Origin of the sequence: Acinetobacter sp. DSM 11652, from assembly GCF_900109815.1 — a bacterium.
GTDB lineage: Bacteria > Pseudomonadota > Gammaproteobacteria > Pseudomonadales > Moraxellaceae > Acinetobacter.
The window spans coordinates 1-57,671 of sequence record NZ_FOBK01000010.1 but is presented as its reverse complement, the minus strand read 5'-3'; the positions used below and the strand labels follow the sequence as shown (position 1 = coordinate 57,671).

General features: G+C 37.8%; 54 protein-coding genes and 1 tRNA gene (1 of these 55 running past the window's edge). 14 read left to right on the top strand and 41 right to left on the bottom strand.

Features of this window, described 5'->3' with window-relative positions; all coding sequences use genetic code 11:
* Positions 1-767, top strand: the 3' portion of a protein-coding gene (locus BMW42_RS10630; protein WP_092767747.1) for an MFS transporter. It extends 577 nt beyond the left edge of the window; only the last 767 of its 1,344 coding nucleotides appear in the window; its start codon lies beyond the left edge, outside the window; it ends in the stop codon at positions 765-767.
* Between the two features lie 43 nt (positions 768-810).
* On the opposite strand, the gene BMW42_RS10625 is transcribed toward BMW42_RS10630, so the two are convergent.
* Positions 811-1,791: an AraC family transcriptional regulator gene (locus BMW42_RS10625; protein ID WP_092767745.1), complete on the bottom strand. Its 981-nt coding sequence runs from the start codon at positions 1,789-1,791 to the stop codon at positions 811-813.
* A gap of 459 nt (positions 1,792-2,250) precedes the next feature.
* Between BMW42_RS10625 and BMW42_RS10620 the strand changes: the two genes are divergently transcribed.
* Positions 2,251-3,288: an AraC family transcriptional regulator gene (locus BMW42_RS10620; protein ID WP_092767742.1), complete on the top strand. Its 1,038-nt coding sequence runs from the start codon at positions 2,251-2,253 to the stop codon at positions 3,286-3,288.
* A gap of 48 nt (positions 3,289-3,336) precedes the next feature.
* Here BMW42_RS10620 and BMW42_RS10615 read toward each other — a convergent pair whose 3' ends face one another.
* From BMW42_RS10615 to BMW42_RS10595, 5 genes are read right to left on the bottom strand one after another with little or no spacing between them, the layout of a single operon-like run.
* Positions 3,337-4,281, bottom strand: a complete 945-nt coding sequence (locus tag BMW42_RS10615; protein WP_092767740.1) for a SphA family protein — start codon at positions 4,279-4,281, stop codon at positions 3,337-3,339.
* Between the two features lie 53 nt (positions 4,282-4,334).
* On the bottom strand, positions 4,335-4,859 hold the full coding sequence (locus BMW42_RS10610) for a flavin reductase family protein (RefSeq protein ID WP_092767738.1): 525 nt from the start codon (positions 4,857-4,859) through the stop codon (positions 4,335-4,337).
* Between the two features lie 19 nt (positions 4,860-4,878).
* Positions 4,879-6,117: a styrene monooxygenase/indole monooxygenase family protein gene (locus tag BMW42_RS10605; protein WP_092767736.1), complete on the bottom strand. Its 1,239-nt coding sequence runs from the start codon at positions 6,115-6,117 to the stop codon at positions 4,879-4,881.
* A 21-nt stretch (positions 6,118-6,138) separates the two neighbouring features.
* Entirely contained in the window at positions 6,139-6,924 is a 786-nt protein-coding gene (locus tag BMW42_RS10600; RefSeq protein WP_092767734.1) for an SDR family oxidoreductase, read from the bottom strand.
* A gap of 21 nt (positions 6,925-6,945) precedes the next feature.
* Positions 6,946-8,196, bottom strand: coding sequence for a dienelactone hydrolase family protein (locus BMW42_RS10595; protein ID WP_092767732.1), 1,251 nt, complete (start codon positions 8,194-8,196; stop codon positions 6,946-6,948).
* Positions 8,197-8,494: 298 nt separating this feature from the next.
* On the opposite strand from BMW42_RS10595, the gene mutS reads away from it, so the two are divergent.
* From mutS to BMW42_RS10575, 4 genes are all read left to right on the top strand, one after another.
* Entirely contained in the window at positions 8,495-11,146 is a 2,652-nt protein-coding gene (mutS, locus tag BMW42_RS10590; protein ID WP_092767729.1) for a DNA mismatch repair protein MutS, read from the top strand.
* Between the two features lie 236 nt (positions 11,147-11,382).
* Entirely contained in the window at positions 11,383-11,706 is a 324-nt protein-coding gene (gene fdxA, locus BMW42_RS10585; protein ID WP_035266386.1) for a ferredoxin FdxA, read from the top strand.
* Between the two features lie 131 nt (positions 11,707-11,837).
* Positions 11,838-12,557, top strand: coding sequence for a D-Ala-D-Ala carboxypeptidase family metallohydrolase (locus tag BMW42_RS10580; RefSeq protein WP_035266384.1), 720 nt, complete (start codon positions 11,838-11,840; stop codon positions 12,555-12,557).
* A 135-nt stretch (positions 12,558-12,692) separates the two neighbouring features.
* Positions 12,693-13,358, top strand: coding sequence for an O-methyltransferase (locus BMW42_RS10575; protein WP_035266381.1), 666 nt, complete (start codon positions 12,693-12,695; stop codon positions 13,356-13,358).
* Between the two features lie 279 nt (positions 13,359-13,637).
* Here the strand turns inward: BMW42_RS10575 and BMW42_RS10570 are convergent, their stop codons facing one another.
* From BMW42_RS10570 to BMW42_RS10520, 11 genes are all read right to left on the bottom strand, one after another.
* Positions 13,638-14,480, bottom strand: a complete 843-nt coding sequence (locus BMW42_RS10570; protein ID WP_035266378.1) for a universal stress protein — start codon at positions 14,478-14,480, stop codon at positions 13,638-13,640.
* A 110-nt stretch (positions 14,481-14,590) separates the two neighbouring features.
* Positions 14,591-15,208: a DapH/DapD/GlmU-related protein gene (locus tag BMW42_RS10565; protein WP_092767727.1), complete on the bottom strand. Its 618-nt coding sequence runs from the start codon at positions 15,206-15,208 to the stop codon at positions 14,591-14,593.
* Positions 15,195-15,797 carry an IMPACT family protein gene (locus BMW42_RS10560; RefSeq protein ID WP_092767725.1) on the bottom strand — a complete coding sequence of 201 codons (603 nt, stop codon included), beginning with the start codon at positions 15,795-15,797 and terminating at the stop codon, positions 15,195-15,197. The genes BMW42_RS10565 and BMW42_RS10560 overlap by 14 nt, the downstream gene beginning before the upstream one ends.
* Positions 15,798-15,906: 109 nt before the next feature.
* A complete protein-coding gene (locus tag BMW42_RS10555) occupies positions 15,907-17,094 on the bottom strand; it encodes an HlyD family type I secretion periplasmic adaptor subunit (RefSeq protein WP_035266373.1) in 1,188 nt (395 codons plus the stop codon).
* Entirely contained in the window at positions 17,091-19,226 is a 2,136-nt protein-coding gene (locus BMW42_RS10550) for a type I secretion system permease/ATPase (RefSeq protein ID WP_092767723.1), read from the bottom strand. Before BMW42_RS10550 ends, BMW42_RS10555 begins: the two co-directional genes overlap by 4 nt.
* Positions 19,223-20,629 (bottom strand): TolC family protein, encoded by a 1,407-nt coding sequence (locus BMW42_RS14980; protein ID WP_092767844.1) that lies wholly within the window; start codon positions 20,627-20,629, stop codon positions 19,223-19,225. Before BMW42_RS14980 ends, BMW42_RS10550 begins: the two co-directional genes overlap by 4 nt.
* Positions 20,630-22,054: 1,425 nt before the next feature.
* A complete protein-coding gene (lptB, locus tag BMW42_RS10540; protein ID WP_092767721.1) occupies positions 22,055-22,801 on the bottom strand; it encodes an LPS export ABC transporter ATP-binding protein in 747 nt (248 codons plus the stop codon).
* A complete protein-coding gene (gene lptA, locus BMW42_RS10535; protein ID WP_416224326.1) occupies positions 22,801-23,331 on the bottom strand; it encodes a lipopolysaccharide transport periplasmic protein LptA in 531 nt (176 codons plus the stop codon). Before lptA ends, lptB begins: the two co-directional genes overlap by 1 nt.
* Positions 23,332-23,356: 25 nt before the next feature.
* Complete coding sequence (lptC, locus tag BMW42_RS10530) at positions 23,357-23,902, bottom strand: LPS export ABC transporter periplasmic protein LptC (RefSeq protein ID WP_092767717.1); 546 nt, start codon at positions 23,900-23,902, stop codon at positions 23,357-23,359.
* Positions 23,903-23,941: 39 nt separating this feature from the next.
* Entirely contained in the window at positions 23,942-24,481 is a 540-nt protein-coding gene (locus BMW42_RS10525) for a KdsC family phosphatase (protein ID WP_035266365.1), read from the bottom strand.
* Between the two features lie 3 nt (positions 24,482-24,484).
* The gene (locus BMW42_RS10520) at positions 24,485-25,477 is read right to left on the bottom strand and encodes a KpsF/GutQ family sugar-phosphate isomerase (RefSeq protein ID WP_092767715.1); all 993 of its coding nucleotides are present in this window, start codon (positions 25,475-25,477) and stop codon (positions 24,485-24,487) included.
* A gap of 195 nt (positions 25,478-25,672) precedes the next feature.
* Between BMW42_RS10520 and cysS the strand changes: the two genes are divergently transcribed.
* The 3 genes from cysS to BMW42_RS10505 all read left to right on the top strand — a co-directional run bounded on the left by cysS (position 25,673) and on the right by BMW42_RS10505 (position 28,121).
* The gene (cysS, locus tag BMW42_RS10515; protein WP_092767713.1) at positions 25,673-27,094 is read left to right on the top strand and encodes a cysteine--tRNA ligase; all 1,422 of its coding nucleotides are present in this window, start codon (positions 25,673-25,675) and stop codon (positions 27,092-27,094) included.
* Positions 27,095-27,158: 64 nt separating this feature from the next.
* Positions 27,159-27,234, top strand: a tRNA-Gly gene (locus tag BMW42_RS10510).
* Between the two features lie 227 nt (positions 27,235-27,461).
* Positions 27,462-28,121 (top strand): cupin domain-containing protein, encoded by a 660-nt coding sequence (locus BMW42_RS10505; protein WP_092767711.1) that lies wholly within the window; start codon positions 27,462-27,464, stop codon positions 28,119-28,121.
* A gap of 48 nt (positions 28,122-28,169) precedes the next feature.
* Here the strand turns inward: BMW42_RS10505 and BMW42_RS10500 are convergent, their stop codons facing one another.
* Positions 28,170-29,246, bottom strand: a complete 1,077-nt coding sequence (locus tag BMW42_RS10500; protein ID WP_092767709.1) for a nitrilase-related carbon-nitrogen hydrolase — start codon at positions 29,244-29,246, stop codon at positions 28,170-28,172.
* A 97-nt stretch (positions 29,247-29,343) separates the two neighbouring features.
* The gene (locus BMW42_RS10495) at positions 29,344-29,793 is read right to left on the bottom strand and encodes a MarR family winged helix-turn-helix transcriptional regulator (protein WP_092767707.1); all 450 of its coding nucleotides are present in this window, start codon (positions 29,791-29,793) and stop codon (positions 29,344-29,346) included.
* Between the two features lie 173 nt (positions 29,794-29,966).
* On the opposite strand from BMW42_RS10495, the gene BMW42_RS10490 reads away from it, so the two are divergent.
* On the top strand, positions 29,967-31,328 hold the full coding sequence (locus tag BMW42_RS10490; RefSeq protein WP_092767705.1) for a spinster family MFS transporter: 1,362 nt from the start codon (positions 29,967-29,969) through the stop codon (positions 31,326-31,328).
* A 604-nt stretch (positions 31,329-31,932) separates the two neighbouring features.
* Here BMW42_RS10490 and BMW42_RS10485 read toward each other — a convergent pair.
* From BMW42_RS10485 to BMW42_RS10405, 17 genes are all read right to left on the bottom strand, one after another.
* Positions 31,933-32,919, bottom strand: a complete 987-nt coding sequence (locus BMW42_RS10485) for a TauD/TfdA family dioxygenase (RefSeq protein ID WP_092767703.1) — start codon at positions 32,917-32,919, stop codon at positions 31,933-31,935.
* 17 nt (positions 32,920-32,936) lie between these two features.
* Positions 32,937-33,680 carry a class II aldolase/adducin family protein gene (locus tag BMW42_RS10480; RefSeq protein ID WP_228143120.1) on the bottom strand — a complete coding sequence of 248 codons (744 nt, stop codon included), beginning with the start codon at positions 33,678-33,680 and terminating at the stop codon, positions 32,937-32,939.
* A complete protein-coding gene (locus BMW42_RS10475) occupies positions 33,670-34,671 on the bottom strand; it encodes a ketopantoate reductase family protein (RefSeq protein ID WP_092767699.1) in 1,002 nt (333 codons plus the stop codon). Before BMW42_RS10475 ends, BMW42_RS10480 begins: the two co-directional genes overlap by 11 nt.
* Positions 34,672-34,709: 38 nt before the next feature.
* On the bottom strand, positions 34,710-35,483 hold the full coding sequence (locus tag BMW42_RS10470) for an ABC transporter ATP-binding protein (protein ID WP_035266352.1): 774 nt from the start codon (positions 35,481-35,483) through the stop codon (positions 34,710-34,712).
* Positions 35,480-37,282, bottom strand: a complete 1,803-nt coding sequence (locus BMW42_RS10465) for a branched-chain amino acid ABC transporter ATP-binding protein/permease (protein ID WP_092767697.1) — start codon at positions 37,280-37,282, stop codon at positions 35,480-35,482. The genes BMW42_RS10470 and BMW42_RS10465 overlap by 4 nt, the downstream gene beginning before the upstream one ends.
* The gene (locus tag BMW42_RS10460) at positions 37,279-38,316 is read right to left on the bottom strand and encodes a branched-chain amino acid ABC transporter permease (protein ID WP_092767695.1); all 1,038 of its coding nucleotides are present in this window, start codon (positions 38,314-38,316) and stop codon (positions 37,279-37,281) included. Before BMW42_RS10460 ends, BMW42_RS10465 begins: the two co-directional genes overlap by 4 nt.
* Before the next feature lie 85 nt (positions 38,317-38,401).
* Positions 38,402-39,544, bottom strand: a complete 1,143-nt coding sequence (locus BMW42_RS10455; protein ID WP_092767693.1) for an ABC transporter substrate-binding protein — start codon at positions 39,542-39,544, stop codon at positions 38,402-38,404.
* A 35-nt stretch (positions 39,545-39,579) separates the two neighbouring features.
* Positions 39,580-40,815 carry an OprD family outer membrane porin gene (locus tag BMW42_RS10450; RefSeq protein ID WP_035266345.1) on the bottom strand — a complete coding sequence of 412 codons (1,236 nt, stop codon included), beginning with the start codon at positions 40,813-40,815 and terminating at the stop codon, positions 39,580-39,582.
* A gap of 225 nt (positions 40,816-41,040) precedes the next feature.
* Positions 41,041-42,003: a p-hydroxyphenylacetate 3-hydroxylase reductase component gene (locus BMW42_RS10445; protein ID WP_092767842.1), complete on the bottom strand. Its 963-nt coding sequence runs from the start codon at positions 42,001-42,003 to the stop codon at positions 41,041-41,043.
* A gap of 49 nt (positions 42,004-42,052) precedes the next feature.
* Positions 42,053-43,006 (bottom strand): PDR/VanB family oxidoreductase, encoded by a 954-nt coding sequence (locus BMW42_RS10440; protein ID WP_092767691.1) that lies wholly within the window; start codon positions 43,004-43,006, stop codon positions 42,053-42,055.
* Between the two features lie 30 nt (positions 43,007-43,036).
* A complete protein-coding gene (locus BMW42_RS10435; protein ID WP_092767689.1) occupies positions 43,037-43,774 on the bottom strand; it encodes an SDR family NAD(P)-dependent oxidoreductase in 738 nt (245 codons plus the stop codon).
* A 9-nt stretch (positions 43,775-43,783) separates the two neighbouring features.
* Positions 43,784-44,269 carry an aromatic-ring-hydroxylating dioxygenase subunit beta gene (locus BMW42_RS10430; protein ID WP_092767687.1) on the bottom strand — a complete coding sequence of 162 codons (486 nt, stop codon included), beginning with the start codon at positions 44,267-44,269 and terminating at the stop codon, positions 43,784-43,786.
* Between the two features lie 10 nt (positions 44,270-44,279).
* Positions 44,280-45,557 carry an aromatic ring-hydroxylating oxygenase subunit alpha gene (locus tag BMW42_RS10425; RefSeq protein ID WP_035266339.1) on the bottom strand — a complete coding sequence of 426 codons (1,278 nt, stop codon included), beginning with the start codon at positions 45,555-45,557 and terminating at the stop codon, positions 44,280-44,282.
* A 39-nt stretch (positions 45,558-45,596) separates the two neighbouring features.
* Positions 45,597-46,124: a nuclear transport factor 2 family protein gene (locus BMW42_RS10420; RefSeq protein ID WP_092767685.1), complete on the bottom strand. Its 528-nt coding sequence runs from the start codon at positions 46,122-46,124 to the stop codon at positions 45,597-45,599.
* 10 nt (positions 46,125-46,134) lie between these two features.
* Positions 46,135-46,494, bottom strand: coding sequence for a hypothetical protein (locus BMW42_RS10415; RefSeq protein ID WP_035266405.1), 360 nt, complete (start codon positions 46,492-46,494; stop codon positions 46,135-46,137).
* A gap of 24 nt (positions 46,495-46,518) precedes the next feature.
* The gene (locus tag BMW42_RS10410; protein WP_092767682.1) at positions 46,519-47,676 is read right to left on the bottom strand and encodes an acyl-CoA dehydrogenase family protein; all 1,158 of its coding nucleotides are present in this window, start codon (positions 47,674-47,676) and stop codon (positions 46,519-46,521) included.
* The gene (locus BMW42_RS10405; protein ID WP_092767680.1) at positions 47,673-48,806 is read right to left on the bottom strand and encodes an amidase; all 1,134 of its coding nucleotides are present in this window, start codon (positions 48,804-48,806) and stop codon (positions 47,673-47,675) included. Before BMW42_RS10405 ends, BMW42_RS10410 begins: the two co-directional genes overlap by 4 nt.
* A gap of 138 nt (positions 48,807-48,944) precedes the next feature.
* On the opposite strand from BMW42_RS10405, the gene BMW42_RS10400 reads away from it, so the two are divergent.
* Complete coding sequence (locus BMW42_RS10400) at positions 48,945-49,412, top strand: MarR family winged helix-turn-helix transcriptional regulator (RefSeq protein ID WP_092767678.1); 468 nt, start codon at positions 48,945-48,947, stop codon at positions 49,410-49,412.
* A 30-nt stretch (positions 49,413-49,442) separates the two neighbouring features.
* Here BMW42_RS10400 and BMW42_RS10395 read toward each other — a convergent pair whose 3' ends face one another.
* From BMW42_RS10395 to BMW42_RS10375, 5 genes are all read right to left on the bottom strand, one after another.
* Positions 49,443-50,429: a 3-hydroxybutyryl-CoA dehydrogenase gene (locus tag BMW42_RS10395; RefSeq protein WP_171260716.1), complete on the bottom strand. Its 987-nt coding sequence runs from the start codon at positions 50,427-50,429 to the stop codon at positions 49,443-49,445.
* A complete protein-coding gene (locus BMW42_RS10390; RefSeq protein WP_092767674.1) occupies positions 50,420-51,535 on the bottom strand; it encodes an NAD/NADP-dependent octopine/nopaline dehydrogenase family protein in 1,116 nt (371 codons plus the stop codon). Before BMW42_RS10390 ends, BMW42_RS10395 begins: the two co-directional genes overlap by 10 nt.
* Before the next feature lie 88 nt (positions 51,536-51,623).
* Entirely contained in the window at positions 51,624-52,616 is a 993-nt protein-coding gene (locus BMW42_RS10385) for a helix-turn-helix transcriptional regulator (protein WP_092767672.1), read from the bottom strand.
* Between the two features lie 36 nt (positions 52,617-52,652).
* Entirely contained in the window at positions 52,653-53,999 is a 1,347-nt protein-coding gene (locus BMW42_RS10380; protein WP_092767670.1) for a spinster family MFS transporter, read from the bottom strand.
* 168 nt (positions 54,000-54,167) lie between these two features.
* Positions 54,168-55,058 carry a LysR family transcriptional regulator gene (locus tag BMW42_RS10375; RefSeq protein ID WP_035266330.1) on the bottom strand — a complete coding sequence of 297 codons (891 nt, stop codon included), beginning with the start codon at positions 55,056-55,058 and terminating at the stop codon, positions 54,168-54,170.
* 114 nt (positions 55,059-55,172) lie between these two features.
* On the opposite strand from BMW42_RS10375, the gene BMW42_RS10370 reads away from it, so the two are divergent.
* The 3 genes from BMW42_RS10370 (at position 55,173) to catA (ending at position 57,670) form a co-directional block, all read left to right on the top strand.
* Positions 55,173-56,282 carry a muconate/chloromuconate family cycloisomerase gene (locus BMW42_RS10370; RefSeq protein WP_092767668.1) on the top strand — a complete coding sequence of 370 codons (1,110 nt, stop codon included), beginning with the start codon at positions 55,173-55,175 and terminating at the stop codon, positions 56,280-56,282.
* A gap of 26 nt (positions 56,283-56,308) precedes the next feature.
* On the top strand, positions 56,309-56,599 hold the full coding sequence (gene catC, locus BMW42_RS10365) for a muconolactone Delta-isomerase (protein ID WP_092766278.1): 291 nt from the start codon (positions 56,309-56,311) through the stop codon (positions 56,597-56,599).
* A 150-nt stretch (positions 56,600-56,749) separates the two neighbouring features.
* On the top strand, positions 56,750-57,670 hold the full coding sequence (catA, locus tag BMW42_RS10360; RefSeq protein WP_035270493.1) for a catechol 1,2-dioxygenase: 921 nt from the start codon (positions 56,750-56,752) through the stop codon (positions 57,668-57,670).
* The last annotated feature ends 1 nt before the right edge of the window (position 57,671 follow it).

Below are 57,671 nucleotides of genomic sequence, written 5' to 3'. Positions count from 1 at the left end.
TTACCAAGTTACCTGAATCACCTCAATACCTCATCAAACAAAATCGTCAAGAAAAAGCAAAACCAATTCTTGAGAAGATTCACGGTCAAACATTTGATCAAAGTACTGTATTTGTTCTACCTGAAGCAGAAGTATTAGATCCTAAACAAAGCCCTGTTAAAATTTTATTTAGCAAATACTTTTGGGGTTCAGCAATGCTTTGGCTGTGTTGCTTTACCAGCCTAATGGTATTTTATCTGTTAACCAGCTGGATGCCGACTATTCTTAAAACCGCTGGATTCACAACAGAACAGTTTAGTTTAATTGCAGCGATTTTCCCATTCGGCGGTGTAATAGGTGCATGCTTTATGGGGTGGTATATGGATAAAGTTAATCCAAATACTGTGATTAAATATTCTTATCTCGCAGCATTTGTATTGTTCTTCGTTGCAGCATTCGTAAGCCAAAGTATTGTTTTACTCGGTATTGCAATTTTCTTAATTGGCGCATTATTAGTGGGTGCTCAATCATCACTACTTCCATTAACAGCACTGTTCTACCCTTCAGTGTGCCGCGGTGTAGGTGTTTCATGGATGCATGGTATTGGTCGTATCGGTGCGATCTTAGGTGCGTTCTACGGATCACTGATTTTTACTTTTGAATTATCTCTTGCAGGTATTTTCTATGTCCTAGCAATTCCGACATTTATTTCGTTTATTGCGCTCGCATTAAAAGGACTAAAACAACCTGAATCAGCCAATACTGCAACTGCAGAGGTAACGCAGTAATCTCAACTCAGTCATTAAAAAGCCCCAATCAAGGGGCTTTTTTTTAAACCATTATTTTAAGTGTTTCACTCGGGAGAACCCCATATTTGGCTTTGTATTCTTGAGAAAATCGTCCTAAATGTCTGAATCCCCAGTCATAAGCCAATCTCGAAATGGAAATATTTGCATTGTTCTGCAGCAAAGCATGATGAATCTGTTCAAGTCTATAGTTTTTTAAATAATCCATAGGACTCATATGCAGCGCTTGTTGAAACTCACGGTATAAAGTCGATTTTGAAGTTCCCGATATCATGACTAAATCTGATGCATCCAACTCTTGATCAGCAAAACGATGGATAAACTCTCTGACCAACATGACTGGCTTCGGAAGCTGATACTCTTGGAGCGATCTTAATTCATTGGAATAATTATTGTGCTGGGTTAAAAGCAAAGCCTTAATCAAAAAACTTTCATAATCTTGAGAAAGCAGATTTAAACCATCAAAACGAGAATAATCTTGCCTGAGCGATAAACATTGTTGAATATTATTCCACCACAATCTTAGGAAGTTATCTTCACTAAATGGCATATCTGGCTCAAAAATCACCCGCTCTTTAACAGGTTTAGAAAGCAAATTGGAAAGTACAGATTTGACACTTTCTTCAGGAATCACCACTTGAAATTTTTTACAATTACGGTGAATGATGAGTTCTTGCTGATCCTGACTAGAAACAATGATTCCATTATTACTGTGTGATAAATGAGTTTCTCCATTCATACGCAATGTTTGCTGTCCATGAATAGGCAAACTGATACTGTATGCACCTAGCTGCTGAATTTGAATAGACACATCTGTGCCATAACTGATACAGCCAATTGCCATTTTTTTACTCGGCAAGCGTATACCTGAATAATGAAAATCAAGCTGATCTTTACGAGCAGTTTCTAATTGATGTGAACCACAAATAAGGCTCATTAATCGTTGAGCAACGTTCAATTCACGCGATGCGTGACTAAGATCCTTATGTTGGCTGAGTGTGATCATCCTGTTCACCTAGCTATTTTGAATCATGATAAATACTATAAAACAATTTTAATAATAATGTCGAAATAAAGTCTCTTCGCTTCGACTAAATATTTAAATATATTTTTGAACACAGATTAGTAAATTAAAAAATACTAATTTGGTATCTTATATTACTTAATAGGTATTTTAATTTTTTATTATTTTTCATTAACTTATATTAAAATCACAATGATAAAAAATTTGGTTTTATTTGACATTCAGCGATTATAGAGATAGATTTTTAAATAACGTCCTAAGGATAGGGCTGATATAAATAAATGTAATTTTTTTCAATTACCACTATAGCTATTAAATTTTAAAATTATTATTTCTGGTCTGAATATTGCTTCATTTATTTATATCGTAAATCTCATTCCATGATATCAATTTAACACTACTGTCATGGTACGGACTACTAATGAGCCAAAAGGATTCACAATGAACCAGCTTCATTCCTCTCAGCTAACTGGGCAAAATTTTAGTAATGAATCAATTTTCAACAGTCAAAACTTGGTCTTCAATCAAGCAGATTTGAGCGAAACTTGTAAAAATGTAGGGCAAATTTTTAAGCCTCATGCTCTAAAAGTGTTAAAATCAGCTAAAAATTTTAGTGCAAGCATGCATCATGTTCAAACTGGGGCTCTTTCTATCAGCCGCTTGGAATATGGCGCAGATGTATTGATCGAACCAGATCAACTTGAAAAGTTTTATCTTATTCAGATTCCTACTCGAGGCTATGCTGAAATTGAATTTGGTCAAGATAAATTTATTTCATACTCAGAAGTAGCGTCAATTATCTCACCTGACCAATCACTCAGAATGCGCTGGCGTGCTCACTCCCCTCAACTCATTCTCAAAATTTCAAAAGATGATTTTGCACATCATTGTCAGCAACATATCGTGAAATCTGAACAAAAAAATGTAATTTTTAATCCTCGACTTGATTTTACCACTCAATCTGGTGGTTATTTTCTGCAACTTTTGAGAACCATGATGGATGCACTTAAATGTGAGCATCATCCTCTCCACCACCCACTTGCATTTAAGCAGTTTGAATCAAATCTATTTAATGCGCTTATTTATGGACAACCAAATAATGCTTTTTTTAAAGCAAATTCTCATCATGAGAAAAAATTAGCGCCCTACTTTATCAAACGTGCTGAAGCATACATTCACCACCACTTACATGAACCACTCAACATAGAAGTCTTGGCGGAACAATCAGGTGTAAGTGCACGAACACTCTTTGCAGGATTCAAAAACCATTTTGGCATTACCCCTATGGCATATTTACGTGAGCTTCGTTTTGAACAAGCTCATCTTGAACTGATGAATAATGAACATGCCACGGTCACTGATGTTGCATTTAAGTGGGGCTTTACTCATTTAGGTCGTTTTTCACAAGAGTACAAACGTCGTTATGGCGAGCTGCCATCATCAACGCGTAAGATTACACAAAATTCACTCTTCTCTTAATTTTATGTCTGTCAATAAAAAAGCCTGTGAAATCACAGGCTTTTTTGATTAGAAATGATGAATGTATCGAATTTGAAATCGATCGCCTTCAGTTCTATTTTTTGCATCATGCTCGAAATATGCATTTGCGATGACATGATTTTTTGGCGAGTGACTATACATAAGTCCAGGTCCAACTGCCCACACACTTTCTTTGCGACCATCGACTTTTACACCATCAACTTTAGTATCGGTAAGCTGTTTTAAATAGTACCCACTTAAACCCAATCGAATCTGATCATGTACAGCATATTCAGATGCTAGGTTAATGTGTACTGCTTGCCCCGCTTGGATGTCATCAGCAGCACCAAAACCATAAGTTGGATCATCATTTTTAAAATTATACAAATAATGAGCGCGTGTCGAAGCTGTCCATTTCGGATTAAACCAATACGTTGCAGCCCAATATGGATTGAAGGAAAATGCATTATTACCCGGATTAATATCACGGTTTTGCTGATATTCCCCTGTTGGCAAATTTATCTGTAATTCTATTCGATGGACAAATTTTGGTCCCTGTTCACCCATGACTGGATCAAACTGGAGAAATGGACCAATCATCAAATCTCCAAATCCACTTTTAGCTTTTAAGGCTTGATTATTTAAACCATCGTCAACACTGATTTTACTTAAATAAGGGATAAGTAAATTCAGACCTAGACTTGAATGAGCAGTCGGTTTATAGGTCGACATGTAACTTAATTGCTCGACAATCACTTGATAATTTAAATCTGTTTTGGGCAGCGGAAGCCTTTGTCCACTCGCATCTCTCAACTTATCACTGTCATAATGTTGAAAATACGTTTGCGAATACCAACCAGGTCCAGCTGGTAGTCCACCATCTAGAAAGCTGGTCATACCCAAATTCACAGTCGGTAAATCATAAGCAAGAACATGTGATGAATTTGCTGTAGTAAACAAGGTTAAAGCACTTAATATAATTTTATTTTTCATGTGTATTTCCCATAAAAAACCACGATTATTCATCGTGGTTTTTAAAGCAATGATTAAAGGTCTGGATGGCACGCTGCAATTTGGTAACGACCAGCATGAAATACTAAGGGCTCACCAGCAGTTTGTTGATATTTTTGAATTTCACCGATAAAAATCAAGTGATCGCCACCTTCGTATTGCTGTACATTTTTACAAACAAGTGTAGCAAGTGCTTCGTTCAGTAATGGAACACCTGTATCACATTCACCATGATCAACTGTGGCAAACTTATCTTGTGCACCACGGGCAAAATGGGTAGAAAGCTGATGCTGCTCCTTCGTTAACATATGAACTGCAAAGTGCTCAGCTGCAACAAAATCGGGCAAACTTGGTGCTGTTTTCGACAAGCTCCACAACACAAGCGGTGGATCTAATGACAACGAAGAAAATGAATTGGCTGTCATACCCACTTTTCGTCCATCCGTTCCACGTGTGGTGATTACGGTAACACCTGTGGCAAACTGACCAAGAAGATTACGAATCTCGCGAGGATTACTGATGTCAATCTCTTGCAGATTAATTTTATCTAATACATCCATTTTTAACACCTCAGTTCCATCAAGCCACTTGAGAAACTTGATCTGTTTCTAATAATTCTTTCGCTGCGTTTTCGTCAAACCACCACGGTGAAAAGTTACGTGGATCATCAAAATTATTAACGATCTGAGAAGCTAAATTGTGATTTTGAGAGGCTGCACCTAGTAGCTCAACAACATGAGGTCGAGGTGGAACCAATAAACTATTTGTCCAGCTCACGACTTTTTCAGCATATGACCAATATTTCTCAAACGTTGACTCCATCCAATCTTCAGTAAACGCTTGATTACCGTGTGCTAAGATCGCATCGAAATAAACCTTGCTACACTTAGCTGCATTATTTGATCCTTGACCTGTGATTGGATCATTCACCACCAATGCATCTGCCATACCAAATATTTTTTTACCAGAAGCCAATGTCATGACAGGTTTACGTACTGTTGGCGGGAATCGTCCTGCTAAATATCCTCCATGATCTGTCAGCGTCACGTCTTGACAACGCTCATATTCCCACGGCAAATGTTGTTTCAGAATTTCTAAGCTTTTATTTAAATGTTCTTCTGGTGTTTTAACTTCAGCCCAGCAATCCATAGGACCATTAGGAATCCCTTCAAAAACCATAATGTCACATGGACCATTTACTGTAAGCGCAGGAAAACAAAAATACTCACCCACCCCAGGAATAATATTAAAGCTCACTCTCGAGTATGGCGAAATGGGCTTCATTCCATTCACATAAGTCAAAGCCAATGCACGCTGAGGTTTGTCAAAAGTGCTACGTTCTGCGTCACGTACAAACTCTTTAACCACTTCACCTTTACCCGCAGCCAAGAGCACTAATTCATACTCGTCAGCCAAATGTTCTAATTCGTTTAGACCGACGTCTTGGAGAACAAACTTGCCTCCACGGCGCTGAAACTCTTCAAGCCAATAAGGCATCTTGACACGTTGATCAACAGATTGAGCATAACGCTCTAATCGCGCACTCCATTTAAATGCTCTTTCACCACTTGCTGGATCAACCAAAGCAAAACTAATACCTTCTACCGCTGGACAATGCTCTTCCCAAAAATTTAGTCCTAAATCACGCTCAGTCTGTAACGCAGTATGGAACATACATTGACTAGACATGACTTTACCTTGACGAATCTCATCAGGAGTTTTATTCGATAAAATCGTGATGTCATATCCCTTATCCAGCAGTCCTAATCCAAGTTGAAGTCCTGACTGACCTGCACCAACAATTGCAATTTTTCTCATCTTTATTCTCCAATATTTAATTTATTCTGCTAAACGTGGTATTGCGGGTTGATTCGTTTCAGGCCCCATGACTGAATACCCACCATCTACTGCATAGTCTGCGCCAGTCACAAAACTTGCAGCATCCGACAATAAGAATGTCACTACATTTGCCACTTCTGCCGGATTACCCAAACGTCCCAAGAGATGATAATCACTTGCTACAGCATCAGCTTTCGCACGATTTTGTCCACTCACTTCAGAAATCACTCTCGACCAAGTCCAACCTGGTGAAACTGAGTTGACACGGATACCATCTGGCGCAAAATCCATTGCCATCGATTTGGTCAGTTGTAAAATTGCCGCTTTAGAAACTGGATATAACCAACGTCCCGTTTGAGCACATTGCGCTGAAATCGAGGTGAAATTCACCACTGACCCTTTATTTTTTTGCAAATCTTCATATACGGCACGCGTTAGCTCAACAATAGACACCAAATTGATATCTAATGCTTTTAACCAATCTGATCTTGGTGATTTGAAGCCATCATCAAGATAGGTACATGCCAAGTTCACCAAATAACTGACTTCACCTAGATGATTTCTGATGCTGTTCACCGCTTCCTGAATTGCAATGTCTGAAGTTAGATCAGTTTGTATAAACATCACTTCATAAGGATGTTGCGCAGCTATGGTTTTTCCGTAGTCATCAATGTCTAAAATGGCAACTTTAGCCCCTAAATTCACGAGACTTTGAACCACAGCCTGTCCAATCAACGTTGATCCACCACTGACAATGGCAACTTTATCTTTAATATTTAATTCCATTTTTTGCCCCAAATATTTTGATTATTCGATTGGCTTACCAGCACTCGACTCCCAACTTGGCATCAAGCCATTTGAAGGAATATCTTCATCTAAAAGTTTTTTCGCTGTTTCTACGCCTGCGACAGGCAATCCTTCTGGATTAAGTAATCCGATTTGGACAAGTACAGAAGCTTGATCCCAATAAATATGTTCGTGACAAAGTTTTGGACCTCTAAACTGAATGACCCCCAACATTGGAATTTCGACATATTTTCCAGTCGGTTTTACACCTGGTAATAACCAATCAATTTCAGTGTCGTGAGTGAAACTCATGATGAATTCATCCACAACCTGAGTAGATCCCACAGTTCTAGAAATTGAGGTGATTTTCATATCTTGAGGGTTTTGATGTACAAAATGATATCGATAGAATCGCGCTAACTGGCTATATCCCACACCACCTGTCAATGTTGGAATGTGATTCACATACGGTTGAGCGACCATCGTTGCCATGGTTGCTGGTACATCGCGCGTGTCGAACTCATGTCTGATATGCTCTTCCCACAATGCAACTAAGTCATAGTGAGGGCCAACCGTTTCATGTAATGCTGTTACGGTACGTTCATGGGCGAATCGCGCCGATGGTTTGTGATAATGATCGCTGTTCGGTCGTGCAAATGCGTGATCAACACCTTCATAAACATAAGCATGAATATGTTTAAATTGTGCGCATGCTTTAGTGATTTGATTTCGCGCTTCAGCTGGACAGAATTGATCAAGTTCAGCCATGTGTAACACAAGCTTACCCTTCACATTCGAGAGTTCATCGAGCGCTTTTTCAATGCCTACACCGTAGTAAGCAATCGAACACGCTAAGTTATCAATACGGCATGCCGCCAAATATGCAAGTTTTCCACCAAGACAATATCCCACCACTGACTGACCCGAAGTCGTGTCACACGCATCTAAAGTCGTTAAAAAATCTAAACTTTCACGAATATCATTTACACCCTGATCTTCATCATATTGTTGATAAAGTTGAAAAGCTTTTTCAAAATCCTCAGGTGTATAACCTAACTCAATGTTTGGTGCAGTACGCCAAAATAGATCAGGGACTAAAACGGTATAGCCTTCCTCTGCGAGAAAGTCAGCTTTTGCTCGCATCGCTGCATTGATACCAAATATTTCATGACACAATACAATCCCTGAACCTTTCTTCGCTTCTGGGACTGCCAAATACCCTGAATAGCGATTCCCTGATTTGGTAGTGATCTCAATCGTTTGACCTGTCATTTTTTCTTCCCTAAGACATCGAATATGATCTGATCATGAAATGAAATGCGATAACAAACTGTCCAAAAAATGCGGAGACTATCCAGAGACTGCTGATTCTTTACACAAAGAATTTGCATAAATGGATATCGAATTTAATTATTCAATAAACGAAATTGAGTCGTTGGTTATAATATTGGTTCGACTCATTTATTTTTTGCTAAAAATAGATCTTATAATCGATTTACGCATTTTTTCTCATGCTAAGCTTGAGCAGTACTTCTTCGTTTCAAAATTTAACTACAGGTTTTTTTCAAAGATGACTTTAGATCAATCCAATATCGATCTTTCAACATTGACGCCAATGATGCAGCAATACATGACGGTGAAATTACAGCACCCGCATTCGTTAATGTTCTATCGTATGGGTGATTTCTACGAGTTATTTTTTGACGATGCGCATAAAGCCGCCAAAATTTTAGGGATTACGTTAACCCACCGCGGTAAAGCGAATGGACAACCGATACCCATGGCTGGAGTTCCGTATCATGCAGCAGAAGGATACTTAGCGCGTTTAGTTAAAAAAGGTGAAACCGTTGTTATTTGTGAACAACTTGGGGAAGTCACTGGTAAAGGACCTGTCGAACGTGGTGTAGTCAGAATTATTACACCGGGTACATTGACAGACGATGCATTGCTGAATGACTATCAGAGTTCAAATTTAGTATCCATCTGTATTAAATCTGATGAAATTGGTATCGCCCTATTAGATCTCAGTGCAGGTATTTTTAAAGTCCAACAACAAAATTTTCAAGCTGAACAACTTCCTCTGGAACTTGCGCGTCTTATGCCAAGTGAAGTTTTGATTGATGAAGATTTCAAGTATCCAGAAGTGGTTGAACAGATTAAGCAAATTCTTGATTGTCCCGTTACAAAACGCCCAAATGTAGACTTCAATCTGAATAATGCGCAAAAAACTTTATGTGATCAATTTGCCGTAAGTACTTTATCTGGCTTTGGAATTGAACATCTTGAGTTAGCGAAAGCAGCCGCGGCAGCTTTAATTCATTATGCTAAAGATACCCAAAAAACAGCTTTGCCACATATTCGTTCAATTCGACTTGAACAAAGCTCCGATTTTATCGCTCTTGATCCTGTGACGCGACGAAATCTAGAGATCATTGATCCTTTGTTTGAGCATGGCACTTCATTATTTGATTTGACCAACCAATGTCAAACGGCTATGGGTAGCCGACTACTTAGTCGAACCTTAATGCAACCGATTCGTGATACTGCGTTGTTAGATCAGCGTTTAGATGCGATACAAACAATACTCTCTGGCTATCATGAAGCTCCAATTCGTCTGGTATTAAAAGAAATCAGTGATATCGAACGCGTACTCAGCCGTGTGGCATTAGGAAGTGCGCGACCACGTGATTTAGTGCAACTACGTCAAGCCTGTGCTCAGATTCCGTATTTACGCCATGCATTAGCACCAATGACCTCAACACCGCAATCCGCTTTAATCAATCAATTGAATGAGGAATTGGGTGACTTTAATGGTTTACATCATCGCCTCATGTCAGCCATTGTGGAAAACCCACCTGTTCTACTCAGAGATGGCAATGTCATTGCAAATGGTTTTGATCATGAATTGGATGAACTTCGTCAAATACGCGATCATGCAGGACAATTTTTAATTGATTTAGAAATCAAAGAAAGAGAAACAACAGGTATAAACACACTAAAAATCGGTTATAACCGAGTGAGTGGCTACTATATTGAATTAACCAGAGCGCAAGCAGAACAAGCTCCTGCCCATTATATTCGTCGTCAAACATTAAAAAATGCTGAACGTTATATCACCCCTGAATTGAAGTCTTTCGAAGATAAAGTGCTCTCAAGCGAATCGCGTGCATTGGCTCGTGAAAAACTTTTGTTTGAAATGTTATTGGATGAATTACGTCAAGATATTGCCAATCTTCAAATGATGGCGAGTGCTATTGCTCAACTGGATGTACTGACAAACTTCGCACATCTATCAAGATTATATAATTGGAATCGTCCGGAATTTAGCCCTGAAATTGGAATACACATTCAAGCAGGACGCCATCCCGTTGTTGAATCACTGATTAAAACGCCTTACACCCCAAATGATACTTATCTAGATGTACAGCATCGTATGTCGATTATCACAGGCCCAAATATGGGTGGTAAATCTACATTCATGCGTCAGACGGCGTTAATTACGCTCTTAGCATATTGCGGTAGTTTCGTTCCAGCGAAATCTGCCAAATTGGGACCTATTGATCGGATCTTTACGCGTATCGGTTCAGCAGACGATCTTTCTTCTGGCAAATCTACATTTATGGTGGAAATGACGGAAACTTCTCAAATTTTACATCATGCCACTCAACAATCTTTGGTATTGATGGACGAAGTAGGTCGTGGCACAAGCACTTATGATGGTTTGTCATTAGCTTGGGCTTGTGTTCTTGATTTGACGCATCGCATTAAATGTTTATGTCTTTTTGCAACGCACTATTTTGAATTAACAGAATTAGGCATGGATCCGTGTATTGATAATTATCATGTCACTGCGCAAGAAGTGAATGGTCATCTCATCTTATTGCATAAGGTTCAAAAAGGTCCTGCAAGTCAAAGTCATGGTTTACAGGTCGCTAAACTAGCAGGTATTCCTCAAAACGTGATTAAAGAGGCTCAAGCTAAACTTAAAAAACTGGAGAAACTCCAACTGCAAACTCAACCTGTGCAAAAAGATCTGTTCTCTCAAGATTTATTTTCAAATAGTGAACCTGTAGAAAAAATTATTGAAGTTGAAAATGTGGTTGAAATTCATCAACCTTCTCAAGTTGAACAACTCCTTTCAGAAATTATTGTAGATGACTTAAGTCCAAGACAGGCTTTAGACCAACTCTACCAACTCAAACAATTACTCCAAAAATCTTAGTTCAAGCACACTCAATCAATAAGCCAGTCAACTGCTGGCTTTTTTTATTCATGATTTTTGAAATTCAGAGACAAAATGCCTAAGAATTTGGAAATCCAAGAGGTCTCATCATAAATATTACTGATTTAGTAGCATCCCCTATATTAAATATCAAGAAAAGGAATTGTTAGTTTCGTTCAATTTGCCTAAAATACAGCATTCGTTATTAGAACCATATTTTTTAGGTAGCTGACGCCATGACCTTTGTTGTCACTGAAAATTGTATTAAATGTAAGTATCAAGACTGTGTAGAAGTTTGCCCAGTTGACTGTTTCTATGAAGGTCCAAACTTTCTAGTCATTAATCCAGATGAGTGTATTGACTGCGCGTTATGTGAGCCTGAATGCCCTGCAAATGCCATTTTCTCGGAAGATGAACTACCTGAAGGTCAAGAAGTCTTTATCGAACTCAATGCTGAACTTGCAGAAAAATGGCCAAATATTACTCAGATTGGTGATCAGCCAGCTGACCGTGAAGAATGGAATGGCAAACCAAATAAATTGCAATATTTAGAAAAATAATCCAATGAGAGATCAGCTTCGGCTGATCTTTTTTATACCCAATTGGTACATTTATTTGCAATTTATACGCATTCTTGATAATCAATTAGCATAAAATAGAAACTTATTTGCTTTAGTAAAATTTATTTATAATGAAATTAATTTTGAAGGGCTTGTGCTCAATCAGTGCAATATCGTTGATATTGATTGGATGTACGTCCTCCCCTCAAAAAGGACGAACAATCGTCACCAATGATGGTCAACGCATATATATTCCACAAGAAAAAATAACCTATGAACGTCCAGCGCGACCAAAAGTCATGCCGAATTCTTATCGTGTTTGGCTGATGCAAGGTAATAACCAAGCTCAAGCACGAGAATATGAACAATACTTAGAACGTAATAATGTTGGCAATATTATCCCAAGTTTTGAATTATTTAAATCAGCACGTGCTTGGCAGAAATGTGGTAAATCTGAATATATGGTTCCAAACCGTGAGCTATGGTCGAATCAGTTACCAACACTGAAAGTATTTAAATATCTCGTTGCAGCAAGGATTTTAACTGATTTTGAGGTTACATCTGTATATCGTGACCTTCCATTAAATCAGTGTGCTGGTGGCGCAGGTTCGTCTCGACACTTGTATAACTCAGCCATTGATTTCAGAATCGGTCCTGAATTTCCTCAGGCTGAAGATTATGCATTCATCGAAAATTCTAAATTTAAATTGTGCCAATTTTGGCAAAATTATGGTCAAAGCTTAAATATGGGCTTAGGTTTGTATGCGACTGGTCAAATACATATTGATACTCAAGGTTACCGAACTTGGGGACCCGATCTGACTCGAAATACATCTTTATGCCATTACTAATTTTAGATGATCACATTTAATTAAGAGGTCTTTGACCTCTTTTTTTTGACTGATTTTTCAGCATCAAAGCATCAGAAATTTGCACATTCACTCGAAACGATTACAATGCACTGAACTCCCTACAGGTACTCAGTTATGCAACAACAATGGTCAGATATTGATGCTTATATTGAATCTCATCTGATGCCAGAAGATCCAATTTTAACTCAGACTCTACAAAATACAGCTGATAAGGGTTTTCCTGACCATCTAGCAGTTGCTGCTAACCAAGGCATGTTATTACAAATGTTGATTCAAATGAATCAGTGTAAGCGTGTGTTAGAGCTTGGAACCTTTGCGGCTTATAGCACCATGTGGCTAGCAAGAGCTCTTCCTGAGGATGGATATATTCTCACGATCGAGGGTCGTGATACACATGCAGCACTCGGTCAAGAAAATATCGACAATGCGAAATTAAAGCAAACGGTTGAATTAAAAGTTGGTCGCGCTGCGGATATTCTCAAATCTTTACCTGAAAATTTTGAGCCATTTGACTTTATATTTATTGATGCTGATAAACAAAGTTACCCAGAGTATTTAGAACTATCACTTAAATTTTCACGCTCAGGTACCATTATTTTTTTAGATAATGTGATTCGCGCTGGTGATATTTTGGATGAAAAAAATGTCAAACCAAGCATCGAAGGTATTCGTGAAATGTACCGCCTTATGCAGAATCATCCTCGACTATTGTCGAGTACAGCCTTACAAACCGTCGGCAGTAAAGGACATGATGGTTTTGCACTGGCGATTGTCAAATAAATCTTAATACTAGTCATTAGTATCACTTAAAGGAGTATTCATCAATTTGAATACTCCTTTTTCTTGCACTAAAGCCCTGAAAAAGTTATCCCCGATTCCTGTTTGTATTCCTGTGGATAAAAATAAAATATTATGGCAAACACCTGATTTTCATAAGCTTTAATCAAAAGATTATAAAATAATCAAACCATAAAACCCTACTGTTCTAAAAATTTATCCACCTTCTACCAGTAAAGTTGAACCAATATTTATCAAGTAAAATTAATCAAAATTGATTGATCATTTAGCAACCAACAATGGAACGACTGAATTTCTAAATATATTGGTCGTAATACTGCCCAAGAAAAATTGTTTTACTTTACTGCGACTATAAGCGCCTAGCACAATTAATTGAATTTGATGTTGTTGCTGATAATCTAAAATATTCTCAGCGACATCTCCAAAACGGTATTCAACAACCACATCCAATCCAGCTTCACGTAAATACTGAGCTGGGATATCAAGAATTTCGGGATGATCACCCACATAAAGCAAATGACACTGAAGTGTTCTTAATAAATCACTTTTAGCAACACGATGCATCATTTCTTTACAAGTCTGAGAATCTTCATAGGCAAAAATAAAACGTGTTGGTGGCTTAAAGGTTTCACCAACAGTTAGAACCGTACAACGGGCACCACGAATAAAATTCTCTACATTACTCCCTAAACTTTTGTGTTTTTCTGCGGAGCGCTCACCCACTCGACCAATAATCGCAATGTCATTTTCATTTAAAACATTGAAACTCTGTTCGAGGAAATCACCTTTTTCTTGAATTTTTATCGGCGTAATACCATATTTTTCTTCAATCACTTCTGAAATATGTGAAAGCAAATTATTACTATAATCTAAGGCTAATTCACTTTGTTTTTGTTCTAATTCCGCGAGTTCTTTTAAGAGCATTGCATTACTTTCAAATCCAATCACACCACTAATTTCACCCAGATGATAACTTGCAGGATAGTAATCTAAAACCTGTAAAAGGACTAACTCACGTTTAGTTCGATCCGCAATCCAGGCTGCTGCTTCAGCTAAGGCATGAATACATGGGGATGAATCAATACACGCAATTACACGGTTCATGATTGCCTCACTTTGACATGATGTCTGATTGTTCTTTTCTTTAAACTATCATAGCTTTCGGGCAAATGAACATGGTTTATGTAATTTAATTCAATCTTTCGCGTTACGAATTATTCACGCATTCGTATAAATTGAGCTGGATTCCCTGCAACAACTTCTCTTGCCTGAATATCCTTAGTAACCATACTATTCATACCTACAATCACCTGTTCGTGTATGGTCACGCCATCTTTAATGCCCACATGCGCCCCTAACCAAACATCACGATGAATCTCAATGCCTTTTGAGCGTACTGCTTGCTGGTAAATAGGTTGATCTAAACTCATGCCATGGTCAAATGCATAAAGATGACAATAAGCTGCGATCCGTACTTGGTCATGAATCTTAATCCCAACGCGTCCACCATCTAAAATACAATGATGATTAACGGCGACTTCAGACCCAATTTCTAAAGGACCATGCAAGGTACAATCCGCGGCAATAAAAGTATTATCTCCAATAATGATCTTCCGACCACGCTCAGCAAAAATATGGGCTAAAGGGGAAATGAAACAATTTTCTCCAATTTCAACAGTCTCCATGTCCATTAAATAGGCTTGATAATCTTTTTGCCAAGCTTCAGCCCATTCACGATGCTTTGCCTTGAGTGACCAATATAACCAAGGCATGTAATTCAAACGATGTTTATGCTGTTCTCGGTACTTGAGTAAAGGATCATGTTCCGTCACGTTCGACATCCTCTATATTCAATTGCTCACGTCCACGAGTCACATCTTGGATTTTCAGTTTAAACGGCTCAATTTCATGAATTTGCATACGTGCAGTAATCAATACTCCAGAATCAACATATTCTTCAATATATTCAATTTTTTGTTGATTTAACTCATATTGAAAAATCGACCACTCATTAAATTGGCATTTAAAATTTACAGTTTTCTTTTCGATGAGTTCAATTTTTTCGACTTGTAATAAACATTGCCCAGCAACACCTCCGTATGCTCGTACCAAGCCTCCAGTTCCGAGTTTGATACCACCATACCAGCGGTTTACCAATACAATAATATTAGTCAACTCATTCCCTTCAATCGTTGCGAGTATGGGTCTTCCAGCTGTTCCTGAAGGTTCTCCATCATCATTAAAACGGACTTGATGCCCCATTTTCCATGCCCAGCATTGATGGGTCGTCGAGGCATCAAAGTACTGGTTTAAAAATTCTTTTACATCCTGTTCATTTTCCACAGGTGCGGTGATCGCCTGAAAACGGCTTTTCTTAATATCTTCTTCATAGATATAAGTCTGAGCAAGAGTAAATGGCATGGTAAATTACAAAGATTGAACTCAAATACATTATGCGTGATTCAATCATATTAAAAAACCCAATCAAAAGATCATTGATTGGGTTTTAAACAGACTGAAAAAATAGAGATTATCGTTCGCGTAACGCTTCTTTCGCCTTATTGAATGGTTTCAACAGGTATTCAAGAATCGTTTTTTGACCTGTCTTAATATCAACCGTTGATACCATACCCGGCGTGATTGGGAAAGCTTGCCCAGCTTTGTTATAAAGCTTGTCTGAATCAGTACGAATATACACACGATAATAGAATTGATCTTGTTTAACTTCATCACGTAGCGTATCAGGAGAAATGACTGTTACCTCTCCTTTCAAGCCACCGTAGATTGAATAATCGTACGCAGTGATTTTCACTAAAGCTTCCTGTCCAGGATGAATAAATGCAATATCACGCGGTGAAATTCGCGCCTCAATTAAAAGTTGTTCATCTAAAGGGACAATGGTCATCAACTTACCATTCTGAGGAATAACACCACCCAAAGTCATCACATCAATTTCTTTTACCACACCGCGGACTGGTGCTTTAAAGATTGTACGATTCAGACTATCAGATTTACCTTTGATCACTTGTTGTTGAGTTTCGACATCAGTGCTCGCCTTAGATAACTCTTCGCGTGCCTGAACATAGTACTGGTTACGAATATCGTTAATTTGGTTGGTCAATTCATTTGCTTGACGTTTTAAACGTAAAACTTCAACTTCACTCGCAGCACCTTTGGCAACAAGCGGTTCTGTCATTCTCAATTCTTGCTGAACTAACGTAAGTGCTTGCGTTAAGCCAGCAATAGATTCTTCCATATTGGCACGTCTAGAACGATAAAGCTGAGTTTCTTCAGCAACCAATTTTGGAATTTTTTGAACTGATTCTGGAAATACCAGTGGACCACCATTCACTTCCGCACGTAAACGTGCAGCTGTTGCTTGCGATGACAGTAGTAACGATTCTGATTCACCCACATTTGAAGCAAATCGTGTCGGATCAAGTTGAGCAAGAGTTTGCCCTTTTTCAACAATATCACCTTCTTTAACTTCAAGTTTGGTTAGAATCCCGCCCTCTAAAGATTGAATCACTTGTTCCTTAGAAGTTGGAACCACTTTACCTGTACCATTAGAAACTTCTTCAAGTTTGAAAATAGCTGCCCAAATAATGAGTGCAAGCAAACCCAGACCAATAATCCAAATCGTAATACTGACCTTCGGTAATGGTGGCTCTAACTGAGACACTTTTAATGAACGTTGTTGTTTTAATTCTTCGCTCATGATTTAGCCCCTGAATTTGCTTGTTGCTGGCCAGAATTATTTAAAATTTGATCACGTGGGCCATCCATAACGATACGACCATCATTCACCACAATAATACGATCCACTAACTCTAATACTGCACGGCGGTGGGTTGCCACAACCAATGTGCGATGTCCAAGCCAGTTCTTCATATGATCAATTAATTGTTTTTCAGATACATCATCAATCGCAGCTGTAGGTTCATCTAACAACAGAATATTTGGCTGACAAATGAGGAGTCTTGACAATAAAAGTGCCTGACGTTGTCCACCTGAGAAGCCTACACCACCTTCTAAAATAATATGATCTAGTCCCTCCTTCTTTTCTTGAATGAAGTTGAGTGCACCGGTTACTGCAAGTGCTTTTAATAAATCATCATCTGTAGCTAATGGTGCACCTAACGTTAAGTTTTCTCTGACTGTACCAAAGAATAGGTGCGCATTTTGATTCAACAAACCTACGTCACGACGAACGTCCGATGGATCTAACAAGGTAATATCAATATTATCTAATTGAACCTTACCTTGAACTGCAGTTTGCATACCTGAAAGTAATTGAAGAATGGTCGATTTACCTGCACCGTTACGCCCAAGAATCGCAATTTTTTCACCTGGTTTAATTTCAAGTTTAGGAATAACGATACTTGGTTTAGGATCTTCTTCGCCGTATTTAAAGACCACACCATTTAATTCATAATGACCATCAAGTACTGATCGCTGAATCAATTGTGAACGCTCAGGATGGTCAACCTGTTTACTCATTAATTCATCAAGACTTTCTTTCGCTGTTTTAGCTTGCTGATAACGACCAAGAACACCTGTAACCTGTGCAATTGGCGCTAACATACGTGATGATAGAATCGAACATGCCACCAACGCACCGGTGGTCATTTCTCCATCCATTACCGCAAAACAACCCACCAACACCACAATTGCAAAAGTCAGCCCCTGTAATTTTTGAGTCCAAAGATTCAATACGCCTACAATTTTACGTTGTTTCATGCTGATAGAAGCTGAAACATCATTCATGTGATTCCACTGATTTTGAAAGCGGGACTCTGCACGTAGCAGTTTAATATCTTCAATACCTTGAACAGCTTCAACGAGAATCGCATTTCGTATTGATGACTCACGCATACCCTCTTTAGCCAATTGCGCTAATTTTTTTTGCGCCAAAAGCCCTGGAATAATCATCAGCGGTACAACCACCAAAATTACCCAGAAAAGATTGCCACCAATGAGCCAAAAAATACCAAGGAACAGGAAGAAGAATGGTAAATCAGCAAAGGCGGTAATTGTTGTAGATGTTACAAGCTCACGTACACCTTCTAGTTCACGAATTTGTGAAATAAACGTTCCCGTGGATTTAGATCGTTCACTATTTTTAATACGTAAAGCATGACCAAAGACCCGATCTGAGACTCTTAAATCTGCACGCTTACCAATCATATCTGAAAGAATTAATCGTGAGTATTTCAATGCGAATTCAAAGATTGCAGCAAGTAATACACCACCTGCTAGCACCCACAAGGTTGGAATAGATTGTGCTGGAATAACTCGGTCATACACATTCATCGAGAATACGATTGTCGCGAGTGCTAATACGTTTGCAAGCAATGATGCAAACATAATATCGATATAGCGTTTCCAATCGCGTAATACAATTTCCCAAAACCAATTTTTTTCGTACGGCTTGATATATTCGTCAATACGTGCATCAGGTACTGAGGTTTCTGGTCTTAAAATATAGACTGAGTCGATGACATCTAACAATGTATCTACTGAAAATGTCTGTGCTAACCCTTCATCACCGCTCAGTTGAACACTTGCGTTACCTTGTGCATCTGCACGATCAATGACGCCAACTTGCCCATCTTTAAATCCGACCAATACCGGTAAACGCCACGGATTTAAAATATCGGGGCTAAAATCCACTTTACGGACATGTAAACCTACTTGGCGTGTCATAATTGCCAAGATGTCATCGACTGACTGGTTCTGATTCCAGTTTAGTTCTAAGCGAATACGTTCAGCAGAGGTTTCAATTCGATAATGACGTGCAACCGTCAGGACACCTTGTAACCATGGTTGATAATTTATTCTTGTATTCATGGTTTCAATTCTACCCCTTGAATGGTCAAATTATTAAGTTGATATACATCGCGGCTCTTACCAGAAGCGGCAATATATTGAACTAAGTTTTCATAAATATCATAACGTGCCGTTTCAATATCTGAATTTGAACGGTGAATCGCTTGCTCAGCATTTAAAAGATCAACAGCTGTACGAGTGCCAAGTTTATATTGTTCTTGATATAACTCTTTTGTTCTGACTGATGTCGCTTGTTGATCAATTAATACTTTCATTTGTCGCTGTTTATTTTCAACTTGTTCTTGAGCACGACGAATTTCATCAATTGTTTCTAAATAAACTGCATTTACTTTTGCTTTAGCAGCTTCTTCTGCAAACGATGCCGCACGACTGCGTGAACTAATTGCACCACCTTGGAAGAAAGTACTATTTGCTTCAAGCATAATAGAACTATCTGTTCCATCGTCTTGATTGTTATTCGGATTACGTCCGTTGACTGCTTGACTCAATGTACCTTTAACATTTAACGTAGGATAACGACTCAATTGAGTTTGTTTTTTTTCCAATTCTGCAACATCAACTTCTGCTTTAGCAGCCATCATTTTCGGAATTTCGTTAAACTTTGGCTCTGAATAAATATCTGAAGCCTTAATTAAACTCTCAGGTATCTCCCAGTTATATTTTGATATATCTGTTCCCATCAAAGTTCTAAGACGTTGTTTAAATACATTGAGCTGTGTTTCTTGCAGAATTAAATTTGATTGTGCAGATTCATAATATGATTGCGCTTGGATTGGATCGGCCTGACTGCTGATACCTGCCTCTGCACGTAAATTAGCAATTTCTCGGATTCGTGATATACCAGCAATTTGCTCACGTGCAATACGTGTAATTTCTTCATATCGCTTAATATTTACGATGGCAGAAGCCACTTCAAGAGCAATTTGGTCAATTGTGACAAGAGCTTGAGCTTGGCTAAACTGCAACTTGGCTTCTTCTGTACTAACTAGTGATTTTTGTTTACCAAAGTCAAAAAGTAGTTGTGTCGCATTGACATTAAATAATTGACGCCCTCTTTCTCCTGAAGTCATATCTCCAGTTGAAACACCTGCACTCAACTGTGGGTAATAACCGGCTTTAGCAACATCAATAAATGCATTTTGTGATGCGAGTGAAGAAACACTTTGTGTCACTTCAGGATGTCTAGCTACTGCAATCTTAATCGCATCGTATAAGCTTAACGTTTGTTTATCAGCCGTACCATTCACAAGTGGCATCAAAGATACTGGAGCACTAGGCGAAGCTTGTGTCGTTATCACAGGCAATTGTTCGACCTGTTTAGGATCAAAGCTAAAATCACTCAGTTCATTTAACTTAACTTGTCTAAAGTCATCATCAGCTTTAGGTTTAAAAAACTGATCCATATTTGATTTTAATGCAGTTAAACTGAATTTTTTCTTTGCTTGAGGTTCAGCATTCACCGTATTGTATTTTTGTTCAGAGACGACTTGATCAGCTTTAGGCTTAATATTTACAACTGGCTTAATCGACTGCGATTGTTCAGATATTTTCGCTTTCTGCTCTATTGGTTTTGAATAAACAATTGTAGGTTTATTTACAGCCAAAGCACTAGTCGGTTGCTGAACGATCAAGTTTGGACGCTCAATTACATTCTGTGTTTCTAACTTATTATGAGAACCTGATTTAAAAGGCCAAAAAGCTTTGGCTTTAGATACAAGACTTTGACGATGTTCAACTTTCGCTACAGTTGAAGGTGGAGCTTGTAGCAAGTTGTTTTGGCTGTTAATTTGTTGATCATTAACAATCTTCGGTTTTGGTGTACTAGACACTTTCAATGAAGTTTCACTCACCGATTTTTGTAAAGTCGGTGTCAAAACTTTTGTATTTGAAACATTGCCAGTAGCTTGGTGATGACCCTCATCCAACTTAGTTTTATCTTTGCCTATATTCCCAATAAATGTAAAGAGTTTACTTTTTGGTTTTTCTGTTTTGTCTTCTGAAACCGATGTTTCATTTTCTAGTAATTTTGCGTGTTGCGCGTCAATTAAAGATTCTGTTAGTTGATTTTGGATCTTTGGTTTAAGCGGTTTTAAAACCTGACGAGTGTCTTTAGTAGCGGGTTGTACAGTAGATGAAATAGTAGGTTTTAGAACATTTGGCGCTGAAGCCTCTTCAATATCCTGCTTTACCTTTGGCAGCAATACTTTTGGTTCAGATGCCGCTTTTTCACGCTTAACAAATGCAAAGAAAGATTTCTTTTGAGTCTTTTCCTTCGACTCATTCTGAGACTGCGAATTAGATAAAGGTATAGTGTTAACTTGAGCAATTTCATTTTCGACTATGTCGTCTAAATCAGGAACTTGTTCAATAACTTTAGGAACAAGAACCTGTTCTTTCACTTGCTCTTTCGAGATTTTGGATTTCGATTGGAATAATTTAAAACGTGGCTTTTCAAGCTGTTCAGGTATATCTTCAACAGTCTTTTTTTCCAAACTAAAGTTGATTTTTGGTTTTTGTAATTCTGCTGATAGTGCACGTTGGGTATCGTCAATTGCTAGAGGAGCGATTGCATCTTCAGCATGTACTTGTGTCGTACATAAACTGATCGCAAACAGCGTGATATACCCCATATCCTTCTGACTTAATTGATGTTTAGCCACTTGTAATCTCTATTAAAAAGTGTGAACTACGCCACATAAAATCAATCGTATTCTACAATGATTTTTATATTATTTCTGCGTCAATTGTAAACTTACGATTTGTTTGAGTTAATTTACAGTCTAAATATCTATAAAACAACATTATTTTATAGATATCACACTATTTTTTTAAACTGTGAAATCATCACCTAAATAAACTTTACGGACAGTTTCATCCATAAGTACTTGATCTGGTGTTCCTTCCGCAATGACAGATCCTTCGCTGACAATATAAGCATGCTCACAAATCGCGAGCGTTTCGCGAACGTTATGGTCTGTAATGAGCACACCGATACCACGTTCTTTTAAATTGCGAATAATGTCTTTGATATCACCTACAGAAATTGGATCTACCCCAGCAAAAGGTTCATCAAGGAGCATAAACTTAGGATCGGCGGCTAATGCTCGAGCGATTTCAGCACGGCGACGCTCCCCCCCTGACACACTCATCCCCAAAGAATCTTTAATATGTGTAATTTTAAAGTCTTCTAATAACTCTTGAAGTCTCTCTTTACGTTGTTGCTTATTAAGATCCTTCCGCGTTTCAAGAATCGCCAAAATATTATCTGAAATACTCAATTTACGAAAAATTGAAGCCTCTTGTGGCAAATAACCAATTCCATGACGAGCACGCTCATGCATTGCAAGGTCCGAAAGATCAAGATTATCTAAGTGAATTTCACCTTTATCCATTCGAACCAGTCCGACTACCATGTAAAAGCTTGTCGTTTTTCCCGCCCCGTTCGGTCCAAGCAAACCAACAATTTGACCACTCTGCATGCTAAATGAAACATCTTTCACCACCCAGCGTTTACTATAAACTTTGGCAAGATGTTTAATTTTTAATGTTTGGATTGGTGATTCATCGACGCTCATTAATCACGTACTCCAGAGAATGATTTTGAGGCAGAAGGAGGAATTATAATTTGTACGCGACCTTTTGAACTACCCGTTTCACTACTGCCACCGCCTAAAACTTCGATATCACCCTTATTCATACTATAACGCAAAGTATTCCCACGAATACTTGCGCCATCTTGATACAAATATGCATTACCCGACAAAGTAATAATGCCTGTATCAGCGTTATATACAATTTTAGAGGCTTCACCACGTGCAATGCCACGTTTAGACTCTAATTGCTGTTGGAACTTTGCAGGAGAACCTGACGCATTTACTGAGCTAATTTGGCGATTGGCATTGAGATTAGCAACTATAGAGGCTGCATTTAACTTGAAAGTACCTTGTTCAACAGAAACATTCCCAATATAGGTCGTTATACCTGTTTTGTCATTATAGGTCGCACGATCAGCTAAAAGCATGATGGGTTGATTACGATCACTGGGCAATGCAAATGCCATAACAGAAATAGAACTGAGTGCCACCATTGCTATTGCTTTAAGCATTTTCGAACCTGATAAATAAGAAGGTTTAGTTTGGTGCATACTTTCCTCGAATATTTTTAAAATCGTACTGACCTTCATTCAAATCTGCTTCTAAGCCTTGGCTGACAAAATCTGCATTTGGTGTTTGTACAGTAACTTGCTCAGATGTTTCAAGCTTTCTTGTTTTTGGATATCCTGTAAGCGCATCGGTTCGAAAAACCATTTTGCCCATTTCTCCTTGCTTGGTTGCAACAACATCTCCAGATAACACAATCTTCTCATTGTCATTGTAACCATGCGCTTGTTTAGCATAAAACGTAGCGTCTTCTACATTATCAGTAAACATGCTGGCATTTAAATTCTGCAAGCTTGATGTTTTCTGTTTCATATCTTGGTTCAGCTCATCAACTGTAGCCTTAACATAAAGCATGCCTTTTTCATCAGTTTGCAAAAGATTAATATTCTTTGCCGAATATGTCATCGATTGAGCGGATGAACCCTCTAATTTTTTCCCTTTACCGCTGTAATAATAATAGCCACCACTTATAGCAGCGACAATAACAGCAGTAATGTATAAAACTTTAGTATCCATAAATCATCAACTATATTCAGCGTTCATATCAACTGCGTATTAATGCGTTACAGCCAAATATTTTTCAAGAAGTTCATGGTAAACCCCTTTTGACAACAATAACATGTCACAAATTTCACGCACAGCGCCACGACCACCATAAGCTTGGGTTACAAGGTCTGCACGACGACGAACTTCAACATGACCATTTGGCACTGTTACTTTCATTCCCGCAATCGCAAAAGCTGATAAATCTGGCCAATCATCCCCCATATACAAGCAATCTTCTGGTTTTAAACCCAGTTGCGTACAAGCTTGCTGTAAGGCAGTCCCTTTGTCTTCACGCCCCTGATAAACTAAGTCTACACCTAAATCATTCATACGCTTTGTCACAATATTGCTTTGGCGACCGGTAATAATGACAACTTTAATTCCAGCTTGCTGAACAAGTTTCATCCCAAGTCCATCACGAATATCAAATGACTTAATTTCATCACCTGAGTTCGTCAACGTTACAAAACCATCACTTAGAATACCATCCACATCCAAAACCAACGCTTCGATATGTCGTGCTTGTTCTAACAATACATAAGATGCCATGAATTAATTTACCCCAGCTTGAATTAAATCGTGCATGCTAATCACACCAATCACTTGTTTGGCATCATTGACTACTACAAATTGATTGATTTTTTTAGCATTCATTTGCTCTAGCGCTTCAACCGCTCTTGCTTCTTGTGAAATGGTTAGAGGATTTTCAATCATAACCTTTGATACGGCAAGATTAACATCAAAACCTTGTTGCTTATCAATGAGACGTCGCAAGTCACCATCTGTAAATATACCTAACAGAACATCATTTTCATCCACAATTGTGGTTAATCCGAGACGTTTGTTTGATATTTCGTATAAAACTTTATTCATTGGTGTATCTGGTGAAACTTTTGGTAGAGATTCACCCACATGCATCAGATGTTTAACGTGCAACAGTAATCGTTTACCGAGTGCACCAGCTGGATGCGACATCGCGAAATCATTTGCAGTAAATCCACGCGCTTCAAGTAAAGCAACAGCCAAAGCATCACCTAAAGCTAAAGTCGCTGTCGTGCTTGAAGTTGGTGCCAAACCTAATGGGCATGCCTCTTGAATATGACCAAGTGTAAGCGCAACATCAGCGTTCTGTGGCATTGGTCCACGGTCATCACCTGAAATTGTTATCAATGGCACACCCAAATGTTTGATGAGTGGCATTAACATCATGATTTCATCACTTTTACCAGAGTTCGAAATCGCGATCAGCACATCTCCACGCACTAACATCCCGAGATCACCATGACCAGCTTCACCTGGATGCATGAAGAAAGACGGCGTTCCTGTTGATGCAAATGTTGCAGCCATTTTTCGACCGATATGACCAGATTTCCCCATACCAGTGACCACTAAACGACCTTGGCACCGTAGGATAATTTGACATGCTTGGGAAAAGCGATCATCAATCTGATGAGATAGTACCGATAAAGCTTGACGTTCAATCTCCAAGGTTTCTTTTGCAACCTTTTGAAAATCAATTGGATATGTAGTATTTTCAGAATTCAAATCTGGGCACCTTGAAGCTGGATTCAGCCACAATTTCAATCATTAAATTATTCTTCATATATTAACATAAGCATGCAAGTATCTTTTTCTTAAATGTATAAATTTCATTTGCATAGATTTTTTACGCATAAAACTTTGTGAAAGATAAGCCTTAGGTTAAGATGAACCACCATTTTTTTAGCTTTTTGAAGACCTATGCAACCATTTGTTCTATATAACTCAGAGCAACGAAAAAAAGTTGAGTTTGTACCACGCAAAGAAGGACATATTGATATGTATGTCTGTGGGATGACAGTTTACGACTACTGTCATATCGGTCATGCTCGGGTTATGGTTGCATTTGACTATATTATTCGTTTTCTTCGTAGCCAAGGTTGGAAAGTTAAATATATTCGCAATATTACTGACATTGATGACAAAATCATTGCACGTGCAAATGAAAATGGTGAAAGCATTACAGCACTCACTGATCGCTTTATTCAGGCAATGAATGAAGATGCTGCCAATTTAGGATGCTTGGCACCTGATGAAGCACCTCGTGCGACAGAGTACATCGATCAAATGCAAAATATGATTGGTACTTTGGTCAATAATGGCACTGCATATCCTGCGTCAAACGGTGATGTGTACTTCGAAGTTGAAAAATTTAAAAAATACGGGCGTCTATCTGGTCGTAAACTCGAAGACATGCAAGCAGGTGCTTCCGAACGAGTCGATGTTGAAGTTGAAAAGAAACATCCTTTCGATTTTGTGCTATGGAAGCATGCAAAAGAAAATGAACCTTCTTGGAAATCTCCTTGGGGGAATGGTCGTCCAGGTTGGCATATCGAATGTTCAGCAATGTCTACATGTTGCCTTGGTAATCATTTTGATATTCATGGTGGTGGGTCTGACTTAACCTTCCCCCATCACGAAAATGAAATCGCACAAAGTGAAGCTGCAACTGGCGAACAATATGTAAACTATTGGATGCACGTAGGCTTTATCAATGTCGATGGTGAAAAAATGTCTAAATCTTTAGGCAATTTTTTCACGATTCGCGATGTCATGGAAAAATTCCATCCTGAAGTTATTCGTTACTTTATCGTTTCATCACACTATCGTAGCCCTGTGAATTTTTCTGATACTGCGCTTAAAGAAGCTAAAAACACATTAAGTCGTTTTTATCATTCATTTAAAGCATATCAACAGATATATGGTGCCGAAATTAATTCGCAATACGATGAAGCACTCGTTGAAAAGTTTAATGCAGCAATGCGGGATGATTTCAACACATCAGAAGCGATTGCCGTACTTTTTGAAATCAATAAAGAATTAAATCGTGCCGTAAAAGACGAACTTGCTGAACAGGCGGCCATATATTATGCCACCTTGCGCTATCTGACCAATATCTTAGGTCTTGTTCAACATAATGTTGATGAATTCCTAAAATCAGATATTGGTCAAGAAAGCTTATCTTTGAGTAATGATGAAATTGAAGATCTCATTCAACAACGCAAAGATGCCAAGAAAGAGAAAAACTTTGCACGTGCAGATGAGATTCGCCAAAATCTTCTTGATCAAGGCATTGTACTTGAAGATACGCGTCAAGGAACTTTATGGCGACGTGCTGATTAATTCATCAATTAAATTTTGGAAGTGTTGACAGGGTGTGCAAAATCACTATAATTCACACCATATTGCGGGAATAGCTCAGTTGGTAGAGCACAACCTTGCCAAGGTTGGGGTCGCGAGTTCGAGTCTCGTTTCCCGCTCCAAAATTTTAAAAGCTTCAGTCGAAAGATTGAGGCTTTTTTTATTGACTTAGATTCTCAAATAAAGTCGACCTAGATTAAATTATTCGAAAGAGAAAAGAGAAGCTAGCCGACCAAAGTCAAAGTTGCTCCACACCCAATCACTCTCAAACTTGAACAGGTTTTCATCTTAAATTCACGCTTTTTTTGATAATATTAATTACTTTAATGCTCTTTTTTAGGCTAAAAGCATGAGATTAAATGCTGACTTCTCTCAACCTGTAATAATTACTCCAGAGGATTATCAATGGATTCAATCCCCAAGAGGCGAAGTTAAACGAATGATGTTTGATCGTGTTGGCTTAGAACAAGCAAGAGCAACCAGCCTAGTTGAGTTCCCTTCAAATTCTCAGTTCCCAGAGCATCAACACCCCTTCGGTGAAGAAGTTCTAGTGTTAAACGGGACTTTTACTGAAGATGATCATCAGCACTATCCATCTGGATGGTATATGCGAAATCCTCACCTTTCTAAACATATTGTCTCGAGCTTAGATGGATGTCTGATCTTGGTGAAACTCATGCAAATGTCTGAAGAAGAAAAATTAGCTACACGAATTGATACTCGTGACGAGCGAAACTGGACCTATTTTAACAACAGAAAGATTTGCCAACTATTTCAATCTGAGTATGAAGACACCTTTCTCGAAAAACTCGAAAGCCAACAGGTTTTAGAATCAACACATCATAACGGTATTGAAATTTTCATTATCAAAGGTAAATTGGTGATGAATGAACGAAATTATTCAGCCGGTTCGTGGATGAGGTTTCCGATTCAACATCGTATTGAAATCAAAGCAGGTGGTTCTGGCGCTTTGATTTATGTAAAAAAAGATCATTTAAAAAATATATAAACCCAAAAAAACCCAATACATTATTGGGTTTTTAAGCTAGTGCATTGATTAAGACTCATCATATGCGCTTTTTTTCCAGACACCCATATCAATAAGCTTCTGAATTTGCTTATCAATCACTTCCGCTTTATATTCGTCGTGATGTCCCTGTTTTTGCTGCAAATACAAATTTTTAGGATATATATTATTTTTATAAATTAATTGTGCGCATTCTGCACGTATATCTTTCATCCAATTGGTCACCTGAGCGTGTGTACGATGATAACGAAGTGCCTCTATATCAACTACACCAGTGACATAGGTAGATCCATTGGTATCATGCTGTTTACCCACTATTTTACCTTTATGGTCCACAATCATAGAAAGACCACCACCACAATCGATCGGTGCTAATGTATTTTCATCAAGATACATCCCCCCAATATTTGGTGCTACTACGTACATATTATTTTCTAAAGCACGAGCACGATTGGAGATTTCAAATACATCATTTTCAGTAAATGAAGCTGGTAAAGATGCACGATAGACGACTTCAGCACCATTCATCGCTAGGCCTCGACCATTTTCTGGAAAATTACCTTCCATTGCCATCATGATGCCCAATCGACCAATTTCCGTATCAACTACTGGCCAAAATGATTGAAGCTCTTCACCATATTTTTTTACCCACTTATCATACAAATCATGAGGTGATGCTGAACGCTCGCATGGCAATAAAGCAGACATTTTGTGGTGTTTTAAAATAATTTCGCCTTGAGGATTTATAATAAATCCGACATTAAACATAATGCCTGGCCAATCCTCATTTTTAGCTTTGGCTTGCGCCATGATAAAAACATTATGTTTTTTAGCTAACTCACCTAAACGATCTGTTTCAGGGCCCGGTATATCGATCGCACCATCATCCAAGAATTCTTGAATATCAACATCGAGTGCTTCATCGTTGAAGCCCTGTAATGCCCCCTCTGGGAGAACCAACAGTCTTACTGGAATATCTAAAGAACTCAACCATAATGCACCGGATGTAAGTTCCTCTAAATGAGAGATATTTTTCATAATATCTGCTCTACAACTTGTGCCCCATATTGTTGGAACTAATCCTACTACACCATAAGGTTTGATCATTTTATTTTCCTCTAAATCCATTCAGTTTTTTTATGTACTTAAAAATTATCAGTGTGCTGATAATTATGCAAGTTCAAAAACCAAATAATTTAGAAAATTATTCTTCATTAATTTTTTTCATCCAATTCCTGACGATTCTTATTTCACTTTCACTAAAACCATCGACTAGAGAATCTTCTAAACGATCAATAGCATCACCACAATCTTCCATAAGTTTTTTCCCTAAATCTGATATCTCAATTAATTGAATTTTCTTATTCGTAGAATGAGAAGTTTTATAGAGAATATTTTGTTTTTCTAATTTTGAGATCATCAAATTTACTGTTTGCGGTGTTAATGAAGCAAAACGTGCTATTTCCGCATTTGTGAAACCTGGGTAAGTCAAAATAATTTTCAAAATTGTGAACTGTGGTGGAGTGATTGAATATTCAGCAAGTACACGCTCCATTTTTAAACGATATACATGAGATGTCTTTCTTAATAAAAATCCAAGGTAACCCGATTCATTATCAAATATTTCAGGTGAATTCGTATTTTTTTTAAACATACCTATTGCCCTTTTATAAAATCATAAATATTATCAGTATGCTGATAAAAAGTATTTGAGTTTAACTTTGCATTATATATGACTAATGCTGCTTAAATTTGAATACCTAGTCACAGTTTAGCTAAAAAAATAATGGAATAAAAATCAAACCCTTAAGGATATAGGATACGAAAATGCAGAATACTCTAAATGCTGAAGAACCCGCTTCGGTCAAAAAAAATACGAGATACGCTTGGTACGTAGTCACACTATGTATGTTGGCTTATATATTTTCTTATATTGATCGACAAATTTTAGTCTTGATGATTGAACCGATCAAAGCAGATTTAAATTTAACTGATACTCAGTTTAGTCTATTGCACGGTTTAGCTTTTTCCCTATTTTACGCATTTATGGGATTGCCTATCGCTTATTTAGCAGACCGATTTTCCCGACCAAAAATTATTGCAATTGGCATTATTTTTTGGAGCTTAGCAACAGCGGCTTGTGGTCTAAGTAAAAACTTCATTCAACTTTTTCTTTCAAGAATGGGGATTGGCATTGGTGAAGCAGCATTATCACCCGCAGCATATTCCATGTTTAGTGATATGTTCAGTAAAGACAAATTAGGTAAAGCCGTTGGTATTTACTCCATTGGTTCTTTTATCGGTGGAGGGATGGCTTTTCTCGTTGGCGGCTATGTGATCAGCTTATTAAAAGATGCAACGTTTATTGATGTTCCTTTACTCGGCATGATGAAGGCTTGGCAAGTTGCCTTTATTCTCGTTGGATTGCCAGGCGTTTTTATTGGTCTTTTATTTATTTTAACAGTAAGAGATCCGCAACGAACAGGACAAAAACTCGATGCCTCAGGTAATGTCGTAAAAGTTAAATTTACGGATTCTTTTAAATTCTTAAAAAAGCACAGTAAGACATTTACTTGTCACTACATGGGCTTCACATTCTATGCAATGGCATTGTTTTGTGTCATGAGCTGGTCACCTGCATTTTATATGCGTAACTTTGGTCTGAGTCCTGTTGAAACAGGTTATATGTTAGGAATGATTCTACTTATCGCAAACACATCTGGCGTTTTCTTTGCAGGCTGGTTAACTGACTATCTGACTAGTAAAGGTCGACGTGATGCTGCAATGTATGCTGGTTATTTAGGTGGTTTAGGAATTATCTTACCGATTATTAGCTATACATTAGTAGACTCACTGTGGTTATCTGTTGCTATTTTTACAGTGGCTATGTTCTTTGCATCTTTCCCAATGCCAACCTCAACAGCAGCTATGCAAATTTTAGCTCCAAATCAATTACGAGCTCAAATTTCTGCAATTTTCTTGTTAATCAGCAGCTTAATTGGTTTAGGTATTGGAACAACTTTAGTCGCATTAATTACCGATAAAGTATTCGGGGATACCAACATGGTAGGTTATTCAATTTCAATCGTAGGTGGATTCTCAGCGTTATTGACTATTATTTTACTCAAAACAGGATGTAAACATTTTGTGAAAAGTCTAGATGTAGAAAAAGATGAAATGGTCAGATAAGAAGTGATTTGTGCAAAATTACATAAAGCATTTTCTAAAATCTAAGCTCATATTTAGTTTATTTTAGAAAAAGAACTCGAACATCTGTTCGAGTTCTTTTTTCTCAACTGAGAATCAATAATGATTAAACTAATCAAAGGTAGAAAAAACAATCAACGTCTACTTGTTGCAAGCCAAAGCCGCATTATGATGAATACCCATGTCCGATGCCCGATTAAATAAAGATAAACGACGTATTCCCTGTCAGGTCTAGGCTTTCAACATTTTTCGTTTGAAGAGCAGATTATTCTCCCTACTTGAATAGAAATCACTCTCAAATTTAATAAAATGCGTTCAGGACTGCTGAATGAGGAAAACTCACTTCCAGAAGCTGATTTAACTTAACTCATTCAAAGTGTGAATATTGTTAGACGATATAATGCCGAACCATATAGCGCGTTAACAAAAAAAGAATATTGTTTAGGTGATCAATCAGATGAGTGCGTAATTATTATTTATACTCATCTCTAAATCAGATTCAGTCTTACAACTTTTGAGTAATCGCAAAAAAAAAGACTCGGCCTTAAAAGTCCGAGTCAGGTTGTAGTCAAATAATGAGCATTTTTTAAGAAAGATTTACTTTTTGAATACCATTTCTACCTGGGAAATCCTTGGCTAAAGATCGGGCATTAGGCATTTTTAACCATAATCTTAATAATTTTCTTCGCTTTGAGATGTCTTCATCATCTATAAATGACGATCGTGAATGCATTACACAATAGTTATTACAGAACTGCATATCACCCGGTTCAAGCATCATATCTAGTCTGAGATCAGGATCTTGTATGTATTGATCGAAAATATCAAGCGCATCGACTTGAACTCTGGATAAAGGTATTCCTTTTCGCTCATGTCCTAGTTCAATATATGCTCTTAAGTAACGGCAACTTAATTTATTGTCATAAAAGCTAAATATAGGCGTGAGTGTTGGTTCTGAGTCACCAAGATGATCACAATAAGTCGGATGATAATAATAACCTAGATATTCAGGATAATTTTCTAAAATTCTATTGTAGACTGTGGCAGCACTGACGAGACTACTCAATCCTCCACTCATTGCTTTTCTAATTGATAGCAATCCAACTACGTCAGATAAGTCAGTGTGGTAAGGGAGATATGCGTTTGTTTCATAAACTCGCGTTGATTTGTTATTAAGATCACCAACGTTTTCTACTTTACCCAATAAATCGCCTTTAGGATTTTGGGTAACGGGTTGACCCATATACATGCCTATTAAATAGTAAATAATCGCCAATTGGCGTTCACTAAATTTAGAGACATCCAAACCTTTTAATAGAAAGAAACCATATCCATTCTCAAGCTCATCGGCATATTTTTTAAATTCAGATAAAACTTGTGAATTATTAATCGTTAAATGCGTGTTATTCAATTGATCAATTTCTAGATCTTGTTGTTCTATCAATTGCAAATTTTGGCTTAATTCATGAAGCATTTCTTCGCTTAAATAATAAATCCAATCTGTCTGATTTTTTAGGTCTTTGCCCACCCATGCCGACTTATGACTGATTTTCTCTTTTAATATCGTATTCATCGCAATTTATCCCTGAACTAGTGTTTGTTTTCCTGCATTTTTCGGACCATCGCATTAAAAAACTTATCTGCGAAAGCACTTTCTTGAATTAACATTTGAGTTAAGTCTGCACACTTCTGTTTTACGATATGATCTAATTCAACATCGTCACCACGCATTGAATCCGCTTGGCATTGTATTTCTGCCGCTCGTTGAACTGTCCAGAGTAGGAAAAAAGCTTTTTCAATCGTACTCTCTCCCACAGCTACACCATGATTTCTAAGTACCAGAATGTGATGATCACCTAAACTTTTGATCATTCTTTGTTTTTCTTCTTCGAATAGGGTAATGCCTTCAAAGGCATGATAGCCTACCCGACCATATAACTGCGCACCATAAAAATTGTCATTTTTAAAGCCATCTTTCTTTTGTGCAATGGCACTGATTGGTGTGGTATGTGTATGTATTAAACATCGAATATCATCACGAGCACCATGAACAGCACTATGTAAAGCAAATCCTGCAGGATTGGCATCATATTCAGAATGAATCACTTTATTACCGTTTAAATCAACTTTTAATAAATTTTCGGGTGTGATTTCCGTATAGTTCAAGCCGAAAGGATTTACTAAATAATAGTGTTCAGCTCCTGGTAAGCGCGCTGAGACATGATTAAAAATTGTTTCCGTCCAACCAAAATAATCAATAAGGTGATAACAATTCGCTAATTTAACTCTGAGCGCCCATTCAGCTTCAGACACATTCAATACATTATTTTTCATCTTCATTATTCCTTGTTCTGGCTTGTTCGCTTAAATAGACCGTTAATTCATATATAAGTTTGGATGTCGGCATCGGACATTCATAAGCATCTGCCAATTCAAATACAGCTTCTGCAATGGGTGCTAACTCTAAAGGGCGATGATTTTTGTAGTCATGCCACATTGATGTATATGTTTCCCCCATCTCTGAACCCAATTTTAAAAATGTGTTTGGGTCGATATTGATACGAGCGCCATAGCAAGCCGCAACAGCTCGAACTTCATATAAAATTTGTTGCGTAATTCGAGTTAAATTGTGATCAGAATAAATTTTACTTAGCGGAGCATCAGCCACAACCGATAATGGATTGGAGCTCAAGTTAGCCATAACCTTGGTCCAAATTTGATCTCGGATGTTCTCTACGGGTCGTGCTTCGATACTTGTATTTTCAAACAATTCAACAAGCGCATGTAATCGTTCAGTCATTTGATGACTTGGCTCACCAAAGATCAACAAATATGGATTGTCTGATTTGACCTCATTTTCATTGACACTTTGCGCTGTAATAAATACAACAGCGCCAATTAAATGTTCTAATGGAAAATGGTCATTTAAAACTCCCTGTTGATCTAAACAATTTATCCTTGATTTTTTAGAGTTATTCTCTAAACCGTAAAAATACCAAAAGGGTATTCCATTCATTAACGGGACAATGACTGTCGCGTTATGCATATAACGCTTCAACTGAGTTGAAATTTCATATAAAGCGTTAAACTTGGTTGCTATAAAGATAAAATCCTGTTTTTCAATGCATTCTTCAGTATCCACAATTCGAGATGGATGTACTTGGAACTCACCCAGTACATCTTTTAAATGAATCCCTTTTTGCTTTAGCGTTTCGACTTTTTCCCCTCGCGCTAGAACAGTGACTTGGTGTCCTGCTAGCGTTAATCTAGCAGCAACTACACAGCCAATGGCTCCAGCACCATATACCAAAATTTTTTTTGACATCCATTCAAATCCCTGAAAATCGTATGATTTGTTATGTTCTATATAGCTAATACGTCTTGATGCTTACTATTAATTCCTAAGTAACTTTCGATGATTCTTGGATCTTCAACTAAATCAGAGCCCCTTCCTTCCATTGATAGTTCTCCCATTTCAAGGACATAAGCATAATCTGCAAGTTTTAAAGCAGCTCTGGCATTCTGCTCAACTAACAAGATAGACACGCCATGTCCTCTTAATTGGTCAATGACCTTAAAAATTTCTCGAGTGATGAGTGGTGCTAATCCCAAACTCGGCTCATCAAGCATCAACAATTTAGGTTTAGCCATGAGTGCACGACCCACTGCAAGCATTTGTCGTTCACCACCTGAAAGTGTCCCTGCTTGCTGTGATCGTCTTTCTTTCAAACGAGGAAAAATGTCATACACTTCATCTAAAGTGCTGAAAATCTCTTTGTCTCTTTGGCGATAGCGTTGAAAAGCGCCAAGCATAAGATTGTCTTCGATAGACATTGTTCCAAATAACTCTCGTTTTTCAGGCACTAATCCAAGCCCACGAATGACCATTTGCTCAACCTGTGGACATTGCTCCACATGCCCATCGAAATCGACGTTTCCTTTAGAACCCAGCACGCCCATAATTGCAGACAATAAAGTTGTTTTACCCGCACCATTTGGACCAACGACAGAAACAATTTGACCTTGATTAACACGCATATTAAAATTTGAAAGCGCTTCGACTTTTCCGTAAGCAACACTCAAATTATTTACTTCTAGCAGAGGCGTGCCCTCTTGATTTCCAAGCATTGTGATCATGCAGCACCTCCTAAATAAGCTTCCAATACAGCTTCATTTTTTTGAATTTCTTCTGGTAATCCTTCAGCAATTTTTTGACCGAACTCCATGACCACAATTCGGTCTGCGAGATTCATGACAAAGTCCATATCATGCTCGACCAAGAGAATCGCCATACCTTCAGCACGTAATTTAGATAGAAGTTCAGCTAAGGCTTGTTTCTCTTTAAATCTTAATCCTGCTGCGGGCTCATCAAGTAGTAATAAGCTTGGGTTCGCACATAAAGCACGTGCAATTTCTAAAATACGTTGCTGCCCGAGTGCTAAACTGCCAGCTTCAACATACAAATATTCTCCAAGCCCTACACGTTCTAGTTGATATTTAGCCTCATTGAGAAGTTCATTTTCTTCAACTCGATCAAGAAGTAACATGGATGAGATGACACTTTTTTCTCCGCGCAAATGAGCACCTATGGCTGTATTTTCTAATACTGTCATTTCAGGCAAGATTTTTACGTGTTGGAATGTGCGACTTAATCCTAATTTGGCAATTTCTCTGGATGGTATGCCATTTATTTTTTTACCTTTAAATAAAACTTCACCGCTTGTTGGAACATCTACACCTGATATTTGATTGAACATGGTACTTTTACCAGCACCATTCGGACCAATTAAAGCGAGAACCTCTCCAGCGTGAATTTTCAGATTCATTTCATTGTTCGCAACTAAGCCCCCAAATTTTTTCGTGATGTTCTTCGCATCTAATATCAATTCACCCTTGTTGATTTGATTTTCTACTTTGTCCATTTGAGGAATGGGGTGGATTGAAGGATATAAATCTACAGGCTTATATTTATTTGGGATCAACTTAGTAATAAATGACCAAATCCCTGATGGTGCTTTTTGCATCAATACAACAATGATTAATCCAAATACGATTGTTTCATAATGACCTTGTCCGCCAAAAATAATAGGCAAAGCATCTTGCAACCATTGGCGTACCATGGTGAATATGCCTGCACCTAATATTGCACCCCAAATACTACCGACACCGCCTAACAACGCCATAAACAAGTAGTCGATACCCATTTGGAGCCCAAAAGGTGTCGGGTTAATAAAAGTTTGCGTGTGTGCATAAAGCCACCCTGAAATTGATGCAAAAATTGCAGCAATCACAAAGATGATCATTTTTGCTCTAAACGTATTTACTCCCATAGACTCAGCCATTACTTGTCCGCCTTTCAAAGCGCGGATTGCTCGACCCTCTCGAGAATTTAAAAGATTTTTTGTCAAAATAATGGCAATAAATACAATGAGCCAAATGAGGTAGAACATTTTATTGCCATTATCAAAGGCAAATCCTGCGATAGAGATAGAGGGAATATTCGAAATTCCAGAATGCCCACCTAAAGTTTCAATGGTCGAAAAGAAATAATAAAGTGAAATGCCCCAAGCGATCGTACCTAAAGGCAGATAATGCCCTGAAAGTTTTAGTGTTAAGCCACCCACCAAAATCGCAGATGCGACTGTAATGACTATTCCGAGCAGAAGTCCAAACCAAGGATTACCACCTGTCCATGCGAGGAAACTTGGTAATTGTTCAGTCACAGTTAAGTAAGCAGTTGCGTATGCGCCAATTCCAACTAAGGCTGCTTGACCAAATGTAGTCATGCCTCCAACGCCTGTCACCAATACAAGACCTAACACGACTAATGCATTTAGACCAATATAGTTCAATAACGTGACTTGATAGGTCGGTAAAAAAAATGGGCTGATGAATACAATTAGCGCAAATATAAAGAAATAAGTTTTTGATTTCATTCTTCATCCTCCTCAACATGACGAGTTGTGAGTGATTTCCAAAGTAAGAAAGGAATAATTAATGTAAAGACGATGATTTCTTTGTAATCACTTGCCCAAAACATGGAGAAAGACTCAATAACACCAACAATCACGGCACCAATTGCTGCGACTGGGAAGCTGATTAGTCCTCCAATGATTGCCCCTACAAATCCCTTCAGACTTAAAATAAATCCTGAGTCGTAATACAGGGTTGTGATCGGTGCAATTAAAATGCCTGATAAGGTTCCGATAAATGTAGCTAAAACAAAAGTCAGTTTGCCCGCAAAGATTGGAGAAATACCCATGAGCTGTGCACCGATTCGATTGACAGCGGTTGCATGCAATGCCTTGCCATAGAGTGTTTTTTCAAAGAAATACCAAAGCACTAAAATCATCACAAAGAATGAAGCGATAATGATCAAAGTTTGACTACTTAAAACAAGAGTTCCAATCTCAAAGCTTTTGTCACTAAACGGTTGTGTTTGAGCACCATTTGGACCGAATATCACGAGTCCTAAACCGACTAATGCCACATGAACCGCTATCGACACGATCAATAAAACTAAAGGTTTGGCTGCCACTAAAGGTTGAAAAAAAGTGCGATACATTTGAGGACCAAGCGGTGTAATCACAGCCAAAGTCAATAAAACTTGAATTGGCATTGGAAGCGTCGCTAAAGGTAGTGTGTACATCGCGATAACGATCAAAGAAATATAAATTATTGATGCAATAAAAATTTTGATATTAAATATTTGATTTTTAGAAAATTTAGCGTATAAATCCAGACTTGTATTGACAATAAAAAACGCAACGACCAGCCAAACTATTAAGCTTGGAATACCTGCTTGAATGGATGCCAAAGTCAATGCACCAAACACAGCAAATTCACCCAATGGAATAAGTAATATCCGAGTGACAGTAAAAACTAAAATGATACAAAGCGCTAATAATGCATAAATAGCACCACTGGTAATACCATCCTGCCCCAAAATTAACGCGATATTTAAATCCATAACATCTTCCTACCCTTTTTTGAGGATGAATTTACCTAGAGCGATATATGCATATCGCTCTGAGTTCATTTATGAAAAGCTAAATTTACTTCAGTAGTTTCCACTGACCATTTTTAACAATGATCATTTCACGCCCACGCTTGTCAAATCCACTATGATCAGATGGGCTCATGTTATACACGCCTTGAGTTCCTGCGATTTCTTTTGTAGATTCCAATGCATCACGTAGAGCTTCACGGAATTGCACGGTGCCAGGCTTTGCTTTTTTCAAAGCAGTCGGTACAGCTTTTTCAAGCAAAATACCTGCGTCATACACATTTGCCCCGAAGGTTGCAGGTGTTTGTTTATATTTTGCTTTATAATCATTGATATATTTAGTAGCAATTTTCTTAGAAGGATGTGTATTAGATACTTCATTTAAAACAAGCATTAAACTGGCAGCTAAAATCGTATTTTCTACTTTCTTGCCACCCATTTTTAAATATTGATCTAAAGCCGCACCATGCGTTTGATAAATTTGCCCTCGATAGCCTCGATCATATAAAGCAGTTTGTGGAGGCACTGCTGAACTGCCTGGTGCTGCAACTAGAATTGCCTGTGGTTTTTTACTTATGAGTTTTAACGCTTGACCAGTTAGAGAGGTGTCTTGACGTTGAAATGATTCTTGAGCAACGATTTTAATCCCATTTTTCTTCGCTAAATTTGCTAAGACTTTCCCCCAATTTTCTCCATACGGATCTGCAGTACCGATAAATCCTAATGTGTTAATTTTTCTCTTTACCATATCTTGTACAAGTGCTTCAGCAATGATTTCATCATTCTGGGTGGTTTTAAACACCCATTTTTTTTGATCCGTCATTGGCATGACTATCGTAGAAGTTCCAACCGGTGCAAGAAGAGGTACTTTCGCTTTAGCAATCGTCCCAATCACAGCAGAAGCATTTGGTGAACCAGAAGGACCAATGATTGCATCAACTTTGTTTTCTTTAATTAGTTTCTCGACAGCTTTGACAGATGCTGTAGGATCACTCGCATCATCAAGAGAAATATATCGAACGTTCTCATTACCAATTTTTTTAGGTAATAAAGCAACTGTATTTTTTTGTGGTATACCTACCATTGCTACAGGTCCGGATGATGATGTCACAACTCCAATCGTGATATCAGCTTGAGCATAAGTGGCAATTGCGATTAAGCTTGTTGATAATAATAATTTTTTAAACATCATATAATCTCCAGTTTGTCCATTAACTGTTTATGTAATTAGAATTTATAGCTATATGTAGTAATGATTCGATTTTCAACAAAATCATTACCATTGGTTGTTCCTGCACCATATTTAGTAGTCGTGTCGATATACCTCCATTCTATACCCAACCCTTTAAAAGACCCTTCTGGAACGGTGTAGCCGACAATGAAATTAGCTTCAGTTTCTTTATTATCTGGTAGGCCATTACGCTCTATGTTCGTACCATATAAATAACGCAAAGTCGTTCTTAAACCCGGCAAACCAACATTTTTAAAGTCATAAGAATAAAGTGCATGATAAGTAAGTTCTTCAGGTTTGATGAAACCTAAAGTTGACCAAGTATGTAGGAAAGGTTGAGGAGCGAATCCATCAAATGTTGGAAAATTGGTATCCCCGGAATTTTTTTGAACACCTGCAGCAAAACTATGTGAGCCATTTTGAATGTTGGCCTGAACGCCAAATGTTTTGCTATCTATGTTTCCATAGTATTTGTCACCAGCTTCACTGTTATGGAAATAACGTGCATCTAATTTGATTTTAGAGTCGCCAATTTGAGTGTTATATGCTGCATTTAAATAATGTTGGTTATAAATATCTTCCAGCTGACCAAACCAGTAAGAGCCTGAAATTTTAGGGCTAAAATTATAGTCTAAACCAACATAACTTAAACCATTACTTTCTATTCTTGCTTTACCTGGTGCAAACAAGCTTAGTTTTTCAAACTCATCATCATTACGCGCGTTTATATGAGTGATTCTTCCAGCTGAAAATTTTAAATTTTGAATCGCTTTCGTTTCAAATGCCGCACCAGCATATGTTGTCACCAACTGACGTGAATCATCAATAAATGCAACAGGTGTTCTTGGCGAAAGTTCCCCAACTAATAGCTCAGAATCTTTATATTTCAGCTTTAAGGTTGCACCAAATTTATTATAACTACGTTCTTGCTCATTTTTTATGGGATCAAATGGTAAGATCGAATCAGACCTTTCAGCATTATGATTTGATAATCTTAGTGCGTAACTTGAAGTCACGTCAAAACCCACCTGAACGGGTGTATTGGTATAACCTGAACTAAACTTTAGACCTAATGCTTGTGACCAACTACCAACATCAGGCTGTGTTGTGTTATTTCGATCAATAAAGAAATTTCTTAAATTTATTGTCGTTTGACTATCTTTTACCAAGTCCGCATAAACTGCTGTATTACAGCAAATTGCTAGTATTGCAAATGTAGGTAACTTTTTCACTCAACTTCCCCTTAGTTTTTTACTGATTTTCTCACTCAACCCTGTTTAATTTTTTCTATTCAGCTATATGAAATTTCATATATTCAACCCAATTCTTTTCCAATTCCATAGAAAATTCAATTTTCTTTTAAGTATATTTATATACCTTAATTAATAATTAAATCCCTTTTAAATCTTCATAGATTGAAAAAAGGCCAAATGATCTAACATTTAGCCCAATTTGATTTAATGAATACCCGCAATATCTTTTAGAATGGTGATAAAGGTATTCTTTTCTTGGTCACTGTATTTTGCAAATACTTCATTTTGATGCTCATCAGCTATATCAAATAAATAATGTGCGGTTTTTTTACCTTTATCCGTTAATTGGTAGAATTCTTCTGTTTCGACTAGTAGCTCATCCTTCTTAAGGATTTCCGCTGCTCTTTCTATTTCTCGCATAGGCATTGCTATATCACGTGGTAAATCATCTTTGCATGAACTTGCACCACTGCCTAGCACTAAAAGCATTCGAGCTTCACTCGTTCTAAAACCTGTGACTAATTGCTTTGGGATGTAATCATTTTGATAAAACTTGAATGCTCGACTCATGAGATAGGCAACATTATTATATAAGTTACCTTGATATAGTTGACCCAAATCATCAGTTTGGACTGGATTTGAATCTTTAATTCTTAACATTGGGTGTGGTGTTACTGCTGAGTACGCACCCTGGTGATATACTAATGGACTACGACCTTCATCTTGAAAATTAACGACCTTTCCAATAATAATCCAGTGATCCCCGCCTTCTACAATTTGAAATAATTCACATTCAAAAACAGCAGAGCAATTTTCCAGAACTGGAGCATTACCTACACCCAAACGGTAGTTTGCTCCTTCGAATTTATCAATATTGCGTTTAGCAAATTTATTCGATACCTCGATTTGAGATCCAGATAAAATATTGACTGCAAAATGACTAGAGTTTTTAAAAACTTCAAAACTGGTCGATTTTTTATCAATACTCCACAAGATTAAAGGTGGGTCTAATGAAACTGAGTTAAAACTATTGGCAGTTACACCCACTTTTTCACCTTTCGCATTTTGCGCTGTAATAATGGTAACCCCAGTTGCAAAATTACCGAGTGCTCTGCGGAATTTCATCGGATCAATAGCTTGTTCTTCCGATTTTTGATAACTATTCATTCCCTTCTCCTGAATCCCAAAATGACCTTCCATGATGGCAATTCAACTATTAAATATCTAAAACTAATCTCGGTGTTTTTGATCGAGAACAACACACTAAAATCTGCTCATTACTTTCTTTTTCTTCGTCAGTAAAGTAGACGTCTCGATGATCGGGTTCGCCTTCAAGCACATCACACATACACGTTCCACAAACGCCCTGTTCGCACGATAACTCGACTTTAATCCCTTCTCGCGCTAAAGCTTGCAGAATAGTTTCCTCTGGAGCTACTTGAATCGTTTTACCACTTTGTTGTGCAACAACTTCAAAACTAGCGCCACCTAAATCAATATCTACCTGAAAATATTCTTTATGTAATTGATCGGAACTAAAACCCTTAGACTCAGCAAGATTAATAATCCAATCCATAAATCCATTAGGACCACAGGTATATAAATGTGAATCTTTGGCAATATCTTTCATTGCGTGATCAAAAAATTCACGATGATTTGCACCATCATCTTTAAAATGGAAAGTTGTATAACTCGCTAAGGGACCTTGCTTGATTTCATCTACAAATGCAGCGGTTTGTTTGGAAGCTGCACAATAATGCAATTCAAATGACTTATCGTTATTTAATAAATCATAAGCCATGGTAATTAACGGTGTAATCCCAATACCACCACCAACTAAAATGCTGTGAGATGCATCTAACAATGGGAACAAATTTTTAGGATGGCTGACTTGTAGTTTCATCCCTTCAAAGATGTCATTAAACGCCGACAGTGACCCCCCTCTTGATGCTTCGTCTTTTAAGATCCCTAGTCGAAAAACACCTTTTAAACTAGGATCTTGACATAGAGAATACTGACGGATTAACCCATTAGGCAGGAATAGATCGATATGTGATCCAGCTTCGATTTCAGGTAATGGAGACTCAGTTGCTGAAATTAAATCTAAGACAACAACATTTTCCGCTTCTACTGATCTTTTATTTACTATTACGGAGTATTTTTCGTTCATAGTTTTCCCCCTTTATGACTAAGCAAATGCTTAGCGCATAAATAGTCCTCCGTTAATATCCCATGTTGCTCCTGTCACAAAAGCTGCTTGTGGGGATGCTAACAAAGCACAAGTTTCAGCGATAAAACTCATACTGCCTAAAGCCTTGACAGGAATGTTATTGATAAACGCTTCCATTTTTTCATCTGAAACAACGCTGTGTACTATTGGAGACTCCATTGGTCCTGGTGCTACGGCATTTACCGTCACACCTTTAGCGGCAAATTCTTTTGCAAAAATTTTAGTCAAAGTTACGATTGCCCCTTTTGAAGCTGCATAATGCGCTCCCGTTGCAGTACCACCATTCTGACCAGCCAATGAAGCCATGTTGATAATTCGACCAAAGCCTTTAGATGCCATATATTGACCAATAATTTGGCATGACTGAAAGGTTCCTCGTTGGTTGACTTGTGTCACCCAATCAAAATCACTCGCAGTGATTTCAAGGACAGGAGTTGCTTTAGTTACTGTGGCGTTATTGATTAAAACATCCAACTTGTTGAAATGAGTTTCAATCCAACTCACTGCTTCTCTAAAGTCCTGCTCTACTGATATATCCAGTTTTAAGGGATACATTTGCGATGGATACTGACTCGCAGCTTTAGCACTTTCCGCTTTTTCTAAGGTACTTGCAGTTAAAATAACTTGATGCCCTTGTTCAGCAAAATATTCAGCAATCACATTACCTAAACCAGAGGCAGCACCAGTAACCAAAACAACTTGTGACATGGTCACCTCCTATAGAATGTAACTGATACCAGCTAAGGTATCTGTCGAATTGACTAGATTGATAATTTTACGGTCTATTTTGAGTTCGCCATTCTCTTGACGTATTAGCTCATAAATCACATCAGCAGTGTAATGACGCAAATTTTCTTTGCGGAACTCTCTTAAATTTTGTGCACAGCGTAAAATTATCTTGTGATCAGTTTCTTCAATAATTCGCACACGTGACAGGCTACGAACAGTATTGGCCTTGGGAGCTGTCGAGATTGCTTCACCATTTTCTAAACGCTCTACACGTAATTGACGCATGTGGTGATTGTCATATGCATAGTTCAAATGGTTTTCGTAATCTGTCAATGATGGATCAATTGGAATGATGTATTTGCCATTTTCATTCCATAAATTTAACCATGCTTGATACTCTGAATGATCTAACATGTCAGCTTCAGCCCAAATGAATGCTGTTACTTCGTTCAAAAGATTTAAATTAATTTTCATGCTCTTCCCCTTAAGCCGTCATCAACTTTTTCCATTGTTGGTAAGCGCCACGCATGCCTGTTTCAGCACTCACGTCACTCTTCAGACCATCTTCAGTTTTGACTTCTCCTGGTAAACCACGGTTCAACATGATCCAAAGATCATTGCCCGCATTTGCACCATGCTGTACACGCTCCCAAGCTTCCGCATCATCTGGCGTACCAAAACCGAAAGGACCTTGGAAATGTTCATGTAGACGTAGGCGATATTGGTTGGCAATTTGTGGTCCACCATCCATCGTAATCACTGAGTGGTGAATTTCAGTTTTATCTACCGCTAATGGTTGCATTACACGGAAGAACGCCATAGAACATGCAATGTTAGGGAAAATATTTAAGTTAAAGCCCGAACCACCGACAGCACGGCAAATTCGACGAACTTCAAGTTCCTCATGACCTTCTTCACGCAGCGCTTGGGCAAGTTCTTCAAAACGCTCTTGGATTGGTCGCTCCATCAACTCTTCATCAAGATCTACCAGTTCTGGAATCATCACCATCACGCTGTGACCATTTCCTAGATCTTCAACATAGCCTGGTTGATTTTCAAAGTTGAAAAGCTCTTCTGTTTTTTCGTCTACAGAACTTAAGAATGATTTATGAACTAATGGGAAATGATACGCGTCAGTTGTATTTTCCAACTGAATCTTCCAGTTACCTGGGAATGTAAAACGATGTTCACCTAATACTTTGACTGGATAACCTGCGCCTTGCTTCATGAATAGATCAATCCACTTTTTCGCAGCACCTAAAAAGTCTTCTAATGGCTCAATATCGTCTTTGAAAGTCGCAAAGATCATGCCGTTATATTCTTCTACACGTAAGCTGATCAGTGGAAATTCAGATTTATCTAAACATTCGCCATAACTTTCAGGTGAAGGAACGCCACGCAATGTACCATCCAAAGCGTAACTCCAACCATGATATGGACATACAAAGCTATTTGTTTTGCCTTTTTTATGCTCACAAACTGTAGCAGCACGATGGCGACAGCGGTTGAGTAAAACGTGGACTTTTTTCTTACGATCTCGTACAGCAACTACAGGTTGTTTACCAATATTAATCGTTTTATAACTACCAGCATCTGGAATTTCACTTGCATGAGCAACCCAAACCCAAGTGCTGTAGAAAATTTTTTCCATTTCATCTTCAAAGATTTGTGCATCTTTATATAAAGATGTATGCACTCGGTCACTTTGAACTAATTCATTGTAATCAATTTCAATATTTTGAACTGGTATTGCACTATTCATCATGTATTCCCTTATAACTGTTTATGCAACTCAACCGACTTAATTTGATTGCGGTACTGGTAACTCATCATCACTAGTCCAATGCGTTACTGGTCGACTGAAAATATTTTCTGTTTGGAAGTGTTTGATTTTCCAAATGCCATTATTTTGTTGCTTAAAACGGATTGTCAGTTTGGCTGCATTCAAGTGGCTTGCACCCGTTTTGAAAGTTGATGTTTGCAACATCAACCAGTGACCAACAGCCACATCACCCTCAATATAAATTTGTTCAGAATTCACAAAATGTGCATTCATAACAAAATGTGAGTCCTTCAGCGTGTATGTTTTAAACATGTCATATACTGCCTGCCAAGACTCAAGCCGACCAAATGACTGGGCGTATTTTTTTCCTACCCCCTCCCAAATACACTCACGATCAAATAAATCCATCAGCGCTTCTAAATTTGTGTTTTGATTAAGTTCATCACAAATTTCCATATAGCGATTTAGGCAATTACGAATTTGATTCTGCGCTTCCAACTGTTGAAGACGTTGAAGAATGCTTTTGAGTTCATTAGAGTCGACCATATCGATATCCTTATCGTTGAATAATTAATTCACGACCAACTCTTGCTTCAACTTTGCAATACTTCCAAAGTTTATATGGACCTTCTCCGACCACAGTCGTACGGAATAAATTACATGCAGCATGAACTGTTTCAATATCAGGTACATCAGCCAATAAATAGGTTGTCCAAGGCCAACCCGTACTTGCACCTACCATGCTTTGATCATCATCTAAGTTGCCGTATACATGAACGCCAGGTAAATCATGGATACCATTCCACATTTCACCAAATGCTGCCCATACTGCTTTTGCTTCTGCTGGCTCTGCATCAAAGAAGTTTTGGTTAATCCCCATACAGAACAATACGCGTAATGATTTTTTAGCTTCCATTTCGATTTCCTTCTTTTCGGTCATTTATAAATATCCAGGTGTCGGATTAAGCCCAAAGCTCATCGCACCAGCATTTTGTAAAGTTGCATCACCCATAAATGCATGCTGTGTAACGACATTCGTGTCATTCACAAAGCGACTAAATGGATGGTTGGTATAAATGGCAGTCATGCCAGCTAACATTTGCATTTTGCGGGTGACCTTTGCACAGACTCTTGCAGCATGTGTACAAGATAGACGCATATCACTAATTAAATGTGGCGCAGGTTTTCGTCCGTTGAGTACTTCTTCCCATACAATATCCATGGTGTTGTAGAACCATGTTCTTGCAGCTAGGAACTCAGCTTCAGCTTTCGCAAATTCGTACTGAGTGATAGGTCGATTAGCAATTTCTGCACCTCCAGTAATCGACGACTTACCTGGAGCTAATTTTCTAAATTCTTCCAATGACGCCGAGGCTACGCCAATTCCGACTACGGTAAGGACTTGAGTCGCCAAAGAGAGGGATGGATATTTGAAAAATGGTTCGCTGAGTTTAGATGGCTCACCCCGAACAAAAGTCCAATGCTCAGGTACAAGTACATTATCTACAATGAGATCGTGACTACCTGTGCCTTTTAAACCTACTGTATCCCACGTCATTTCAATTTGTGCTTTATGCGCTGGTAAAACAGCCATACGTGGTAAGCCATGAGATTCATTATCTTTGATCGGGGCAATGCCTACACCAACGATATCTGCACCTTTACAACCACTTGAGAATTTCCAACGGCCTTTTACAACTAAACCCTCATTGGTCACTTGAGCAGCTTGCGGTGGAAAAATTCCACCAGCAAAAACGATATCTGGACCATTTTTATAAAGTTCGGAAAGTGTCTCTTCAGGTAAACTCCCAAGATAAGCTGGGCTCATACCAAAACTTGCAACCCAACCTACTGATCCATCTGCTTTAGAGAGCCTTTCAATAAGTTCACAAAACGTACGCGGTGAAACCTCATCACCACCGAAACGTTTAGGAACTAAAGCACGATATACCCCAATTGATTTCAGTTTTTGAATAATGTCTTGACTCACGTATGCTTGTTCGTCAAATTCACCTGAACACGCTCGCTGTCTAATCTCTTGACATAATTCTTCAAGATCAATCAAGCTCTCTGTTTGATCTTTGGCTAAATTGCTCATTTGCCACCTCCTTGTGAATGCTTCGTAATATCGACAATGTGTTGTGCAATAGCACACAATTTTTCATCTTCACCATGCTTAGCAATTAATTGCATACCGACAGGTAAGCCATTTGATGTTTCATATGGAATCGTAAGCGCTGGATGGCCCGATAGATTGAATGGTCGCACGAGCTTAGTTAAATTGAGGAAAGTAACAGTATTTTCAGCTTCGTCTAATTTAGGTGGAAATTGAGGTAGTGTCGGCAGTATCAAAACATCAACATTGTTGAGTAAATCATTGATCTGCTCTGTGAATTGAGTTCTTATTAATTCAGCATTTTCTACATCTTTTTGAGTGGTTTCAGATGCTTTTAATAAACGCTGCTGAACATCATTGGCTAGAAGTCCAGTTTGAGTAAGATCATGATATGCACCCCAAGTTTCGTAATTAATGATCGACATACCTGCTTGATATGCTTCATCAATATTGTCTATGAATAGATTTTTTTGAGGTAAATCAATTTTTGTTAACTCAGCATCTAAGACACGCCAAATTTCAGATTCCGCTTCGACACGTAATATTCCTAATTGAATCTGCTGTAGATCGATTTGGATTTCGTTAAATGTAGGATCAATGATCTGCATAGCAAGAATCAGATTGTTGATATCTGATGCGAATGGTCCGACGCAGTCTAAAGTGGTATCTTTTGGCCAAACACCATCACGACTTACACGACCAAATGAAGGTTTTAATCCATACACTCCACAGCAAGCGGCTGGCATACGAATTGAGCCACCAGTATCCGTACCAATACTGAAGTCCGCTATATCTGCCGCAATAGCTGCAGCCGAACCACTGGAAGAGCCTCCAGGAATAAGTTGCGGATATTTAACATTTAAAGGTGTTCCGAAGTTTTTGTTTACTCCAGTTATACCGAATGCAAGTTCATGAAGATGAGTTTTTCCAATAATTTTGCAATCACTGCTGAGTATATTTTTTATAATTTCAGCGTGTGAGTTTGCAGGGCATGCTTCAACGCGCGCCTGAGTTCCAAGTGTCGTCACTTCATTTTGTATATCAATTGAGTCTTTAACCACGACTCTAATTTTTCCATCTCCTAAAGAGAGACTTCTAGATATAATATTCAATTCACTTTTCCATGTATTTTTATACTCAACATCAATATCTGAAAAATTAATGTATTTGTCAAGTTATTTTGAAATAAAAAAATCTTTGTCTTTTTTCTTGTATAATCAATTATATTTTTTTAAGTTTAATTGCTGCTCATGTTAAAAAATTTTGAAAATTATTTGCCAAATAACGATCCCAAAAGTTTGGAAAATTTCCCATTTTTTTGGATATCTCAAGTTAATGGTAAGTATTCCCAATTGATTGATAAATCTTTAAAAAAAATAGGTCTCGATAATACAAAAAGAAAAATCATTTTGAGTACAAATGCTCTCGGTGAAGCCAATATCACTGAAATAGCAAATTTAGCAACAATCAAATTAACAACTGCAACTAAGGCAATCTATAGATTAGTCGAAGAAGGTATAGTTGAAGTTTTCTCATCCCCTCATGATGAAAGGATTTCTATGGTGAAGCTCACTGAAAAAGGATATGGTCTTGTGGATGAAATTAATCAGATCAATCGTGTTACTTTAGCTGGTATATTAAATTCTTTTGATGAACAAGAACTTGAGTCACTAAATTTACAATTAAAGAAAATATTCAATTTAATGCCAAATAGGTAAAAAGACTAAAATCTTTTTACCTACTAACGCTTATTTCATAATTTCATATTGTGGAATAAGCTGATTAAATCGCAAATTTTCAGCGAATTTTGATATGACATTTAGTTTATATTGATAAATATCCATGCTTTCATATTTGTAAAAACCTGATAGTTCTCTAATGCCATTTCTATTTTCCCTCATATTTTTTTTGATAATATCAGGGGCTTTGTAACGCTCACCAAGTTCTTCTCTCAAATACTCAGAAGCATGATACAAAATATCCCCTCCTCCCCAATCGATAAACTCTAGCATACCTAACACTGAAAAACGCAAACCAAAACCTGTACGAATCGCTTTATCAATATCCTCAGCACTTGCTACGTTTTCTTCAACCATTCTCGCTGCTTCATTCATTGCCAATGCTTGAATTCTTGGAACAATGTATCCAGCAACTGCATTACAAATCACAGGGACTTTACCAATTGCCTCAAGTAATGTTTTTAGTTTTTCTACTACTATATCAGCAGTATGCTCAGATCGGCTTAGCTCAACTAAAGGCATTAAATATCCAGGATTAAGCCAATGCGCATTAACAATACGTTCTGGATGAGAAATTAATTTTGCTATATCAGTGACCAAAAAGGTCGAAGTCGTTGATGCCACAATACAGTTTTTAGAAATTAAGGGTTCCAACCATCGAAAACAGTGTTGTTTATGAGTCATTATTTCAGGTACACCTTCAATAATTAATTCACAATTTTTCCAATCAATAGTTTGATTATCTTTGAAATAAAAATGAATTCTTTCTTTTAATACTTTACATTGATCATTCACTAACATCCCGATATGTTCTAAGAGATGCAACTCTTGTTCGAGGCTGTCATTCCATTTTTGCAGAAATTCATTTTTTTCTGCTGGGTTTCGATCTTTTACGTCTACAAGTGCAATCTCAATTCCTGCATATGCGAATGCGATCGCAATCGCATTACCCATTCTGCCTGCACCTACAATAATAATATTTTTAATCATGCAGATTGCTCTCCGGAGTTCAACAGGTGTTTTAATTGTTGCTGTGTTAAATCAAATAACCCTAAATTTTCAAGAGTGCGACCCTCACTATACAAATCCCTACCAGTAATTGATGATGCGATATTCAGAAGCCCTTCAGCAATCGGCGTTTTGACTCCAACATACTTACCAACCGATACAATAAATGACAGGCCTAATCGTGTGTCTTCGAGCATATACCGATGTGAATGTAAATCTATTTTCTCGCGCCAATCGCCACTGTCAGTCAACTTACCATGTGCCCCCCTACCATACATCCACTCATCTCCTTCACCCTCTTTATTGTAGTGATCTGCGAGTGGGAAATGCTGTTTCGAGTATCCCAATGCTTCACGAATATTCATTCGCTCTTGATCTAATAAGCTCGTTACTCTCCTCACTGAAGGTTGAGTACCTTCATTATGAATATCCCATACATCAAAATGTTCTAAAGGTGCAGCATTGAGCATAATTAATGGAGGATGAATAATGGGTCCTGCATTCATTAAAGCTCCACTCAAAGCATCCTCTATAGTTTCGATGCTGTCATAAGCTTGCTTTAATACTCTAATAGCATGATCTTTTAATTTTGCTGGATAGACCCCAGTAGGCAATCGCGTCGCATATACACTAATCACGATAGAATTCGGACTATGTTTTCTTACTAAATATGGCAACGTACCCGTTTCAGCAAAAGCCACGTCAGACTTATTTCCAACTTTAAGCATTGCTTGAGCAAATAGGTATGTTCCAAAAGTACCTGGGGGTAAAAATACGACTTGACCAGATGTTAAGTAGGGTGCTATTTCAATCGATAAATCTTCATGGCTTGTTGCGGGTAAAGGAATAATAATCAATTCAGCGTTTTCAATAGCTTTGGATAAATCAGTTTCAAGTTGGATTTTTTGATGTTCATCCCCAACAGATACTGTTCTAGTGCCACGAAAGTCTTTTACAGTAAGCTCACCATATTTCGCTAATTCTTTTAGTGAATCTCGATCTCTTCGCCATAATTTAACTTCGTGATTTTTTTCCGCCATCTCCACTGCTGATGCATAACATCCATGTCCACCGCCAAGAACCGTGATTTTCATTTTCTTCCCCTACATATTTATTGTGTATTGTGATAGTAGGAAAGATTCTTCTTTTTGCTCGCGTCAAAAAGCGGTACTGCTATTCGAATTACGAATTTATTTCTATTAATTTGTTTTGTTTCACGGTTTCTGAAGGCGTGCATCCATAACGTTTTTTATAAAGCCGAGTAAAGTGTCCAAAGCTTCTTACACCATGAGCATTGAAGATATCAATTATAGGCTGATCAACCTGAGTGTGTTTAAGTTCTTGATGAACTCGGTCCAATTTGATTGATGTCATGAAACTGAGAGGCGTTTGGTTCAAATAGGTATTAAATCCCTTTTGAAGCGTTCTTACCGAGACTTTTACAAGCCTCGCAACTTCCTCAATCGAGATTGCTTCCATATAATGTTGCTCAATCAAATGAGCTGCATTTTTGATATAACTTGGGATGAGTTGATTTTTTTTATCTGCGATTCTTTCACTGAAATTATGTGGAATTTTGATCAATAATAACTCAGTCAAATATGAACTAAAGCTATCAGAAATTTGCCACCAGTTTTCAATATTTGAATATGCAAAGCATAAGTAGTTCAGTGTTTCTAAAATTGAAATTCTTTCTTCAGATGTATAGGAAATGCCACTATCGAAAACAAGATTTTTTTGAGGGATATATCCCAACAAGCGATATAAAACAGTGTTGATCAACTCATGATCAATTTTTAATATGATATTTCTACATTTGGCTTGGAGTTCAATTCTATTTTCAAAATGAGGATGAGAAACTGTAAGTAATCCAGGACGTTGTTGATAAGTTGAATGATCATATTTGACTTTACATTCCCCTTCCAAATTAAATCTAAACAGATAACTTTGACACTCAGCACCAAAACTAATTTGAACTGGAGCATTGTAACTTAATTCAAATAGTGCAACTTGACCAAATGAAAACCCACTTAATTTTACTTCTAAAGATTCATCATTCAATACTTCAAATTGATGAGGGCACAAGTATTGTCCTATCACATCTTTAATCTGAAAATAATCTTTTGAAGACAATAAGTTGAATTTCTTTAAAAGTTTCAGATTCGATAAATACATGATAGGTGTACCCTCATTATTTTATTCAGACATGATTTATTTAGACTCAACTCGCAAACTATTTTCGAAGGCTTTACAACCCACTTTCAATAAGACAAAGCACAATACGCATGATATTGCACCAACGATAGATATCGATGAACCGACCATTAAAGGATTTTCAAAAATACGATCCGTAATTAAAGCCACTAATGTGGTACCAATACCTAAAGCAATCAAATTACTGATGAGTAAAAAGATAGATGAGATTTGGGCACGTAATTGATTTGGCGAAAGCATTTGCATTGCTGTTGTTGAGATCGGCATTGGGAAAGAAGCGAAAAACATTGCAACAACCAACAATGTAACTGATAGCCATAATTCATTAACTTGTGAAAACAAAATCATTGGAATAATCAGACCTACGATTCCAATCACACCCACAAACATAGGCGAATCTTTTCTGCCTTTTTGAATAAAATAATCATTCATCCAACCAGCCGCAAATACACCTAAAGTATTTGAAATCAGTAACACGGCACCCAACATATAGCCCACTTCAGTAGCTGTCATATTGTAATGTCGTATGTAAAATGCAGGTGTCCAGCTAATTAAGCAAAACAATGCCATGGCATAAAAAGTAAATCCCAAATAATGACATGTAAATGTTTTTTTATGCTTTTTCAGGAATTTAAAAGTATCACTAAGCTTCACTTTTACTACGTTCCCCTGCGCATCGACCATTTGCCCTTTACGCTTAGGATCTTTAACAGTTAAAAGTACCAATATGCCAATAATGACTCCTGGTAAACCCACTAAAATAAACGCTACTTGCCATGCCTTTAACATTCCCAATAAGGGTACAGCGATAAGAGACATGTCCTTGAGTAATCCAATGACAAAACCACCTACTAAGAATGCGATTCCTCCACCAACAAAAGAACCAATCGAATAAATAGCGACAGCTCGACCCAATTTATCTTTTGCAAACATATCACTAAACATTGAATAGGCTGCAGGTGACAAAGCAGCTTCACCAATTCCTACTCCCATTCTGCTCAAAAACAACTGGATAAAGTTCTTACTTAAACCACATAAAGCTGTTGCAATGCTCCAAAATACAATCCCGGCAGCAATTAATTTTGGTCTTGAGAATCGATCTGCGATATAAGCCAGCGGCAGACCCATGAATGCATAAAATAAAGAAAAAGCTAGTCCATGGAGTAGACTAAATTGCGTGTCTGTTAAATTCAAATCTGCTTTTATCGGTTCAATCATCAAAGCCAAAATTTGACGATCGATAAAAGAAAATATATATGCAACCATGCAAAGTATTACAACATACCAAGCATAAATATCCTTCTTTTTTGCATCATTGCTCTTTAACTCGGAAATTTTTTCCATCGAAATCATCCTAAATATTTTATAGATCAGCGCTATCCCTATGACAAATCCATGCCAATTTATGCTGATTTATAAAATAAATATCATTTTTAACACTATTATTCTATTTATTTTTCCATTAAATATTACATATAAATAGATATTTTATATTAATCTAATCTAAAAAAATTAGTTCATGCTCTTCAATTCGTCTAGATAATCTAATATTTGTTTTATGTATTCATTATTATCGATACTTCTATAGGCAACTGTAATTGGACTTTCAGCCTCATTATCTAGAATAGGTATAAACTTCAAATTTTTCATACCTATAGAGCATGCACTCTTTGGAATAATACACCCCCCCTCACCAGATGACACCATCCCCAATGCCATATGGATTTCTCTCGTCTCGATCAGATTTTGGGGAATTAAGTCAAGTTCAGAGAATATTCCTTGAACAAAAGTTGAGAAGTTTGGTTTAGGAGTATTTGGATATATATAAATATGTTCGTTGACCAATTGTGATAAATGTACTTCCTTAACATTTTGGGTCACTAACGTATGATCTTTGTGCACTGCTAAAAAAAGTTGCTCTCTTTCGATCACTATTCTTTTTATTGAAGGATCACTAATTCCTAATCGACCAAACCCAATATCAATTTTCCCCAATTTCAAAGCTTCTACCTGATCCCTGGTTCCGCATTCCACCAATTCAACTTTTATATTTGCAATATGCTTTCTTAAATAATCAATAATCTCAGGTAATTTCCAATAAAAAAGCGAACCAACATATCCAATTCGTACCGTAGTATCTGTCACTTTATATCGATTTACCATCGATTTAGCATGTGCTGTTAAGGTCAGTATCTGTACAGCATATTGGTAAAAAAACTCTCCAACTTCAGTTGTTTTGATCGGTCTCATGCCTCTTTCAAATAATACGACACCTAACTCTGACTCTAAGTTTTTGATTTGTCGTGTAAGTGGTGGTTGTGCGATACATAACTTCTCAGCAGCTTTTGTAATACTTTTTTCTTCGACCACAGTAGCAAAATACTTTAATGTTCTTAATTCCATTGAAATTTCCTTAATCCATACTTTTTTAGTATTTTAATATACTACTTAACCTCTATTTTCAATACTTTATTTCAAATAAGGTATTTAGCATATATTAATGGAATATATTGCTGCATGTACAAAAATATTGAAACCTTGCTCGTTGAAATCCCGACGATCCGCCCACACAAGATGGCGGTCGCAACGATGCAAACTCAAACCTTAGTCCTCATTAAAATCGAAACTTCGGATGGTTTCATTGGTTGGGGCGAAGCAACCACCATCGGTGGCTTAGGCTATGGTGAAGAAAGCCCTGAAAGTATCAAAACCAATATCGATACTTATTTTGCTCCACTACTCAAAACTTTTACTGATCTCAACGTTGCTCAAATTATGCAAGTGTTGAAGAAGAATATTAATGGCAACCGTTTTGCAAAATGTGCCATTCAAACTGCTTTACTCGATATTCAAGCTCAACGTTTAGGCTTGCCGCTGTCTGAAGTGCTAGGTGGCCGTCTGCGTGACAGCGTCCCTGTGCTTTGGGTGTTGGCTTCTGGTGATACGGATAAAGATATCGCTGAAGCGAAAAAGATGATCGAAGCTAAGCGTCATAACTTCTTTAAATTAAAAATTGGTTCTCGTGCTGTAGAAGCAGATGTTGAGCATGTTCTCACCATCAAAAAAGCGTTAGGTGCTGATATTTCTATCCGTGTCGATGTGAACCGTGCTTGGTCTGAGTTAGAAGCGATCAAAGGTATTCAGCTTCTGCAAGATGGTGGTGTGGATCTAATTGAACAGCCATGTGCGATTGACAATATTGATGCCATGGAGCGTTTAACTCGTCGTTTTGATATTGCCATTATGGCGGATGAGTCATTGATGGGTCCAAGTACAGCTTATCGTTTAGCGAAGCGTAATGCTGCTTCTGTGTTTGCTGTAAAAGTTGCTCAGTCTGGTGGCCTACTCGAAGGTCGTGATGTAGCAACCATTGCAAACCTCGCTGGTGTAGATCTGTATGGTGGCACGATGCTTGAAGGTTCTGTTGGCACCATCGCTTCTGCACATTTGTTCTCGACCTTTGAGAATTTGGCATATGGCACTGAATTGTTTGGTCCATTGCTGTTAACTGACGAAATTTTAAAGACCCCGCTTCAATATCGTGATTTCGAATTACATCTGCCTCAAGGCAATGGTTTAGGTATTGAGTTGGATTTAGACAAGATTGACAACCTTCGCCGCAAATAAGCGACGTGATACATCAGGAGTGAGACATGCTGTTTCATGTACGAATGGATGTGAACATCCCACTGGATATGCCAGTTGAAAAAGCGAATGAGATTAAAGCTGTTGAAAAGGCGTATTCGCAAGAGTTACAGCAACAAGGCAAGTGGCGTCATATCTGGCGAATCACAGGTCAGTATTCAAACATCAGTATTTTTGATGTGGAAAGCAATGAAGAGCTTCATTCAATTTTACAAGGTCTTCCGCTTTACCCATATATGAATATCGAAGTAATGGCGTTAAATCGTCACCCATCTTCTATCCGTGAAGATGATCGTTAAGTTTTAAGTGTCTTGGCTTGATTGATTCAGGCCATGACATCAATACATCCAGAGGTTTTTTAGCGTCATTTTAAACAAGGATTGTGGCAGCGAGCTCAAACACATTAGAAGTCAGCCACCACACAGCAAGCATACTTAAGGAGAAATAGTATGAACCGCGAACAAATTAATGCTTTAGTCAAAAAAATGAACGTTGATACTGCAACAGGTCCTGTTGATGAACGTGTTCAGCAAATCGTTGTACGTTTAGTATCTGACTTATTCCAAGCGATTGAAGATTTAGATTTAAGCCAATCTGAAGTTTGGAAAGGTCTTGAGTACTTTACTGATGCTGGTCAAGCAAACGAATTAGGTCTTTTGGCTGCTGGTTTAGGTCTTGAGCATTTCCTTGATTTACGTGCAGATGAGAAAGATGCTCAAGCAGGTATTACAGGTGGTACTCCACGTACAATTGAAGGTCCATTGTATGTCGCTGGTGCACCAGAATCAGTTGGTTTTGCACGTATGGATGATGGTTCTGAAGAAGGCAAAATCCCAACTTTAATTATTGAAGGTATCGTTAAAGATACTGAAGGTAACATCATTGAAGGCGCTAAGGTTGAAGTTTGGCATGCAAACAGCTTAGGTAACTACTCGTTCTTTGATAAGTCTCAATCTGACTTTAACTTACGTCGTACGATCTTCACGGATGCACAAGGTCAATATACAGCATTAACCACAATGCCTGTAGGTTATGGCTGCCCACCAGAAGGTACAACTCAGTTTGTATTAAACAAACTTGGTCGTCACGGTAACCGCCCTTCACACGTGCATTACTTCGTCACTGCGCCTGGCTACCGTAAATTAACTACGCAGTTCAACATCGAAGGTGATGAATACCTTTGGGATGACTTTGCATTTGCAACGCGTGATGGCTTAGTGGCAACTGCTGTAGATGTAACTGATGAAGCTGAAATTGCTCGTCGTGGTCTAAAAGGTGCGTTCAAACATATTCAATTTGACATTGAATTAGTGAAAGACGTTGAAGGTGCGCCTTCTACTGAAGTTGAACGCCGCCGCGCATCAGCTTAAA

Excerpts from the sequence above, each read along its gene's own strand:
- BMW42_RS10625 (WP_092767745.1), bottom strand. The coding sequence starts at position 1,791 with ATGATCACACTCAGCCAACATAAGGATCTTAGTCACGCATCGCGTGAA.
- BMW42_RS10620 (WP_092767742.1), top strand. The coding sequence starts at position 2,251 with ATGAACCAGCTTCATTCCTCTCAGCTAACTGGGCAAAATTTTAGTAAT.
- BMW42_RS10615 (WP_092767740.1), bottom strand. The coding sequence starts at position 4,281 with ATGAAAAATAAAATTATATTAAGTGCTTTAACCTTGTTTACTACAGCA.
- BMW42_RS10610 (WP_092767738.1), bottom strand. The coding sequence starts at position 4,859 with ATGGATGTATTAGATAAAATTAATCTGCAAGAGATTGACATCAGTAAT.
- BMW42_RS10605 (WP_092767736.1), bottom strand. The coding sequence starts at position 6,117 with ATGAGAAAAATTGCAATTGTTGGTGCAGGTCAGTCAGGACTTCAACTT.
- BMW42_RS10600 (WP_092767734.1), bottom strand. The coding sequence starts at position 6,924 with ATGGAATTAAATATTAAAGATAAAGTTGCCATTGTCAGTGGTGGATCA.
- BMW42_RS10595 (WP_092767732.1), bottom strand. The coding sequence starts at position 8,196 with ATGACAGGTCAAACGATTGAGATCACTACCAAATCAGGGAATCGCTAT.
- mutS (WP_092767729.1), top strand. The coding sequence starts at position 8,495 with ATGACTTTAGATCAATCCAATATCGATCTTTCAACATTGACGCCAATG.
- fdxA (WP_035266386.1), top strand. The coding sequence starts at position 11,383 with ATGACCTTTGTTGTCACTGAAAATTGTATTAAATGTAAGTATCAAGAC.
- BMW42_RS10580 (WP_035266384.1), top strand. The coding sequence starts at position 11,838 with ATGAAATTAATTTTGAAGGGCTTGTGCTCAATCAGTGCAATATCGTTG.
- BMW42_RS10575 (WP_035266381.1), top strand. The coding sequence starts at position 12,693 with ATGCAACAACAATGGTCAGATATTGATGCTTATATTGAATCTCATCTG.
- BMW42_RS10570 (WP_035266378.1), bottom strand. The coding sequence starts at position 14,480 with ATGAACCGTGTAATTGCGTGTATTGATTCATCCCCATGTATTCATGCC.
- BMW42_RS10560 (WP_092767725.1), bottom strand. The coding sequence starts at position 15,797 with ATGCCATTTACTCTTGCTCAGACTTATATCTATGAAGAAGATATTAAG.
- BMW42_RS10555 (WP_035266373.1), bottom strand. The coding sequence starts at position 17,094 with ATGAGCGAAGAATTAAAACAACAACGTTCATTAAAAGTGTCTCAGTTA.
- BMW42_RS10550 (WP_092767723.1), bottom strand. The coding sequence starts at position 19,226 with ATGAATACAAGAATAAATTATCAACCATGGTTACAAGGTGTCCTGACG.
- BMW42_RS14980 (WP_092767844.1), bottom strand. The coding sequence starts at position 20,629 with ATGGATCAGTTTTTTAAACCTAAAGCTGATGATGACTTTAGACAAGTT.
- lptB (WP_092767721.1), bottom strand. The coding sequence starts at position 22,801 with ATGAGCGTCGATGAATCACCAATCCAAACATTAAAAATTAAACATCTT.
- lptA (WP_416224326.1), bottom strand. The coding sequence starts at position 23,331 with ATGCTTAAAGCAATAGCAATGGTGGCACTCAGTTCTATTTCTGTTATG.
- lptC (WP_092767717.1), bottom strand. The coding sequence starts at position 23,902 with ATGGATACTAAAGTTTTATACATTACTGCTGTTATTGTCGCTGCTATA.
- BMW42_RS10525 (WP_035266365.1), bottom strand. The coding sequence starts at position 24,481 with ATGGCATCTTATGTATTGTTAGAACAAGCACGACATATCGAAGCGTTG.
- cysS (WP_092767713.1), top strand. The coding sequence starts at position 25,673 with ATGCAACCATTTGTTCTATATAACTCAGAGCAACGAAAAAAAGTTGAG.
- BMW42_RS10505 (WP_092767711.1), top strand. The coding sequence starts at position 27,462 with ATGAGATTAAATGCTGACTTCTCTCAACCTGTAATAATTACTCCAGAG.
- BMW42_RS10500 (WP_092767709.1), bottom strand. The coding sequence starts at position 29,246 with ATGATCAAACCTTATGGTGTAGTAGGATTAGTTCCAACAATATGGGGC.
- BMW42_RS10495 (WP_092767707.1), bottom strand. The coding sequence starts at position 29,793 with ATGTTTAAAAAAAATACGAATTCACCTGAAATATTTGATAATGAATCG.
- BMW42_RS10490 (WP_092767705.1), top strand. The coding sequence starts at position 29,967 with ATGCAGAATACTCTAAATGCTGAAGAACCCGCTTCGGTCAAAAAAAAT.
- BMW42_RS10485 (WP_092767703.1), bottom strand. The coding sequence starts at position 32,919 with ATGAATACGATATTAAAAGAGAAAATCAGTCATAAGTCGGCATGGGTG.
- BMW42_RS10480 (WP_228143120.1), bottom strand. The coding sequence starts at position 33,680 with ATGAAAAATAATGTATTGAATGTGTCTGAAGCTGAATGGGCGCTCAGA.
- BMW42_RS10475 (WP_092767699.1), bottom strand. The coding sequence starts at position 34,671 with ATGTCAAAAAAAATTTTGGTATATGGTGCTGGAGCCATTGGCTGTGTA.
- BMW42_RS10470 (WP_035266352.1), bottom strand. The coding sequence starts at position 35,483 with ATGATCACAATGCTTGGAAATCAAGAGGGCACGCCTCTGCTAGAAGTA.
- BMW42_RS10465 (WP_092767697.1), bottom strand. The coding sequence starts at position 37,282 with ATGAAATCAAAAACTTATTTCTTTATATTTGCGCTAATTGTATTCATC.
- BMW42_RS10460 (WP_092767695.1), bottom strand. The coding sequence starts at position 38,316 with ATGGATTTAAATATCGCGTTAATTTTGGGGCAGGATGGTATTACCAGT.
- BMW42_RS10455 (WP_092767693.1), bottom strand. The coding sequence starts at position 39,544 with ATGATGTTTAAAAAATTATTATTATCAACAAGCTTAATCGCAATTGCC.
- BMW42_RS10445 (WP_092767842.1), bottom strand. The coding sequence starts at position 42,003 with ATGAATAGTTATCAAAAATCGGAAGAACAAGCTATTGATCCGATGAAA.
- BMW42_RS10440 (WP_092767691.1), bottom strand. The coding sequence starts at position 43,006 with ATGAACGAAAAATACTCCGTAATAGTAAATAAAAGATCAGTAGAAGCG.
- BMW42_RS10435 (WP_092767689.1), bottom strand. The coding sequence starts at position 43,774 with ATGTCACAAGTTGTTTTGGTTACTGGTGCTGCCTCTGGTTTAGGTAAT.
- BMW42_RS10430 (WP_092767687.1), bottom strand. The coding sequence starts at position 44,269 with ATGAAAATTAATTTAAATCTTTTGAACGAAGTAACAGCATTCATTTGG.
- BMW42_RS10425 (WP_035266339.1), bottom strand. The coding sequence starts at position 45,557 with ATGAATAGTGCAATACCAGTTCAAAATATTGAAATTGATTACAATGAA.
- BMW42_RS10420 (WP_092767685.1), bottom strand. The coding sequence starts at position 46,124 with ATGGTCGACTCTAATGAACTCAAAAGCATTCTTCAACGTCTTCAACAG.
- BMW42_RS10415 (WP_035266405.1), bottom strand. The coding sequence starts at position 46,494 with ATGGAAGCTAAAAAATCATTACGCGTATTGTTCTGTATGGGGATTAAC.
- BMW42_RS10410 (WP_092767682.1), bottom strand. The coding sequence starts at position 47,676 with ATGAGCAATTTAGCCAAAGATCAAACAGAGAGCTTGATTGATCTTGAA.
- BMW42_RS10400 (WP_092767678.1), top strand. The coding sequence starts at position 48,945 with ATGTTAAAAAATTTTGAAAATTATTTGCCAAATAACGATCCCAAAAGT.
- BMW42_RS10390 (WP_092767674.1), bottom strand. The coding sequence starts at position 51,535 with ATGAAAATCACGGTTCTTGGCGGTGGACATGGATGTTATGCATCAGCA.
- BMW42_RS10385 (WP_092767672.1), bottom strand. The coding sequence starts at position 52,616 with ATGTATTTATCGAATCTGAAACTTTTAAAGAAATTCAACTTATTGTCT.
- BMW42_RS10380 (WP_092767670.1), bottom strand. The coding sequence starts at position 53,999 with ATGGAAAAAATTTCCGAGTTAAAGAGCAATGATGCAAAAAAGAAGGAT.
- BMW42_RS10375 (WP_035266330.1), bottom strand. The coding sequence starts at position 55,058 with ATGGAATTAAGAACATTAAAGTATTTTGCTACTGTGGTCGAAGAAAAA.
- BMW42_RS10370 (WP_092767668.1), top strand. The coding sequence starts at position 55,173 with ATGTACAAAAATATTGAAACCTTGCTCGTTGAAATCCCGACGATCCGC.
- catC (WP_092766278.1), top strand. The coding sequence starts at position 56,309 with ATGCTGTTTCATGTACGAATGGATGTGAACATCCCACTGGATATGCCA.
- catA (WP_035270493.1), top strand. The coding sequence starts at position 56,750 with ATGAACCGCGAACAAATTAATGCTTTAGTCAAAAAAATGAACGTTGAT.